This window comes from Streptosporangium sp. NBC_01639 (assembly GCF_045209755.1).
Taxonomy (GTDB): domain Bacteria; phylum Actinomycetota; class Actinomycetes; order Streptosporangiales; family Streptosporangiaceae; genus Streptosporangium.
The window spans coordinates 398,055-455,297 of sequence record NZ_CP109272.1 but is presented as its reverse complement, the minus strand read 5'-3'; the positions used below and the strand labels follow the sequence as shown (position 1 = coordinate 455,297).

At 70.6% G+C, this 57,243-nt stretch carries 52 protein-coding genes (2 of these 52 running past the window's edge); 29 read left to right on the top strand and 23 right to left on the bottom strand.

Annotated features, from left to right (window positions below; translation table 11 throughout):
* The 5 genes in view from OHA77_RS02135 to OHA77_RS02115 are tightly spaced (at most 16 nt apart) and all read right to left on the bottom strand, a layout consistent with a single transcriptional unit that may run on beyond the window.
* Positions 1–586 carry the beginning of a non-ribosomal peptide synthetase gene (locus OHA77_RS02135; RefSeq protein WP_406315728.1) on the bottom strand. The gene continues 1,133 nt to the left of window position 1, outside the view, so 586 of the gene's 1,719 nt are visible here — the first part of the coding sequence; its start codon is at positions 584–586; its stop codon lies off the left edge, out of view.
* Complete coding sequence (locus OHA77_RS02130; protein ID WP_406315726.1) at positions 583–3,489, bottom strand: type I polyketide synthase; 2,907 nt, start codon at positions 3,487–3,489, stop codon at positions 583–585. Before OHA77_RS02130 ends, OHA77_RS02135 begins: the two co-directional genes overlap by 4 nt.
* Positions 3,486–6,599 (bottom strand): non-ribosomal peptide synthetase, encoded by a 3,114-nt coding sequence (locus OHA77_RS02125; RefSeq protein ID WP_406315724.1) that lies wholly within the window; start codon positions 6,597–6,599, stop codon positions 3,486–3,488. Before OHA77_RS02125 ends, OHA77_RS02130 begins: the two co-directional genes overlap by 4 nt.
* Positions 6,600–6,615: 16 nt before the next feature.
* Positions 6,616–7,896 (bottom strand): acetyl-CoA carboxylase biotin carboxylase subunit family protein, encoded by a 1,281-nt coding sequence (locus tag OHA77_RS02120; RefSeq protein WP_406315722.1) that lies wholly within the window; start codon positions 7,894–7,896, stop codon positions 6,616–6,618.
* A 2-nt stretch (positions 7,897–7,898) separates the two neighbouring features.
* Complete coding sequence (locus OHA77_RS02115) at positions 7,899–9,530, bottom strand: MBL fold metallo-hydrolase (protein ID WP_406315720.1); 1,632 nt, start codon at positions 9,528–9,530, stop codon at positions 7,899–7,901.
* Between the two features lie 671 nt (positions 9,531–10,201).
* On the opposite strand from OHA77_RS02115, the gene OHA77_RS02110 reads away from it, so the two are divergent.
* Genes OHA77_RS02110 through OHA77_RS02055 form a run of 12 tightly spaced genes read left to right on the top strand, consistent with a single transcriptional unit; the run spans position 10,202 to position 24,620 of the window.
* Entirely contained in the window at positions 10,202–11,530 is a 1,329-nt protein-coding gene (locus OHA77_RS02110) for an acetyl-CoA carboxylase biotin carboxylase subunit family protein (protein ID WP_406315719.1), read from the top strand.
* Positions 11,518–12,744, top strand: a complete 1,227-nt coding sequence (locus OHA77_RS02105; RefSeq protein ID WP_406315718.1) for an MFS transporter — start codon at positions 11,518–11,520, stop codon at positions 12,742–12,744. Before OHA77_RS02110 ends, OHA77_RS02105 begins: the two co-directional genes overlap by 13 nt.
* 59 nt (positions 12,745–12,803) lie before the next feature.
* Positions 12,804–13,373 (top strand): aspartyl/asparaginyl beta-hydroxylase domain-containing protein, encoded by a 570-nt coding sequence (locus OHA77_RS02100; protein ID WP_406315716.1) that lies wholly within the window; start codon positions 12,804–12,806, stop codon positions 13,371–13,373.
* A 37-nt stretch (positions 13,374–13,410) separates the two neighbouring features.
* The gene (locus tag OHA77_RS02095; RefSeq protein WP_406315714.1) at positions 13,411–14,664 is read left to right on the top strand and encodes an ATP-grasp domain-containing protein; all 1,254 of its coding nucleotides are present in this window, start codon (positions 13,411–13,413) and stop codon (positions 14,662–14,664) included.
* A gap of 27 nt (positions 14,665–14,691) precedes the next feature.
* Positions 14,692–15,924 (top strand): ATP-grasp domain-containing protein, encoded by a 1,233-nt coding sequence (locus OHA77_RS02090; protein WP_406315713.1) that lies wholly within the window; start codon positions 14,692–14,694, stop codon positions 15,922–15,924.
* Positions 15,921–16,910, top strand: coding sequence for an enolase C-terminal domain-like protein (locus OHA77_RS02085; protein WP_326822371.1), 990 nt, complete (start codon positions 15,921–15,923; stop codon positions 16,908–16,910). The genes OHA77_RS02090 and OHA77_RS02085 overlap by 4 nt, the downstream gene beginning before the upstream one ends.
* Before the next feature lie 28 nt (positions 16,911–16,938).
* A complete protein-coding gene (locus OHA77_RS02080; RefSeq protein ID WP_406315711.1) occupies positions 16,939–18,927 on the top strand; it encodes a prolyl oligopeptidase family serine peptidase in 1,989 nt (662 codons plus the stop codon).
* Positions 18,918–20,066: a fatty acid desaturase gene (locus OHA77_RS02075; protein WP_406315709.1), complete on the top strand. Its 1,149-nt coding sequence runs from the start codon at positions 18,918–18,920 to the stop codon at positions 20,064–20,066. Before OHA77_RS02080 ends, OHA77_RS02075 begins: the two co-directional genes overlap by 10 nt.
* A complete protein-coding gene (locus OHA77_RS02070) occupies positions 20,063–21,022 on the top strand; it encodes a proline dehydrogenase family protein (RefSeq protein WP_406315707.1) in 960 nt (319 codons plus the stop codon). The genes OHA77_RS02075 and OHA77_RS02070 overlap by 4 nt, the downstream gene beginning before the upstream one ends.
* A gap of 10 nt (positions 21,023–21,032) precedes the next feature.
* The gene (locus OHA77_RS02065; RefSeq protein WP_406315705.1) at positions 21,033–22,154 is read left to right on the top strand and encodes an aminotransferase class V-fold PLP-dependent enzyme; all 1,122 of its coding nucleotides are present in this window, start codon (positions 21,033–21,035) and stop codon (positions 22,152–22,154) included.
* Entirely contained in the window at positions 22,151–23,398 is a 1,248-nt protein-coding gene (locus OHA77_RS02060; RefSeq protein ID WP_326822376.1) for an MFS transporter, read from the top strand. Before OHA77_RS02065 ends, OHA77_RS02060 begins: the two co-directional genes overlap by 4 nt.
* Positions 23,391–24,620, top strand: coding sequence for an acetyl-CoA carboxylase biotin carboxylase subunit family protein (locus OHA77_RS02055; RefSeq protein WP_406315703.1), 1,230 nt, complete (start codon positions 23,391–23,393; stop codon positions 24,618–24,620). Before OHA77_RS02060 ends, OHA77_RS02055 begins: the two co-directional genes overlap by 8 nt.
* 177 nt (positions 24,621–24,797) lie before the next feature.
* Here the strand turns inward: OHA77_RS02055 and OHA77_RS02050 are convergent, their stop codons facing one another.
* Positions 24,798–25,385 (bottom strand): TetR/AcrR family transcriptional regulator, encoded by a 588-nt coding sequence (locus OHA77_RS02050; protein ID WP_406315702.1) that lies wholly within the window; start codon positions 25,383–25,385, stop codon positions 24,798–24,800.
* A gap of 98 nt (positions 25,386–25,483) precedes the next feature.
* On the opposite strand from OHA77_RS02050, the gene OHA77_RS02045 reads away from it, so the two are divergent.
* A complete protein-coding gene (locus OHA77_RS02045) occupies positions 25,484–26,359 on the top strand; it encodes an NmrA/HSCARG family protein (protein WP_406315700.1) in 876 nt (291 codons plus the stop codon).
* Between the two features lie 7 nt (positions 26,360–26,366).
* Here the strand turns inward: OHA77_RS02045 and OHA77_RS02040 are convergent, their stop codons facing one another.
* Together OHA77_RS02040 and OHA77_RS02035 are read right to left on the bottom strand one after the other, a co-directional pair.
* Positions 26,367–27,524 (bottom strand): mandelate racemase/muconate lactonizing enzyme family protein, encoded by a 1,158-nt coding sequence (locus OHA77_RS02040; protein WP_406315698.1) that lies wholly within the window; start codon positions 27,522–27,524, stop codon positions 26,367–26,369.
* Entirely contained in the window at positions 27,521–28,582 is a 1,062-nt protein-coding gene (locus OHA77_RS02035; protein WP_406315696.1) for a LacI family DNA-binding transcriptional regulator, read from the bottom strand. The genes OHA77_RS02040 and OHA77_RS02035 overlap by 4 nt, the downstream gene beginning before the upstream one ends.
* 142 nt (positions 28,583–28,724) lie before the next feature.
* Between OHA77_RS02035 and OHA77_RS02030 the strand changes: the two genes are divergently transcribed.
* The 3 genes from OHA77_RS02030 to OHA77_RS02020 all read left to right on the top strand — a co-directional run bounded on the left by OHA77_RS02030 (position 28,725) and on the right by OHA77_RS02020 (position 31,686).
* Positions 28,725–29,540 (top strand): ABC transporter permease, encoded by an 816-nt coding sequence (locus OHA77_RS02030; protein ID WP_326822382.1) that lies wholly within the window; start codon positions 28,725–28,727, stop codon positions 29,538–29,540.
* A 39-nt stretch (positions 29,541–29,579) separates the two neighbouring features.
* Positions 29,580–30,593, top strand: coding sequence for an ABC transporter substrate-binding protein (locus tag OHA77_RS02025; RefSeq protein ID WP_406315695.1), 1,014 nt, complete (start codon positions 29,580–29,582; stop codon positions 30,591–30,593).
* A gap of 274 nt (positions 30,594–30,867) precedes the next feature.
* Positions 30,868–31,686, top strand: coding sequence for an ABC transporter ATP-binding protein (locus OHA77_RS02020; protein ID WP_326822384.1), 819 nt, complete (start codon positions 30,868–30,870; stop codon positions 31,684–31,686).
* Positions 31,687–31,758: 72 nt separating this feature from the next.
* Here the strand turns inward: OHA77_RS02020 and OHA77_RS02015 are convergent, their stop codons facing one another.
* The gene (locus OHA77_RS02015; RefSeq protein WP_406315693.1) at positions 31,759–32,682 is read right to left on the bottom strand and encodes a hypothetical protein; all 924 of its coding nucleotides are present in this window, start codon (positions 32,680–32,682) and stop codon (positions 31,759–31,761) included.
* A gap of 67 nt (positions 32,683–32,749) precedes the next feature.
* A complete protein-coding gene (locus tag OHA77_RS02010; RefSeq protein ID WP_326822386.1) occupies positions 32,750–33,301 on the bottom strand; it encodes a peroxidase-related enzyme in 552 nt (183 codons plus the stop codon).
* Between the two features lie 116 nt (positions 33,302–33,417).
* Here OHA77_RS02010 and OHA77_RS02005 point away from each other — a divergent pair, with 116 nt between their 5' ends.
* Genes OHA77_RS02005 through OHA77_RS01990 form a run of 4 tightly spaced genes read left to right on the top strand, consistent with a single transcriptional unit; the run spans position 33,418 to position 38,085 of the window.
* Positions 33,418–34,596: an LLM class flavin-dependent oxidoreductase gene (locus tag OHA77_RS02005; protein WP_406315691.1), complete on the top strand. Its 1,179-nt coding sequence runs from the start codon at positions 33,418–33,420 to the stop codon at positions 34,594–34,596.
* Entirely contained in the window at positions 34,593–35,921 is a 1,329-nt protein-coding gene (locus OHA77_RS02000) for an NtaA/DmoA family FMN-dependent monooxygenase (RefSeq protein WP_406315689.1), read from the top strand. The genes OHA77_RS02005 and OHA77_RS02000 overlap by 4 nt, the downstream gene beginning before the upstream one ends.
* Positions 35,918–36,976 (top strand): LLM class flavin-dependent oxidoreductase, encoded by a 1,059-nt coding sequence (locus tag OHA77_RS01995; RefSeq protein WP_406315687.1) that lies wholly within the window; start codon positions 35,918–35,920, stop codon positions 36,974–36,976. The genes OHA77_RS02000 and OHA77_RS01995 overlap by 4 nt, the downstream gene beginning before the upstream one ends.
* The gene (locus OHA77_RS01990; protein WP_406315685.1) at positions 36,973–38,085 is read left to right on the top strand and encodes an LLM class flavin-dependent oxidoreductase; all 1,113 of its coding nucleotides are present in this window, start codon (positions 36,973–36,975) and stop codon (positions 38,083–38,085) included. The genes OHA77_RS01995 and OHA77_RS01990 overlap by 4 nt, the downstream gene beginning before the upstream one ends.
* Here the strand turns inward: OHA77_RS01990 and OHA77_RS01985 are convergent.
* A complete protein-coding gene (locus OHA77_RS01985) occupies positions 38,049–38,681 on the bottom strand; it encodes a TetR/AcrR family transcriptional regulator (RefSeq protein ID WP_406315684.1) in 633 nt (210 codons plus the stop codon). The genes OHA77_RS01990 and OHA77_RS01985 overlap by 37 nt on opposite strands.
* Positions 38,682–38,856: 175 nt before the next feature.
* On the bottom strand, positions 38,857–39,180 hold the full coding sequence (locus tag OHA77_RS01980; protein ID WP_406315682.1) for a cupin domain-containing protein: 324 nt from the start codon (positions 39,178–39,180) through the stop codon (positions 38,857–38,859).
* A 71-nt stretch (positions 39,181–39,251) separates the two neighbouring features.
* Here OHA77_RS01980 and OHA77_RS01975 point away from each other — a divergent pair, with 71 nt between their 5' ends.
* Positions 39,252–40,199 (top strand): GlxA family transcriptional regulator, encoded by a 948-nt coding sequence (locus OHA77_RS01975; RefSeq protein WP_406315681.1) that lies wholly within the window; start codon positions 39,252–39,254, stop codon positions 40,197–40,199.
* 126 nt (positions 40,200–40,325) lie between these two features.
* On the opposite strand, the gene OHA77_RS01970 is transcribed toward OHA77_RS01975, so the two are convergent.
* On the bottom strand, positions 40,326–41,483 hold the full coding sequence (locus tag OHA77_RS01970) for a cation:proton antiporter (RefSeq protein ID WP_406315679.1): 1,158 nt from the start codon (positions 41,481–41,483) through the stop codon (positions 40,326–40,328).
* Between the two features lie 8 nt (positions 41,484–41,491).
* Entirely contained in the window at positions 41,492–41,974 is a 483-nt protein-coding gene (locus tag OHA77_RS01965) for a cation:proton antiporter regulatory subunit (RefSeq protein WP_326822395.1), read from the bottom strand.
* A gap of 167 nt (positions 41,975–42,141) precedes the next feature.
* On the opposite strand from OHA77_RS01965, the gene OHA77_RS01960 reads away from it, so the two are divergent.
* The 7 genes from OHA77_RS01960 to OHA77_RS01930 all read left to right on the top strand — a co-directional run bounded on the left by OHA77_RS01960 (position 42,142) and on the right by OHA77_RS01930 (position 49,522).
* Positions 42,142–42,969, top strand: a complete 828-nt coding sequence (locus OHA77_RS01960; protein WP_406315677.1) for an ABC transporter permease — start codon at positions 42,142–42,144, stop codon at positions 42,967–42,969.
* Positions 42,942–43,694, top strand: coding sequence for an ABC transporter ATP-binding protein (locus tag OHA77_RS01955; protein ID WP_406315675.1), 753 nt, complete (start codon positions 42,942–42,944; stop codon positions 43,692–43,694). The genes OHA77_RS01960 and OHA77_RS01955 overlap by 28 nt, the downstream gene beginning before the upstream one ends.
* Positions 43,691–44,689 carry an ABC transporter substrate-binding protein gene (locus tag OHA77_RS01950; protein WP_406315673.1) on the top strand — a complete coding sequence of 333 codons (999 nt, stop codon included), beginning with the start codon at positions 43,691–43,693 and terminating at the stop codon, positions 44,687–44,689. The genes OHA77_RS01955 and OHA77_RS01950 overlap by 4 nt, the downstream gene beginning before the upstream one ends.
* Positions 44,689–45,795 (top strand): LLM class flavin-dependent oxidoreductase, encoded by a 1,107-nt coding sequence (locus OHA77_RS01945; protein ID WP_406315671.1) that lies wholly within the window; start codon positions 44,689–44,691, stop codon positions 45,793–45,795. Before OHA77_RS01950 ends, OHA77_RS01945 begins: the two co-directional genes overlap by 1 nt.
* A 384-nt stretch (positions 45,796–46,179) precedes the next feature.
* Complete coding sequence (locus OHA77_RS01940; RefSeq protein WP_406315669.1) at positions 46,180–47,022, top strand: hypothetical protein; 843 nt, start codon at positions 46,180–46,182, stop codon at positions 47,020–47,022.
* A gap of 287 nt (positions 47,023–47,309) precedes the next feature.
* Complete coding sequence (locus tag OHA77_RS01935) at positions 47,310–48,473, top strand: saccharopine dehydrogenase family protein (RefSeq protein ID WP_406315667.1); 1,164 nt, start codon at positions 47,310–47,312, stop codon at positions 48,471–48,473.
* A gap of 242 nt (positions 48,474–48,715) precedes the next feature.
* A complete protein-coding gene (locus OHA77_RS01930; RefSeq protein ID WP_406315666.1) occupies positions 48,716–49,522 on the top strand; it encodes an SAM-dependent methyltransferase in 807 nt (268 codons plus the stop codon).
* Between the two features lie 117 nt (positions 49,523–49,639).
* Here the strand turns inward: OHA77_RS01930 and OHA77_RS01925 are convergent, their stop codons facing one another.
* The 3 genes from OHA77_RS01925 to OHA77_RS01915 are packed head-to-tail and all read right to left on the bottom strand — an operon-like array spanning position 49,640 to position 51,977.
* Positions 49,640–49,870: an SPW repeat protein gene (locus OHA77_RS01925; protein ID WP_326822401.1), complete on the bottom strand. Its 231-nt coding sequence runs from the start codon at positions 49,868–49,870 to the stop codon at positions 49,640–49,642.
* The gene (locus OHA77_RS01920; RefSeq protein ID WP_406315664.1) at positions 49,867–50,286 is read right to left on the bottom strand and encodes a hypothetical protein; all 420 of its coding nucleotides are present in this window, start codon (positions 50,284–50,286) and stop codon (positions 49,867–49,869) included. The genes OHA77_RS01925 and OHA77_RS01920 overlap by 4 nt, the downstream gene beginning before the upstream one ends.
* Positions 50,283–51,977, bottom strand: a complete 1,695-nt coding sequence (locus OHA77_RS01915) for a DHA2 family efflux MFS transporter permease subunit (protein ID WP_406315662.1) — start codon at positions 51,975–51,977, stop codon at positions 50,283–50,285. Before OHA77_RS01915 ends, OHA77_RS01920 begins: the two co-directional genes overlap by 4 nt.
* 213 nt (positions 51,978–52,190) lie before the next feature.
* On the opposite strand from OHA77_RS01915, the gene OHA77_RS01910 reads away from it, so the two are divergent.
* Positions 52,191–52,835: a lysoplasmalogenase gene (locus tag OHA77_RS01910; protein WP_406315660.1), complete on the top strand. Its 645-nt coding sequence runs from the start codon at positions 52,191–52,193 to the stop codon at positions 52,833–52,835.
* On the opposite strand, the gene OHA77_RS01905 is transcribed toward OHA77_RS01910, so the two are convergent.
* The 6 genes from OHA77_RS01905 to OHA77_RS01880 form a co-directional block, all read right to left on the bottom strand.
* A complete protein-coding gene (locus tag OHA77_RS01905) occupies positions 52,778–53,356 on the bottom strand; it encodes a type II toxin-antitoxin system VapC family toxin (protein WP_406315658.1) in 579 nt (192 codons plus the stop codon). The genes OHA77_RS01910 and OHA77_RS01905 overlap by 58 nt on opposite strands.
* Complete coding sequence (locus OHA77_RS01900) at positions 53,353–53,565, bottom strand: hypothetical protein (RefSeq protein WP_406315656.1); 213 nt, start codon at positions 53,563–53,565, stop codon at positions 53,353–53,355. Before OHA77_RS01900 ends, OHA77_RS01905 begins: the two co-directional genes overlap by 4 nt.
* 187 nt (positions 53,566–53,752) lie before the next feature.
* Positions 53,753–55,219: an MFS transporter gene (locus OHA77_RS01895; RefSeq protein WP_406315655.1), complete on the bottom strand. Its 1,467-nt coding sequence runs from the start codon at positions 55,217–55,219 to the stop codon at positions 53,753–53,755.
* Positions 55,220–55,543: 324 nt separating this feature from the next.
* Positions 55,544–56,092: a hypothetical protein gene (locus OHA77_RS01890; protein WP_406315653.1), complete on the bottom strand. Its 549-nt coding sequence runs from the start codon at positions 56,090–56,092 to the stop codon at positions 55,544–55,546.
* Between the two features lie 12 nt (positions 56,093–56,104).
* Entirely contained in the window at positions 56,105–57,088 is a 984-nt protein-coding gene (locus OHA77_RS01885; protein ID WP_406315651.1) for an ankyrin repeat domain-containing protein, read from the bottom strand.
* Positions 57,089–57,124: 36 nt separating this feature from the next.
* On the bottom strand, positions 57,125–57,243 hold the 3' portion of the coding sequence (locus tag OHA77_RS01880) for an endonuclease V (protein ID WP_406315649.1). Its footprint extends 553 nt past the window's final position; 119 of the gene's 672 nt are visible here — the last part of the coding sequence; its start codon lies off the right edge, out of view; the stop codon is at positions 57,125–57,127.

The window sequence follows — 57,243 nt, the reverse complement described above, 5'->3', positions numbered from 1 at the left end:
TCTCCAGCGCCGACGTGTCGAACGCGAGCGTCGCCATGGCGAGCACGCCGTCGTCCGGCCCGACGGTGAACGGGCTGGACCGCAGCAGGCCGAGGATACTCCGGTGCGGCACCGCGACCGGCTTCGGCGTTCCGCTGGAGCCGGAGGTGAACATCGTGTACAGCACGTCGTCCGGCGTACCCGCGGGCCGGGCGGACTTTTCGTCGTTCGCCGCGTCGCGCACGTGCCGGGTCGCCCGGCCGAGATCGGTTTCGGGGCGGTGGCCGTCGGTCAGCAGCACGAGCCCGGCGCCCGCGGTCGTCAGCATCCACCGGGAGCGTTCGTCCGGATAGCCGGGATCGACCGGGGCGTACGACGCGCCCGCGAACGCCGTGCCCAGCATCGCGACGATCGAGTCGCGGCTCGCCTGGCCGTACACGCCGACCGGGTCGCCGGGGGAGACGCCCCACGCGCGCAACGCGGCGGCCACCGCGGTCGCGCGCCGGTGCAGCTCGCGGTAGGTCAGCGTGCCGCTCGCGTCGTGCACCGCGTCCTTGTCCGGGTACGTGGCGGCGATCTTGTCGAACACCTCGGACAATGTCGTCATGGCGTGTCCTTCGTGGTGGCGGTGGCCGACTCGACGAGTGCGATCTGGTCGCCCAGGGTGCGGGCCGAGGCGAACTCCCGGATCGGGATGACGACGTCGAGGGCCGTGTTCAGCCTGCGGACCAGCCGGATGAGGACCAGCGAGTCGCCGCCGACGGCGAAGAAGTCGGCGTCGTCGGCCAGGTCCGGGTAACCGAGCCATTCGGTCCACAGCTTGGTCAGCAGCGAGCGTGGCGTGTCCGGTGCGGACATGTCGACGGACGCGGGCTGTGCCGGGGTTTCCCCGGTGGGGCGGGCCAGCGCCTCCGGCGCGGTCGCCACGCGACCGTGGAACGGATAGGTCGGCAGGTGCACCGGCCTGCCCGCCGGGATGAGCCGGGCCAGGTCCACCGGGTGGCCCAGGGTCCACAGCGCGGCAAGACCGGTGAGCGGCGCGTCGTCGTCGCGGTTGGCGGCCAGCGCGATGCCGGTCAGCCCCTCGGCGGAGGCCGAACCGCTGAGCGCGCGGCCAGGCCCGATCTCGACGGCGACCGCGTCGGGGAACCGGTTCGCCAGCGCGGCGAGACCTTGGGCGAAGCGCACGGTGCGACGGGCGGACTCGGCGAACATCGCGGCGTCGACCGGTGTGCCCGCGTCGATCAGCGCGCCGGTCGCGTTCGACAGGAACGGCACGGTCGGCGGGCGTGTGGTCACCTTGGCCAGCTCGGCGTTCAGACCGGGGATCGCGGGTTCGACCAGCGCGCTATGGAACGCGTGCAGCGTGGTGAGCGCGCGGTGGAAGACCCGGTCGCCCAGGTAGTCCGCGAACGCGTCGACGGCGCCGGTCGGACCGGACACCACGCAGCTCTCGGCCGTGTTGACCGCGGCGATCTCCAGCGCCGCACCGCCAGGCAGAGGCCGGGCCTCGTCCAGTAGCTTCAGCACCTCCGCCTCGCCGCAGCCGACCGCGAGCATCCGCCCCTTCCCGCAGGCCTGCATGAGGTCACCCCTCGCGACCACGAGCCGGAGTGCCTCGGTCCGGGTCAGCACACCGGCGAGGCACGCGGAGGTGATCTCGCCGAGGCTGTGCCCGGCGACCGCGACCGGTTTCAGCCCGAGTCCGCGCAGTGCCTGTGCGGCGGCGTACTCCAGCACGAACAGCGCGGGCTGGGCGATGTCCGTCCGGCCGTACCGCCAGCTGTGGCTCGCCCGGTCATAGAGCGCGCGCCGCACGTCGGTGGCGAGGCCGGCGGGCAGTTCGGCGAGGCACTCCTCGGCGAGTTCGGCGAAGCCGGGCAACCGGTCGCGCCACGGCAGACCCATGGCAGCGGGCGCCGAGCCCTGGCCGGGCAGCAGGAACACCAGTGGCGCCGGGCCGGACACGGGCCGGATCCCGTTCATCCGCTCGGTCGGGGCGCGCAGGCGCCGCGCGACCTGGACCGCCGTGCCGCCGACGACGGCAAGCCGGTACGCCAGCGGCGCCCGACCACTGACCAAGGTTCGCGCGATGTCGTTCAGCGGAGCGTCGGCGCCGGTCAGGTGGTCGGCGAGCCGGGTGGCCGTACGTTCGAGCGCTTCCGGTTGCGCCGCCGACAGGACGATGACGGTGTCCTGCTCCGGCTGGGGAGTACCTGCCGGTGCCGGGACAGCCTGTTGCACGATCACGTGCGCGTTCGTGCCTCCGATGCCGAACGAGCTCACGCCCGCCCGCCGCGGTTCGGGCCCCGGCCACGGCGTCGCCTCGGTCGGCACGGACACCGGGCCCGCGGTGAGCATCGGGTTCAGCTCGGTGAACCCGGCCACCGGGGGGATCACGCCGTCGCGCAGCACGCGCAGGGTCTTGACCAGCGAGGCCAGCCCCGACGCCGCGTCCAGGTGACCGATGTTGGCCTTCACCGCGCCCAGCCGGACCTGCCCCTCGGGCACCCCGTCGAGCGCGGCGCACATCGCCTTCCACTCGATCGGGTCACCGACGTAGGTGCCGGTCGCGTGCGCCTCCAGGTACCCCAGCGAGTCCGCGGACACGTCCGCTGCCCGCAGCGCGGCCCGGATCACCGCTTCCTGCCCCGTCGCCGACGGTGCGTTGTAGCCCGCCTTCGCCATGCCGTCGTTGTTCACGGCGGTGCCCAGGATCACGCCGTGCGGCGTGACACCCTCTGCCACCGCGTCGGCGAGCCTGCGCAGCACCACGGCGACCACACCCGAGCCCGCGAGGGTCCCGTCCGCGGCGGCGTCGAACGGACGGCACGCGCCGCCTGCGGACATGATGCCGCCGCTCACCCGCAGGTGTCCCTCCTGCGGGAATCCGACCGAGGCCGCGACCACCAGCGCTTGGTCGCACTCGCCGCCGAGCAGCGCCTGCACGGCGGTGTGCAACGCGACCAGCGACGACGAGCACGCCGTCTGCACGGTCATCGCCGGACCGCGCAGGCCGAGCTTGTAGGCGATCCGGGTGGCCGTGTAGTCCTGCCCGGAGCCCACTTCGAGGCGGTCGTGCATGTCGTGCGGCAGGGCCCCGCCGATGAGGATCCGCCGCTGGTAGGCGCTGCTGCTGGAACTCGCGTAGACACCGGTGCGCAGGCCGCCGTCCAGCGGGTCGCGCCCGGCGTCCTCCAGCGCCGCCCACGCGGCTTCGAGCATCAGCCGGTGCTGCGGGTCGGTCAGTTCGGCGTCGCGCGGGCTCATGCCGAACAACGCGGTGTCGAACCGGTCGGCATCCGGCAGGTACCCGCAGACCGGGACGTACTCGGGGTCGTGCACCCGTGCGGCAGGCACGCCCGCGGCGATCAGCTCGTCCGTGTCACGGCGCGTGGTGAACACCTCGCCCGCGCCGATCGCCGCCATCCACTCGTCGAGGTCCGTCGGACCGGGCAGCCGGGCGAACATCCCGGTGACGGCGACGTCGAACGCGTCGTCACGGATCATCGCGCTACCGCCGCACCACGCCGTGCTTTGGCCGCGAGCCGGGCCCGCCGGTCGTCGGCGCCGGTCTCGGTGACCGGTGCGGCGTTGCGGACGAGGTCGGCCTGGGTGGTGACGGTCGTGGCGGTGAACAGGTCAACTATGGACACTTCGGTGCCGGTCTGGGTAGTGATTTCGCTTTGAAGCAGGGGTACCAGGAGTGAGTGGCCGCCGACGTCGAAGAAATTCTCCTCGACCGGGACCTCGGTCAGGCCCAGGACGGTGCGCCACGCGGTGGAGAGCTGCGCGATCAGATCGTCGCTCGTGGCGACCGGTCCGAAGTCGGCCGCCGTCTCCTCTTCGGTCAGCGCGTCGAGGTCGACCTTTCCGTTGGGCGTCAACGGGAACGCGTCCAGCACCCGCAGGGTCTTCGGCACCATCGGCTCGGGAAGCCGCTCGGCCAGCAGGCGCCGGGCGGCGCCCGCGTCGAAACCGGGGGCGGCGACCACGAAGCCGAGCAGGCGCGTGGCCGTGGCGTCGGGCCGCACGACGGCGCCGCGCACACCCTCCACCTCGGACAGCGCGGCCTCGACCGCGCCGAGTTCGACCCGGTGCCCGCGGATCTTCACCTGCTGGTCGGCCCGGCCCAGGAACTCCAGCTCACCGGTCTCGGTCCAGCGGACGCGGTCGCCGGTGCGGTACACCCTGCCGTCGGTGAACCGGTCGGCGCCGAACACCGGGTCGTCCGGCCTGCCGTGGTAGCCGCGGGTGACGCCGGCGCCACCGATGTGCAGTTCGCCGACCGCGCCCGGCGGTGAGAGCTCGCCGCGGTCGTCGATGACGTACAGCCGGGTGCCCGCGATCGGACCGCCGATGGTCACCGGAGCCACCCGGTCGTACACCCGCCTGCTTGCCCACACCGTCGCCTCGGTCGGGCCGTACTCGTTGACCAGGTGCGCGTGCGGCGCGATGGCGAAGTGCTCGGCCATCAACGACTCGGGCAGCGCCTCGCCCGCGACGACGACCCGGCGCAACGACCGCAGCGCCGCACCGTCGCCCGCCTGGGACAGCAGCAGGGCGTAGAGCGTCGGCACGCACAGCAGGTCGGTGACCTGGTGGCGTTCGACCAGCGTGAGCAGGCGCTTCGGGTCGCGGATGTCGTCCAGGTCGGCGACGACCAGCGTGCCGCCGGCGGTCAGTGTGCCCCACAGCCCCGCGGCCGAGGAGTCGAACGCCAGGGGTGACACGTGCAGGAACACCGGTTCGCCGGGGTACTCCGCCCGGCGTGCGGCGGTGGACGCGGCCAGACCGCCGTGCTCCACCACGACGCCCTTGGGCTCGCCGGTCGTTCCGGAGGTGTAGATCAGGTAGGCGGGGTCGGTCGCCGTGGCCTGCTCGACGCCCGCCACGCCCGGTGTGCCGCGCTCTTCCTCGACGTCCAGGGTGACCAGGGAAAGCGGGACCCGATGGGAGGTCTCCCCGGTCGTCAACACGTGGGTCACGCCCGCGTCGTCCAGGACCGCCGCGATGCGCTCGTCCGGAACGGCGGGGTCGAGCGGCAGGTACGCCGCGCCCGCGCGCAGGACGCCGAGCACCGCGGCGACCATGGCGGGCGACCGCTCGGTGAGCACGCCGACCGTCGCGCCGCGTCCTACTCCGTGGGAGTTCAGCCGTGCTGCGACGCCGCCCGCCCAGTCGTGCAGTTCGCGGTAGTCGAGGCTCTTGCCGGCATGGGTCAGCGCGGGGTGGTTCGGCCGCGCGGCGGCGACCTCCGCGAAGCGCGCGGTGACGGTGACGTCCGCGCCATCGGCGACCGGTCCGCCGTCGCCGAGCGCGAGGAGCCGGTCGACGGAGTCCGTGTCGAGCAGCGGCAGCTCACCGATGGCTCCGCCGCTGGACACGAGACCGGTGAGGATCGTGCGCAGGTGGCCGGCGAACTGCTCGATCTGCGCCTCGGTGTACTGGTCGGCACGGTAGATCGCCGCGAGTTCGGCGGTGTCCTGGCCCGCACGCAGCCAGACCGTCAGGTCGTACTTCGACACCAGGGTCGGGAACTCGACCTCGACGACCTCCAGACCCGGCGCGGTCGGACCGCTCTGGTGGGCCGCGTAGTTGAACAGGACCTGGAACACCGGCGTGCGACCGGAGGCGGGCGCGCTGCCGACACAGCGCACGGTCTCGTCGAACGGCACGTGCCGGAACGTGAACGCGCGCAGCAGCGCGCGGTGTGCCGTGCCGAGGTAGTCGGCGGTGGTCTGGTCGTCCTCGACCCGCAGCCGCACCGGCGTCGGGTTGATGAACATGCCGGAGGTGTCGGCGAACTCGGCGGTGCGGGTGTCCATCGTGGAGCCGAGCACGATGTCGCGGGTACCGGTATAGCGGCGCAGCGTCAGGCCGAGTGCGGCCATGCCCAGCACCTGCGGGGTGGTGCGGAGCTCACGGGCGGTGTCCAGCACCTGGCGCCACAGGGCCGCGTCGATCGGCACCCGCACCTCCGCGCCGCGCTTGCCCTCGACCGGGTGTGCCGGGCCGAGGCCGAGCGGGCGATCGGGCACCGGTACGCGCAGCTCGTCGAACCAGGCTTCGAGCTTCTCCGTCGCGGGACGCTTCGCCGTCGCCTCCCAGGCGACGTAGTCCGCGTAGGTGGGCGCCGTCTCGGTCGTCTTGCCCGCGTACTGCGCGAAGAGGTCGTCGGTCACCAGCCGTACGGTGCGGCCGTCGGTGACGATGTGGTGGGCGGTCAGCAGGACCAGGTGGTCGTCGTCCGCCAGCCGCAGCACCTCCAGTTCCGCGGCGGGTTCCGCGGTCAGGTCGAACACCCTGGTCGCGGCGGCCCGCAGCACGGCGTCGAGCTCGCCCGCGTCGATCTCGGTCATACGGGCCGCCATCCGCTCGACCGGCCACAGGCCGCGGCCGGGAACGCCGCCGGACTCGGTGATCCGCAACCGCAGCTCGGCGTGCCGGGTCAGCACCGCCGTCCAGGCCGCTGCGATGGCGTCGGTGTCGAGCACTCCACGGACCCGAACGGCCCAGGGGACGGTGAACTCGAAGCTGTCCGGTTCGACATGCGCCGCGAACCACAGCCGGTGTTGGGCCGCCGACAGAGCCGGACCGGTCGCTGCGGTCTGGACCATGGATGCTCTCCCTCTACTACTGCCTATTGGCGGTGACCTGCGGCGCGATGGTGTCGTCGCGCGTGAAGCGGAAGCGGGTGGTGTCCCCGATCCGGGTGACCAGCCCGGCTAGCGCGGTGTGGTCCGGCACGCGGCCGTACACCTTGCCGAGCCTGCTGAACGCCCCTTCGCGCCAGGAGACCCGCTGTCCCGGTGTCACGCGCACATCGATCAGGTCAACCCCGGCGTGCGCGTGCAGTTCGGCGAGCCCCTCGACGCCCTCGACCGCGGTCGCATCGGTCGGCGGCAGGAACACGTACTGGTAGGTGATGCCCGTGCCCGCGTGTTCCGGCGCGACGGGTGGGTCCCCGAGGGCGAGCCGGAACGCGGTCTCGATCACGGAGTAGCCGAACGCGCGGTCGAACAGGTCGGGCACGTGCCCGCCCACCCGGCCGTTGACCTCGATCACTCGTGGGCCGGCCGCGGTCAGCTTCAGTTCGGTGTGGACGACCCCGGTACGGATACCGAGTGCGAGCACGGCCGCCTCGGCGACCGCGAGCACGCGTTCGGTGATCGCCGCGTCGAGGGTCGCGGGCAGGAAGAACCCGCGTTCGCGGAACGGCGGCTCCAGCGGGAGCTTGCCGACGACACCGAGCGGGAGCACGGCGCCGTCGTGCACGGCGGCTTCGACCGACACGTAGTCGCCGAACGCCGGTCCGGCCACCTCCGGGTCGCCGATCAGCAGCTCCTCGGCGACCAGCATGCTGCCGGTCGGTGCGGTGGCGAAGAACCGGCGCGCGGCGGCCTCGGCCGCCGCGAGGTCGTCGACCCTGGTGACGTGCTGTCCCGCCGTGCCGTCGTGCGGCTTGAGCACCGCGGGCAGACCGGTCACGGTGAGCGCGTCGGCCACCGTGGACCCGACCGTGATCACCGCGTACCGGGTGGCGTCGACGCCGTGCGCCGCCAACGCCCGGCGTTGCGCCGCCTTGTCCCGCAGCACGGCGGTGACCTCGGGGGAGTGCCAGTGCGGCGTGCCCAGGTGTGCCGCGAGCGCCGAGGCGACCGGCAGGCACAGGTCGCTGAAGGTGACCACGCCGGTGAGCCGCACGGCGGCGGCTGCGGCCGCGGCCTCGTCCGGGGACATTCCCGCCGTGTCGACCAACGTGAACCGGCGGCGCAGGGCGGGCAGCACCTGGGCGACGTGCTCCGAGGTCGAGTCGATCACCAGGACCGGCTCGACGTCGAGGGCGCGGGCCGCCGCGGACAGCTCCGCGGGGCCCGCCGACCCCCGGTCGTAGACGACTGCCAGCCTGCGCACCGCTATCGGGTCCTCGTCGGCACGACCTCGTCGGAACCGGCGGGCCAGCTGCGTTCCGCGGTGATGTACAGCAATTCGGATGACACGCCCCGCTTGCCGCACAGCTCGGTGAGGAGCTCCGACTGTTGGATCTGCTCGGCCGCGGGGTCGTACCAGCACCCCGAGAGGTGCTTGAGCCACGGCTCCATGCCGAGCGCGTAGACGAACACGGTACGCGCGCCGACCTGCTGCGCCACCTTGTCCGCCGGGTCCGCGAATGAACCCTTGAGCCCACGGGCGAGGTCGTCGTTGCGGCTGATCGGCGTGTCGAGCAGCGGGCCGTAGAGCCAGCTCATCGGCGCGCCGACGCACTCCAGGCCGATGAACAGCGCGTCGACGGTGCCGATCTCGCGGCCGACCAGCTCGTAGATCGACGGGTCCATCGGCGAGGTGTCGGTCGCGAACAGGAAGCCGCGGCCGCCGATGCGCACCAGCGGCACCATTTTGGCGCGGATATCGAGGTCGCCGTGCTCGCCGAGGAACGGCAGCGCGGTGATCTTCGCCGGGCCGAGGTCGAGCGACTGCACCTCGCCGAGCTCGACCACATTGCGGAAGCCGAAGCTTTCCAGGAAGACCCGGAGGTTGAAGTCGGGCAGCGTGCCGCCCCCGGTGAGCGGGACGACGATCGTGCCGATCCGGTCGCGCAGCTGGAGCAGTGTCTCCAGCGAGAAGTGGTCGGAGTGGCCGTGGCTGACCACCACGACGTCGATCTTCTCGGGCAGGTCGGCGAAGGTGAAGTGGTCCCAGCCGTCGTCGTCGTAGCCGAGCGTCGGGTCGGTCATGACCGTGAAGCCCTCGTACTCCATCAGCACGCTCGCGTGCCCGAAGTAACGGACCCGGACCTGGCCGGGCTCCGCGTGGTCGTACGGCTTGGGCTCCCGGTCGGTGAACAGACCGCGGAAGATTTCCTGCTGCCCGCCCGCCAGCTCGAACAGCTCGATCAGTGCCTCGACGTCGACCCGGCGGCGGTGGCCCGCGAACAGCTCACCCAGCTCCGGCGCGGAGAACGGCACCTTGAGCTCGGCCCGGCCGTGCGACAGCACCGGCGAGCCGTAGATGAACGGCTGGTTCGGATCGTGCCGGGGCAGCAGTGAGATCGTCTGCGCCTCCGGTTGCAGCGCCGCCGTGCGGTAGAGCAGCGGCTCGAAGAAGCGCAGCGAGGGGTTGTTCGCCGTGTCGTAGACGAGCTCGGAGATGCCGTGCAGGCTCGGCGGCAGCTGGGCGTACAGGCTCGCGAGCGACCCGCCGTTCGCGTTCTCCTTAAGGATCGCGCGCATGGCGTCGATCTCCTCGGCGAGTTGCAGGCGCGGCCGGCCTTCCTTGAGCGTGGTCTCGACCAGCTCCTCGATCGCCGCGACACCGCCTTCGCGCGAGTTGACGAACGGCGCGCCGAACATGGTCGGGTTCTTGAGCGCGGCTTCGTGTGCGTGCGGCGAGGCGAGGTAGCCGCGCAGCGCGGGCAGCTGCCGTTTCGCCAGATTGAGCGCACCGGTGTGCGGAGCGGCGAAGTACGGAACCGCGTACCACCTGTGGATCAGCGGCTGCACCACTGTCGATGTCGCGAGATAGCGCCCTGTCGAGGTATCCGAACTCATCGTATCCCTTTCACTGTGGTCTCGAACAAGGAGGCCGATGTGGGGTCGCCAAATACATGGTTGTCCGCGCGAGTGTTTAAACGAGTATTTGTGAGCGCGGCCAGCCGGATCGACGAGCCAATTTCTCGCGCACGTCAGTAACCGGCTTCGGCCACGGGAAGCAGGAGACGGTGGCTCGGCCGGTAGGATGCGTTCGATGCTCGGCGGGCCCTTCGTATGCCCGAATTGCCGGATATGCGAACAGGTGAAGGAAGTCAGGTCACCTGTGCTTCGACGTCCAGGGTCTTGCTCCCGGCTAACGGATTCCCCAGATCCATGGCATTGCATCCTCCCTCGTTACTCCATCCGGGAGGCTGACCTCCCTGGGCTCGGCAACCCTCCGGATGCGGAGTTTCGCGGCGATTTTATGCGGGTCCGTGACGGCCGTGTCAAGGATGCTCCGCCGTTTTGTCCATTGCTTTCTGGAATGAGCATATTGGGGTAGGCCTCTTGACGCCCTGGATCGGCTCGTTTATAAAATCCAAGCTGGCGTTCGTTTTATTTGGGCTGCTCAGCAGGATTTCTGGGGCGAGTCGTTATTCCAGGGGCTTCGCTGTGTGGATCAGTTGTGCCGTGCGTCCCGCTGTGCCTGTCGGGCCACGCCCGGCCATACCCGAAATGCGGTGTATTACATGACCGCTATACCTCGCTCGCTGGTCCTCGTCCTCGGTGTCGACAAATACGTACTCGACGCGTGCGAAAGGCACGACGTCGAGGCCGTCGTCGTCGTGGGCGCCGGGCAACGCGACTACGGACTCCAGCCCGTTCCCGAGGGCATGACGGTGCTGCGGGTCGACAGCGTGTCCAGTCCCGAGGCGGTGCTCGGCGCGCTGCACCGGTCCGGTTACGCCGAACGGCGCTTCGACGGGGTGCAGACGTCCGACGAGTGGGCCATGGTCACGGCGGGCATGCTCGCCGCACACCTGGGCGCACGCGCGATCGACCCCGTGACCGCGTTGTACTTCCGCGACAAGACACTGCAGAAGCGGCGGGTCCGGGAAGCGGGCGTCCCAGCCGCGCGGACCCACGTCATCGAGGACATCCACGACCTCGGCGATCTCACCGAGCTGCCCTTCGCCAGGGCGGTGCTCAAACCGATCGCGGGCGCGGCGGCCGCCATGACCTCCATGGTCGGCGACATCGGCCGGCTGCGTGCGCTCAGCGCCAAGTACCGCGGCGAGCACACCGGCCAGCGCACCTTCGCGCTGGAGGAGTACATCCCCGGCGACGAGTGGGTCGCCGACGGCGTCCTGCACGACGGCGAGGTCGTGTTCTGCGCCCTCGGCCGCTACGGCGTGCCGTGCATGACGACGATCGACCGGGAACTCCCCCTGTGGCTGCGCAGGTTCGACCCGAACGACGAGGCGTGGGCCTACGAGCTCGGCGAACCGGTGGTGCGCCGCGCGCTCACCGCGCTCGGCCTGCGCGACGGCGTGTTCCACATGGAGCTGTTCCACGATGCCGAGACCGGCACCCTGACGTTCGGCGAGTGCGCGGCGCGACGCGGTGGCGCGCTTGTGCACGAGGAGGTGCAGGCCAAGTTCGGCGTGCACCTGGGCGAGGGGGCGCTGTTCGGCGCGCTGGGCCGCAAGCCCGAGATCGAGGTGAAGGTGCGGCCGGAGACCATCGGCGGCACCTATCTGATGGGGCGGCCGGGCACGTTGTTCCACTGCCCGTCGCCGAAGGACATGAGTGCTCTCGACGGCGTCGAGTACGTGCGCGTCGAGTCGGCGTTCGGCGCGTCGCTCTCCTCCGCGGTCGGCAGCACCAATGTCCGCATCGCCCAGGTGCTGGTCTCGGCCTCCTCGGAGGAGGCGCTGCTGCGCCGGTTCGAGGAGCTGCGGGTGTGGTTCGACGAGCGACTGCTGATCGCGCCGAGCGGCCCGATGAGCGGGCTGCGCGCGTGGCAGCGGGAGAATTGGCCGGACGCCGACTACCGGGACCTGCCATGGCAGTCGTGATGAGCGGGCTCGTCACCAGGCTGCTGCCCGAGACGCCGGCACAACGGGCCCTGGCTCTCGCGCACTTCGTGAACGCGGTCGGCAGCGGCATGTTCATGGCGGGCAGCGTGCTGTACTTCACCCGGATCATCGGTCTGCCGGCGACCCAGGTCGCGCTGGGCCTCTTCCTCGGCGCGATGGTGGGTCTGATCGCGGGCATCTTCGCCGGGCGGATCGCCGACCAGTACGGCGCCAGGGAGACCCAGATCGCGGTCATGCTCGCGGGCACCGCGGCCATGACCTGCTTCCTGTTCGTCTCGTCGCTGGTCTCCTACCTCGCCGTGTCCGTCCTCGTCGGACTCGTCTTCGCGGCCGACAAGTCGAGCAAGGCGCCGCTGGTACGGCACTTCGGCGGCGAGAACCTGGCCGGGTACCGCGCCTACCTGCGTTCGACGGTGAACCTCGCCATCGCACTCGGCTCGCTGGGCGCGGGCGTCGCGCTCCAGCTCGACACCAAGATCGCGTACCAGGTGCTGATCTGCGGCCGGGCGCTGTCGTTCCTGGCGGGCGCGGTGTTGCTGGTCCGGCTGCCCCGCGTCGAGCCGAGCAAGGCGACCGCCGCGTCCGGGCGGTGGATGGCGCTGCGCGACCGGCCGTACCTGACCGCGACCGCGCTGAACTCCGTGATGTCACTGCACTACGCGGTGCCGACATTCTTGTTGCCGCTGTGGATCGTCGAGCACACCGCGGCTCCCAAGTGGATGGTCTCGGTCGCGCTCGCCCTGAACACGGCCATGATCATCACACTCCAGGTGGTGCTGAGCCGGAACGTCTCCGACCACGCCGCCGCGGGCGGCAAGATGCGGTGGGCGGGGATCGCGGTCGCCGTCGGGCTCGCGCTGATGGCCGTGGCGGGCACCCAGTCCCCGGCCGTCGCCATCGCACTGCTCGTGCTGTCCATGGCCGTCTACACCCTCGGCGAACTGTGGCACGCCGCCGCGTCGATGGAGTACTCGTTCGGTCTCGCCGCACCGCACGCCCAGGGGCAGTACTCGGGCGTGTTCGGCCTCGGTGGCGGGGTGGCCGAGGCCCTCGCGCCCGCCGTGCTCGGTCTGGCCATCACCTACGGCTGGCCCGCATGGCTGCTCATCGCGGCGGGCTTCGCCGCCGTCGGCGCGCTGAGCTCACCGCTGATCGCGTACTCCATGCGCCGGTGGCGGCCTGCACACCTGTGATCCCACAACCGGCCGCGTCGCGGACCGGCACGACCCAACCGCACACGAAAGGCAGACCCGTGACCCTGACCGGCGCCGAGACCCGTACCGCGATGATCGAAATCGTCCCGGACCTCCTGTTCGACCCGGAGAAGATCACCGAGGCCTACCAGCAGGTGGTCGACCGCGTGCCGGTGGCCGACCCGGCCAACCCCGACCACCGGCTGCGCAGGCTCGGCCTCACCCACCGCGCGGGCGCCGACGACCCGTGGCACGACGCGGGCAACGGCCAGTTCAACCAGGCCACCGGCGAGAAGAACTTCGAGGAGGCGGAGTTCCGCTTCTTCAACGAGGAGCTGACGGACACCTACTTCCACGAGATCTACCGCAGCCTGCCGTTCCAGATCGGCCGCATGCGCCTGGTCGCGCTGCACCCGTCGGAGATCTACCACATGCACACCGACGCCTCGCGGGTCGCGCACATGGCGATCAAGACCAACGAGGACTGCCGACTGCTGCTGCGCCGCGGCGAGACCTACCACGTCCCGACCGACGGCCGCATCCACATCCTCAACACGCTGCTGCACCACTCCGCCTACAACGCCGGCGGGGACACCCGGATCCATCTGACGATGACCATCGTCGAGTGATCGGCCCGCACCCACCCACCACCGGGAGATCCCTGACATGACTGGACAATCGCGCCCCGTCGCCGTGATCGTCGACGGCTACACCACAGGCAACTTCCTGCCACCCGCGTTCGCGGGCATCGGTGCGGACGTGGTGCACGTGCAGAGCAGCCGCGACCTGATGACCTCCATGACATTGCCCGACCTGACGGCCTACCGGGCCAACATCGTGTGCGACACCCCCGAGGAGGCGGCGCGGGCGCTGGCCGAGTTCTCGCCTGTGGCCGTGGTGACCGGGCAGGAGCCGGGTGTCGAGTGGACGGACCGGCTCAACGAACTGCTCGGCCTGCCCGGCAACGCCAGTGCCACGTGGCGGGCCCGCCGCGACAAGTACGAGATGATCGAGGCGCTGCGCCGGGCGGGCGTGCGCTGCGCCGAGCAGTTCAAGAGCTCGGACCCCGAGGAGATCGTCGCCTGGGCCGAGCGACGGGACGAGTACCCGGTGGTCGTGAAGCCGCTCGCGTCGGCGGCGACCGACGGCGTCGCCGTGTGCGTCTCGGCCGACGAGGTCCGCAAGGCGGCGGAGGTCGTGCTCGGCGCGAGCGACATCTTCGAGACCCGCAACCGCGAGGTGCTGGTGCAGTCCTACCTCGCGGGCCACGAGTACACGGTCGACATGGTCACCGTGGACGGGAAGCGTTACACCAACGGCGTTTCGCGCTACCGCAAGCGGTTGCGGGGCACGCACAACATCTACGACCGCGAGGACCTGCTCGACCCGGCTTCGCCCGAGGTCGCGGCACTGGTCGAGTACACATCGTCGGCGCTCGACGCGCTCGGCGTGTGCTCCGGGCCGACCCACGCCGAAGTGATCATCACTCCGGTCGGGCCGGCCCTGGTCGAGGTCGGGGCGCGGCTCAGCGGCAGCCTCGCGCGGGAGTTCCAGGACGCCTGCGTGGGCACCAACCAGGCCCACCTGACCGCGCTCGCCGCCGTCCGGCCCCAGGAGTTCCTCGACGAGTACGCGGGCAAGGTGTTCACGCGGCACAAGTTCGGCGCTCTGGTGATCACGGCGACCGAGCTCGACGGGATCGTGGAGGACATCGACCCCGACGCGCTGGCCGAGCTGGAAGCGCTGCCGTCGCTGACCAACCTGCGGATCAAGATCAAGCCCGGTGGCCGGATCAAGCCGACGGTCGACCTCTACACCAGCACCCTCGGCGTGCACTTGGCCACCGACTCGGCCGAACAGCTCGAACGCGACTACGAGCGCGTGCAGCAGTTGAAGGACGCCGTCTTCCGGCTGCGCTGAGCCGGCCACACCCGCGAGGAAACGAGCATGACAACCAGCCCCGAAACCCGTCGCCTGCTACTGGTCGGCGGCGGCGGAGACATGACGCTCAGCGTCGACGTCGCCGTGGCGGCGCTGCGCCAGGCCGCCACCCGCGGCCTGACCACGCATGTCACCAATCTGGCGGACACGCTGGCCGCGACACCCGCGGTCACCGCGGCGGCCGACGCCGTGACCGCCGTCGACCACACCGATCCCGGTGCGGTCGCGGCGTGGGCGGTGGCGGACGGAGGGTTCGACGTCGTGTTCGGCGTCCGGGAGATGGCCCAGGTCGCCGTCGCCGAGACGGCGCGGGCACTGGGCCTGCCGGGCAACGATCCGGACGCCGTCCGGCGCGTGCGGAGCAAGGACGCGTGCCGTGCCGCACTCGCCGAGGCCGGGTTCGTCCAGCCACTGGTCCGGCTCTGCGCGGGACTCGCCGACGCGGCCGAGTTCGTTGCGACGGTCGCCGGACCGTGGGTGGTCAAGCCCAGGGACGGTTCGGGCAGCGAGGGCGTCCGGCTGGTGGCGGACCCGTCCGAGCTCGCCGACGCCGTCGCCGCGCTCCCGAACCAGGACGAGTTCCTGGTCGAGGAGTTCGTCGTCGGCGCCGAGTACAGTGTCGAGGGCGTGTTCCTCGGCGGTGAGCCGCGGGTCTTGGCCGTGACGGCCAAGGAGAAGCTCCCGCCACCGTACTTCGTGGAGATCGGGCACGTGCTGCCCGCGGACCTGCCGAGCGCGGACGGGGAACGGATCGAGGCGCAGGTGCTCGCCGCGTTGCGGGCACTCGGCCTGACCCACGGGCTGTTCCACGTCGAGCTGTGGCTCACCGACCGCGGCATCGTCCTCGGCGAGGTGCACGCCCGCATCGGTGGCGGCTGGATCCACCGCATGCTCGAACACACCCTCCCCGGCATCGAGCTGTACGGCTTGGCGTACGACGACGCGCTCGGCGCAGGTGCCGCGCCCGCGTCCTTCACCACGACCGGCGCGGCGGCGTCCCGCTACTTCGCGCCGCCTCCGGGGCGGATCACGACCATCACCGGGTGGGAGGCCGTCCGCGACCACCCCGCCGTTCTGTACGCCGAGCTCGCCGTCGGGGAAGGCGATGTCGTGCGGCCGTTCAGCTCGGGTGAGGACCGGGTCGGCGCGGTCGTCGTCAGCGCCGAGACGCCCGCCGCGGCCCGCAGGCTCGCCGGCGAACTGGTGGATTCCGTGAAGTTCGAGGTGGAATCGGCATGAGCGACGACGCCGGCCTGTCGATCAGCGTGACGGTGGATCCGTTGCCGCTGCGGCGGTCCTTCGAGATCTCGCACATGACGATCGAGTCCGTCGACATCGTGGGCCTCACGGTCTCCGGTGGTGGCGAGTCCGGGTACGGCGAGATCGCCGCCGATCTCGGCTACGGACAGGACGCCCGGCTCATCGCGAAGGAGGCCGCCGCGCTCGCCGCAGCCGTCGACGCGCACGGCCCGAGGGATACCGAGGAGCTGTGCGCGGCGTTGCTGGGGGCCGGCGGGCAGGCCTCGGGGCCTGCCCGGATGCTCGTGGAGATGGCGTTCCTCGACCGTGCCGCGAAACGGGCGGGCGTACCGGTGTGGCGGCTGATCGGCCTGCCCGAACCCGGTGAGGTCCGGCTGCTGCACACCGTGCCGATCGGCGAGGAGATCCCGGCGACCGTGCGGCCGGTGAAGATCAAGCTCGGTGGCCGTGACGACGACGAGGTGCTCGCCCGGCTGGTCGGGGTGCCGGGACCGGTGATCCTCGACGTCAACTGCGGCTGGGACGCGGACGACTGGCGGCGGCTGCGCGGGCTCATCGCCGCCATCGCGCCCGCGGTGCTGGAGGACCCGATGCGCGACCGGAGCCTGCTCGGCGAGATCCGCGCCGCGCTGCCGGACACCGCTGTGATCCTGGACGAGGGCGTCAACACCCCAGCCGACGTCGCGGCGGCGGTCGCGGTCTCCGACGGCGCCAACACCAAGCTCATGCGGCTCGGCGGACTGCTGCCCGGCCGTGAGGTGCTGACCGATCTCGCCGAGCGGGGCGCGACCCGGATGCTCGGCTGCTTCCTCGAACCGCCGCGGGCCATCGCCTACTCCGCCCAGATCGCGGGCCTGTGCGACTGGACCGACCTGGACGGGCACTTCTGGCTCGTGGACACCGAACCGGTGATGTCCTACCGCCTCGACAGCTCGGCGCCCGGTGTGCCGAGAATCGCCTCCTGACCTTGCCGTGAAAGGGAAACCGCCGCCGATGAACGTGAGCACGACGCCTTACGGGGCATGGCTCTCGCCGGTCGACGCCGACTCGGTGGCGGTCGGCGAGGCCCTGATGGAATGGGTCGGTTTCGCCGGTCCGGAGGTCTGGTGGACCGAGGTCCGCCCGGAGGACGGCGGCCGCAACGCGTTGATGCGGCACACCGCGAGCGGTCCGGTCGACGCGCTGCCCGGTTGGGACGTGCGCACCAGGGTGATCGAGTACGGCGGGCGGCCGTGGACCGCCCTGCCTGGGTCCACTGTGGACATCGTGTTCTCGTCGTATGCGGACGGGCGCGCGTACCGCTGGCGGGAGGGCGCGGAGCCCGTGCCGCTCAGCCCGGCGGGCGGCGACGTGTCGGTGCGCCACGCGGACTTCTCCGTGCGTGGCGACGAGGTGTTCTGCCTGCGGGAGACGGTGTTCGACGCCGCCGCGACCAAGGTGAACCGGCATCTCGTCGCGCTGCCGCTCGACGGGAGCGCGGCCGACGACCCCGGCCGGGTGCGCGTGCTCGCGGCGTCGCACGACTTCATGACCGGGCCCCGCGTCTCGCCGGCGGGCGACCGCGTGGCGTGGCTCGGCTGGGACCATCCCGCGATGCCGTGGGACGGCACCGAACTGCTGGTCGCCGAGGTCTCGGCGGACGGTACCCTCGGCGCGCCCGCCGTGGTGCTCGGCGGACCGGCGGAGTCGGTGACCCAGGCCGACTGGACGCATGACGGCCGGTCGCTGCTCGCCCTCACCGACCGCACCGGCTGGTGGAACCTTCACCGGGTCGACACCGCCGGGACCGTGACGGCGCTGTGCGAGCGCGACGAGGAGTTCGGCGAGGCGTTGTGGCGGATCGGCCTGCGCTGGGCGTTGCCGCTCGCGGACTCCTCGACCGCGGTCTTCCACGGCACGAGCGGGCGCACGCTCGGCGTGCTCGGCACCGACGGCGTGCTCCGCGATGTGGCCGGCCCGTACACCGAATGGTTCTACCCGGCCACCGACGGCACGCGCGTCGCCGTCGTCGCGGCCGGGCCGCACCACCGGCGGGCGGTGCTGCTGATCGATCTCGCCACGGGCGCGCACGAGGTGCTGCGCCAGGTGGCGGGCACGCACGACGAGTACTTCTCGGTTCCGGTGCACCGCACCGACACCGGGCCGGACGGCGCCGCGGTCCACTCGCACCTGTACCCGCCCGCGAATCCCGGTCACACGGGACCGGACGGCGAACTGCCGCCGTATGTGGTGTTCGTGCACGGCGGACCGACGAGCCGCAGCCACTGCGTCCGCAACACCGAGATCGCATACTTCACCAGCCGCGGCATCGGCGTGGTGGACGTGCAGTACCGCGGTTCGACCGGCTTCGGCCGCGTGTACCGCGAAGGACTGCGTGGGAACTGGGGCCTGGTGGACGTCGCCGACTGCGCGGCGGTCGCCCGCGCGCTCGTCGCGGACCGTGTCACGACAGCGGACCGGATCGCGATCCGAGGGGGGAGCGCGGGTGGCTGGACCGCCGCCGTCTCGTTGACCAGCGAACCCGAGCTCTACCGCGCCGCGGCGATCTACTACCCGGTGCTCGACCTTGAGGGCTGGCGCACCCGCGGCACCCACGACTTCGAGTCGCGCTACCTCGACGGCCTGGTCGGGCCGTGGCCGCAACGACGCGCCGACTACCGCGACCGCTCGCCCGTGCACCACGTGGAACGGATAACGGCGGAACTCCTGTTGTTCCAAGGACTTGATGACACGGTGTGCCCGCCCGCGCAGGCGGAGGTGTTGCTCGCCGGTCTCGCGGACAGCGCGGTCCCCCACGAGTACCTGACTTTTCCCGGCGAAGGACACGGGTTCCGCCGGGCGGCCACGATCGCCGCATGCCTGCGGGCGGAACTGCGGCTCTACGGCCGTGCCCTGGGGTTCACACCCGCGGCGAGTACTGATGCCGGACCCGCGAGGAGCAGGGCCGGTTGTCCTGGGGAGGGAACGAAACGATGGCTTTAGCGGAACCTGTCGCCGATCCGGACGACACGGCCGACAGAAGGTTCGACGAACTGACCTTCGACCGATTAACCCCGGAGGTCCGCCGCGGCCTCAAGGAGCTCTGCGTCACGGACAACTGGCACGGACTCCTCGCGGTGGCCTTCGAGTTCACCCTCATCGCCTTCGCCGTCTTCCTGTGCGTCGGCGTCTCGTGGTGGTTCTTCCCGCTCTCGGCGTTGCTGATCGGGACCACCCACCGCTTCCTGGCCCACCTGCTGCACGAGTCGTCGCACAAGACCCTCGCCCGGAACCCCGTCGTCAACTTCCTCGGCGGCACCGTCCTCAGCGGATACCTGACGTTCCAGTTGCAGGGGCCGTACCGCAACACCCACGTCGGCCTGCACCACCGCAGCCTGGGTGACCCCGACGTGGACCCGGACTACAAGTTCCACATCGAGTGCGGTCTGTACGACCCTGGCCGGTCAAGCCGGGCGCTGGTGCTGCGCGAGGTCGTGTTCTCGATCATCGGCCTGCGGGTCTTCTCCTACCTCAAGTACCTGATCAGGGAACGGTTCCACGTCGACCGGGACATCCCGCAGATATCGGCGCCGGTGCCGATCGGGGCCGAGCGGCTGATCATGGGCGTCGAGTGGGCGCTCGTCATCGGCGGCTGCGCGTACTTCGGCGTGCTCCCCGAACTGCTGCTGTTCTGGTTCGTGCCGATGTGCACGACCAGCGTGGCCATCGGCTGGATCTCGGAGTTGGCCGAGCACTACCCGATGCCCGAGGGGGAGACCAAGCGCGTCCTGCTCACCCGCAACCGGCACGGCAGGCTGTGGGAGCGGTTCCTCATCAGCAGGCACAACGACCGGTTCCACCTGGTGCACCACCTGAACACCGGTGTGCCGTTCTGGAACCTCCGGCGGGCGCACGAGGTGCTGCTCAACGATCCCGGCTACGCGCTGTGGGACGGCCTGTGGGCAGGCGTGTTCACCCGGCCACGGCACCGTGACGGCAAGGAGACCGTGATCAGCTACGCGGTCAAGTACCGGCAGTGGCGGCAGAGCGGCGGCGACCCGGCGGCGGTGCCGAGCTTCGCCACGTTAATGATGATCACGGCAGGCACGCCTGCCGCCACGACAGGGGAGAAGACGGGATGACGCAGTCCACCGCGGATTTCGAAGGGGCGGGTCGGAGCCTACGCGCGTTCGCCGCGAATCCCGCGCTGCGCACCGCGTTCGGGCCGCCCGACTCGTCGCTGCGCACCCTGTTCGGGCCCGCGGCGCGGCGGTTCGTCGCGGCCGCGACCGAGGACGAGGTGGTCGACCGCATCGCCACCCTGACCGGCAAGGGCTACCGGGTGTCCGTGGAGGCGGTGGGTGAGGAGATCACCGATCCCGCCGAGATCGAGGCCGTCGTGACCGGGTACGTCTCATTGCTGCGCCGCGTGCCGGTCCCGGTACAGCTCGGGTTCGACCTCTCGGCGGTCGGCCTGCTCCGGTCCGCCGGGCAGGCGCTGGACAACACCACCCGCATCCTGGAGGTCGCCGCGGAGCACGACTCGGCCGTGGTGATCAGCATGGAGCGCGCGGAGTTCGTGGACGACATCCTCGGCGTGTTCGGCAAGCTCGCCGGACACCACGGCAACGTCGGCGTCACCGTCCAAGCGCACCTGCACCGCACAGCCGACGACCTGCCCGCCATCGCCGCGACCGGTGCGAAAGTCCGGCTGGTCAAGGGGGTCTACGCCGAGCCCGCCGACGTCGCGCTGCCCCGTGGACCCGAGCTCGACGCGCGGTACCTCGACCTGGCCGCGCGCTTCGCCGACGCGGGCACCCGGCTCGCGCTGGCGACGCACGACGCCGCGTTGCTCGACCGCGCGCGGACCGGGGGACTGCTCGGCCGGGTGGACGAGATCGAGATGCTGCACGGGGTTCAGCCCGAGCTGCTGCGGGCACACCGGGAGGGCGGCCTGGCCTGCCGGGTCTACCTGACGTACGGGGACAACTGGTGGTTGCACCTGCTGCACCGCATCGCCGAGCACCCGCCGACCGTCATCACCGCGCTCGCCGACCTGGCCGACCCCGATCGGGTCGTCTTCGGCGCGCAGTACTGAAGGGCACGACATGATCCACTTGAACACCGCAGGCGCTGGGCTCATGCCCGACGTGGTGGCGAACGCGATGCTCGACTGCCTGCACAGGGAGGTGGAGTACGGCGCGTATGAGACCGAGCTCCACTACGAAAAGATCCTTCAGCAGGAGGTCTACAAGCGGATCGCGGCCCTGGTCGGCGCGCCGGCCGACGACGTCGCCTTCTTCGACAGCGCGACGCGCGCGTGGGTTCGAGTGGTGTCGAGGCTGGACCTCAAGCCGGGTGACAAGGTCTGGGTGAGCCCGTACGAGTACGCGGGCAACCTGATCTCGCTGCTGGCGTTGCGCGAGCGGACCGGATGCGTGATCGAGACCATCCCCACCACCACGACCGGCGACCTCGACCTGGAGTGGATGAGCGCGCACGTCAACGGTGACGTCGCGTTCGTCTCGATCACCCACATCCCGTCCGGCTGCGGCATCGTGAACCCGGTCGCCGAGATCGGCCGGATCCTCGCGGGGCACCGCGCGTTCTACGCGGTCGACGCCTGCCAGTCGGTGGGCCAGGTGCCGATCGACGTCGCCGCGTTCGGCTGCGCCCTGCTCACCGGCGCGGGCCGCAAGTTCCTGAGAGGGGCGCGCGGAACCGGATTCGCCTATGTGGCGCCGGAACTGCGCGCCGCGTTGCAGGTGGAGACGTACGACTTGCACGTCGCCCGGGCCGACTCGCCGACCTCGTACGTGGTGGAGGACGACAGCGCCCGGTCGCTCGAACTCGCCGAGCGGACCACCGCCGCCGTGCTCGGCTTCAACGCGGCGCTCGACTATATGTCCACAGTGGATGCTTACGGGAACCGCGAGGTGTACCAGGCGTTGCGCGGCATGCTGGCCGAGCTGCCGGTGGAGATGATCGAGCCCGGCACCGTGCACTCGGGCATCGCGTCGTTCCGGCACGCGACCGTCTCCGCCGAGCGGATCCGCGACGGACTGGCCGAGCGCGGCATCAACGGCTGGAAGATCCATGGCGACCACACCCCGATCTACATGGGCGAACGCGGCATCGACACAGCCGTCCGGCTGTCCGTGCACTACTACAACACCCTCGACGAGGTGGCCGCGGCAGGCCGGGCGCTCGCCGAAATCCTCGGCGCGTGAGCAGGTCGGCGCGCGTTCTCACCCGGTCGTTCACCGAAGGCCTGGTCCCTCGGACCAGGACCGGACGGATGCTGACGTTCTGCGCCGGGACCGACTCGTTGACCATCGGCCTGTTCCTGGCCGTGCCGACGCTGTACTTCGTGCCCCAGCTGGGCATCTCGGCGGTCACCGTCGGGCTGGCGCTCTCGGTCGCGAACATCGCCGGGCTCATCTCTCCGCTGCCGTTCGGCAGCCTCGCGGACCGCTACGGCGCGAAACGCGTCTACGTCGGGCTGATGGCGGTGCGCGCGGCCGGGTTCGTCAGCTACGTCTTCGTCACCGAGGTGGTCGGCTACCTGGTGGTCACCACAGTGATCGCGGGGGCGACCCGAGCGTGCCTGCCGTTGCTCCAGGTGGTGGCCGGGGAGGTGGTGGACGACGACGCCCGCACCCGGACGATGGCGTCCTTGCGCGCGTTCAACAACATCGGCCTCACCGGCGGGTTCCTGGTCACCGGGCTCGCCCAGCTCTCCGGCGTCCGGCTGGGGTTCCAGACGGCGTTCGTCCTCGCGGCGATGGCCCTGCTCGCCGCGGCGTCGATGATGGTGCTGATCGGTCGGACGGCCGTCGCGCGGCCGAAGTCGGTGGCGGTGGACGAGCCCGCCGCCCGGACGCCGTTCCGCGACGTCAGGTTCCTCGTCTTCACCGCCGCGAACTCCGTGATGATGATGCACGACGCGGTCCTGTTCATCCTGCTGCCGCTGTGGCTCGCCCGCGAGGGACTGCCCGGCGTGGTCAGCCCACTGCTGCTCGCGGTCAACACCGTGCTGACCGTGCTGTTGCAGATCATGTTGTCCCGCAACTTCAAGGGCGTCGCGCAGGCCGCGCGGATGCTGCGCCGGAGCTGCGCCGTGCTGCTGCTGGCGTGCGCGTTGTTCATGGTCGCCGAAAACCTCGGCGGGGCGCTCGCGCTGGTCGTCATCGCGGTGGTCGCCATGACGGTGGGCGAGAACCTGCACGCGATCGCGGCCTGGGAGATGTCGTTCGCCATGTCGCCACCCGGCGCCCGCGGCCGGTATCTCTCGCTGTTCGGCGCGGGAACCGGGACCGAGCTGGTGTTCGGTCCGGTGCTCGTGACGGCGGTGATCCTGCCTGCCACGACCCTCGGCTGGATCCTGCTGGCGGTGTTGTTCACCGCCGCGACGGCACTCATGGTCTCGGCGGTCCGGCCGCTGGCGTTACGAGAGGGAGCAACCCATGTCTGAGCACGTCCTGCTGTTCGGCAGCGGCCCCAGAATCGACTACGGCTCGTTGCTGCGCGCCCATTCAGGTGTGCGGACCAGCCTGATGTGCCGCATCGAGTACATGACGAAGGTCATGGCCCCGGAGGGGCACCAGCGCGTCCTGAGCGTGCACAAGGACGCGCCGATCAGCGAGGTCGTCGCACTGGCCCGCGCGATCCACGCCGAGGATCCCGTCACCCGCGTCGCCGCGTTCTGGGAGCTCGACCAGGACCGCGCCGCCGCGGTGGGTGAGGCACTCGGCCTGCCGACGCACAGTCCGGACACCGTGCGGGTGGTGAACGACAAGGACGCCATGCGCGAACGCCTGCAGACCTCCGGCGTCGACGAAACCGCCGCCGCCCTGGTGCGTTCCGCCGCTGACATCACCGCGTTCGGTGCTGCTCATGGCTATCCCGTCGTGGTCAAACCGGTCGCGGCGTCAGGCAGCTGCGGTGTCGGCGTGGTCCGTTCGGCTGAGGAAGCCGAAGCGGCCTACGCTGCCGCGATCGGCGACTTCCTGGGCGTTACCCGGGCAGAGGTGATGGTCGAGCAGTTCCACACCGGCCCGCAGTACAGCGTCGAGGCCTTCAGCGCCGACGGCACGCACGTCGTCGTTGCCGTGACGAAGAAATACTCCGATCCGCACACGCTGGTCGAGCTCGGCCACGTCTGCCCGGCGGAGCTCGACCCGGCCGACCGGGCGGTGATCGATGGCTACATCGGTGACGTGCTGAAGGTCCTCGGTGTCGGCTTCGGACCGACCCACAACGAAATCGTGCTGACCGCCACGGGGCCGCGGATCATCGAGACTCACCTGCGGATCGGCGGCGACTTCATCTTCGAGCTCGTCCGCGAGGCCACCGGGGTCGACTTGATCGACCTGCAGGTCCGGCAGGCGTTGGGTGAACCCGTGCTGGAGGGGGTGCGCGCAACCCTGGCCGCTCAGCGAGCTCCTCGCCATGAGGCGATCTGGTACGCGCCGCCCGCCACCGGCACTCTCCTGGGGATGACGGCACCTGAGTCGGTGACCATGCTGCACGAGCCTGGTACCGATCTGACGGACCTGGCAGGCTCGTGGTCCCGGCTGGCGAAGGCCCGTGCGCATGGCGCCACCGCGGAGGAAGCCGTTGCGGCGGCGCAGGACGCGATTCGTTCCGCCACGTTCGACATCCGAGTGACGCCGGACGTGCCGCCGACGGTGTGACCACCGGGCCTGGTCCGCACCTCGGGAGGCTGCGTCGCCGGCAGCCTCCCGACGCCGAGCAGGCTCCGCGGCTGTATCGATCGAGTCGTCCTCGACCTGCGATCCTGCCGGCAGGCGAGGCCGGGTGCCGTCCGCTGCGGCCGATGGCACGGGCTCGCACGAGAGATCCAAGCGCCGTCAGCCGGAGGCGACGGGAAGGCACATTCCTTGGATGCCGAAGGACAGCAGGCGCTCGGCCTGTGCGGGCGATGTCTGTTCCCCGGCCCATGCGACCGCGTTGATCAGGGCGTACAGGTCTGCGGCGGTGGCGTCGCCGCGGACGGTTCCAGCGGCCTGCGCACGGTTGAGGAGTCGCTCGCCGCCGGTGAGTACCGCTTGACAGGCGGCATGCAGCTGCGAGGTTTCGTCTTCGATGCTGCGCATCATCGAGATGGCCAGCCCTCGGTACACCATGGCGTGCGCCACCACCGCTCGCGTCCAGATGATCAAAGCCTCGTGCGCGGACGGGTGATCGAGGAGATCGCGGGCCGAGCCGGACAGCGTCTGCATCCGGCTGCGCAGCAACGCCTCCAAAAGAGCCTGCCGGGTGGGGAAGTGGCTGTAGAGCGTGCCGTTCGCCACCCCGGCGCGCCGGGCGATCTCCTCCAGCGAGGCTTCGACGCCGTGTTCGGCGAACACCGTCGCCGCTTCGGAGAGCAGGCGTTCGTAGTTGCGGCGCGCGTCCGCGCGCATCCTGCGCTGCGGCGCCGGGCCGGTGGTCGTCATGGGCACTCCCCGGGTTGCCAAGTTGAGACTGTCTCAATATATTTCTTGAGACAGTCTCAGTTTACTGTCTTCCTGCTCGCCCCATCGAAAGGGCCCCTGTGAACACTGCCGTCAAGCCCATCCTCGTGACCGGTGTGACCGGACGCCAAGGCGGGGCCGTCGCCGCCCAGCTCCTGGCCGCCGGCTGGCCGGTGCGCGCCCTCGTTCGCGATCCGGCCGCACCGGTCGCCCAGATGCTCAAAGCGCAGGGCGCTGAGCTGCGTGTCGGAGACCTTGACGATCCCGGCTCGCTCGCAGCGGCCGCGGCCGGCGCCTACGGCGTCTTCGGCGTCACACCCGACGACGCCGACTTCGCACGCGAGATCCGCCGTGGCCGTAACCTCGCTGACGCCGCAGCGGCGGCGGGAACCTCCCACTTCGTGTTCACCTCGGTCGGCGGCGCCGACCGAAGCGCCGGGATCGGCTACTGGGAGAGCAAATGGCAGATCGAGCAGCACATACGTGCGCTCGGCCTGCCCGCGACGATCCTGCGGCCAGTCCGTTTCATGGAAAATCACACCATTCCCGACCTGCCCTTCGGTGGCATCGTCAACGGCGAGCTCACCCACCTGTTCCATCCGGAAACCCCGGTACAACTCATCGCCGTCACCGACATCGGCGCCTTCGCCCGCCTCGCCTTCACCCGGCCACAGGACTATCTCGGCCAGGCGATCGAGCTCGCCGGCGACGAACTGACCCCCAGCCGGGCGGTGGAGCTCATCAGCCGCAGCCTCGGCCACGAGGTCACCTACCGGCAGGTCGGCAGCCTCGGACTGGGCCAGGAGACCGAGCGTGCTTTCGCGTCCGAGCACGGTCTGTGGCAAGCCGACATCGCGGCTCTGCGTGAACGCCATCCTGGCCTGCTGGACTTCCGGACATGGCTGCAACGCGGCGGCGCCGAGCAGATCCAGGCGCTGTTCGCCGGGACTCACTAGCGCGAGGTCAGGGGCGTGCCACCAGGACGTCGACCGCCAGGTCGCGGACCACGCTTTCGTCGACCTCGACGCCGAGCCCCGGCCCGGTGGGGACGTGGGCCACCCCATCTGTGATCTTCACCGTCGTGCCGGTGGCGTAGGGCGAGGAGATGAACTGCCTGCCGTTGAGGTCGACCGGTCCGGTGATACCGTGCGCCGCGAACAGGTGCAGGGACGCGGCCAGTCCGAGATCGGAGTCGGTCAGCCCCGAGCCCATCAGCCGGACGCCGCAGTCCTCGGCCAGCTGGCACAGGCGCCGCGACAGGGTGAGGCCACCGGTCCGCTGGACCTTGGCGATCGCCACGTCGACCGCGCCGAGCCGTACCAGGGTCGCCAGATCGGTGGGGTGCCGCAGGCTCTCGTCGAGGGCCACGGGCAGGGGCGAGGAGTCGCGCATCCGCCGCAGACCGGCCAGGTCGTTGGCGGGGAGCGGCTGCTCGAACGCGGTCACCCCGAGGTCGAGCAGCCTAGCGGCCAGCCGGAGGGCGATGTCGCAGGTGTAGGCCTGGTTGGCGTCCACCCAGAGTGGCGCGTCCGGCGCGGCGTCGCGTACGGCGGCCACCACCGCGAGGTCGTCCTCCTCCGAGTGGAGCCCGATCTTGACCTTGAACGCGCGGTAACCCGCGTCCCTGCCCTCGGCGACGCACTCGGCGACCTCCTCGGCCGTCTGCCCCGACACGATCCAGGCGAGCTGGACCTCCTCGCTGCGGCGCTGCCCCCACAGCACGCCGACGGGCACGCCGGCGGCACGGCCCAGCAGGTCGTGCAGGGCCACGTCGACCGCGCACTTGGCCAGGGGAGCGCCGATCGACAGGCCCCGGTTGATCGCGCGGTCGAACGCCGTGGTGACGGCGTCGAGGTTCCAGACCGGCCTGCCGATGATCGCGGGCGCCAGGTAGCGGTCGATGGTGGTGACGATCGACTCGGCTGTCTCGTAGGTCCAGGCGGGGACCGGGGTGGCCTCGCCCCAGCCGTGGACGCCGTCGGCGCTCACCTTGACCAGGACGCGGATGCTGGGCTGTCCCGCGACGGCGACCGATCCGCCGGAGACGCCGAAGGAACGCAGGGTCGGCAGTGCGACGGCGTAGGTCTCCACCCGGTCGATGGAGAGTCCGGCCAGAGTCACGATGGGATCCTTTCGGCAGGCGTCGTTCCGGCTGGGGCCGAGGTGCTCGCTCGCAGCACGACCACACCCGGGACGCGTTCGATGCGGCTGCGCCCGGCCGTGGCGGGCCGCAGGGCCAGTGCCATGACGCGCTTCCCCAGATCCTCCAGAGGCAGCGCCACGGTGGTCAGCGGCGGTGTCAAATCGCCGACCACGGGAATGTCGTCGAATCCGGCGAGGGAGACGTCGGTGGGCACGGCCAGCCCGTGGTCCCGGAAGGCGGCGAGCGCGCCGACCGCCATGATGTCGGTCGAGGCGAAGACGCAGGTGGCGCGCAGCCCCCGGGAGATCAGTTCGGTGGCGGCCTGGTAACCGCCGTCGCGGCTGAAGACGCCCTCCACGATCTGGTCCGGGTCGAGCGTGATCCCCGCCTGGGCGAGCGCGTCCCGGAAGCCGTTGAGCCGGTCCAGCACGGTGGTGAGCGTGGGCGGTCCGGTGAGCACGGCGAAGCGACGGTGGCCGAGGTCGAGCAGCACCTTGGCGAGAGCGGAGGCCCCGGCGCGGTTCTCGGGCAGGACCGAGTCGATGCGGAGGCCCTGGTGGCGGCTGACCGCGGCGATCCTCGCCCCCGCGGCGCTGCACCGGGCCAGTTCCTCCCGCATCGTCTCCTGCCAGGCGCGGTCCTCGAACCCCGAGCCGATCAGCAGGATCGCCCGCACCCGCTGGCCGCGCATCATGGAGATGTAGGAGAGCTCCCGGGCCGGGTCGCGGAAGGTGCTGCCCATGATGACCTGGAGGTCGTGTTCGGCGGCGGCGCGCATGACCCCCCGGGCGATCCCGGCGAAGTAGGGGTCGCTGACGTCATGGCAGATGACGCCCACCGTCTGGCTGGAGGCGCGGGCGAGCGCCTGCGCGTGGGCGTTGGGGGTGTAGGCGAGCTGCCCGGCGGCGGCCAGGACGCGCTCCCTGAGGTCGGCGCGTACACGGGTGGTGCCGTTCAGCGCGCGGGAGGCGGTAGCGGGCGACACCCCTGCGACCTGCGCTACGTCGCTGAGGGTAATCTGCGGGTGTTCATCCACGCCGTTCCCTCACCTCCTCTTGACCCATTTGTGAGACGGCCCTACCGTACACCGGAAAGCGCTTTCGGATAGCGCTTTCCGATCACTGAGAAAGCGCTTGCGTAAGGGCCCGCCCAAACGCGAGTGGAAGGAGGGGCTCCCCATGAGCATGAACCTCGGCGGATCCGAGGGTCGGCTGCTCGCCGTGCTCGAACAGAGCTGGCGCCCGGTCGCGCTCCTCGTCGCCTGTTTTGCGGCATGGTGGGCGGTCACCTTCGCTCAGCTGGTGCCGTCCTACCTCGTCCCCTCGCCGGGGACGACCCTGAGTGTGATGGCCGACAAGTGGCCCTACCTCTGGCAGCACACCTGGGTCACCACCTACGAGACCGTCATCGGCTTCGTCATCGCCGTGGTCGTCGGTGTGCTGGCCGCCGTCATCATGGTCTACTCCACGACGGTGGAGAAGACGCTCTACCCCGTCCTGCTCTTCGCCCAGGTCGTCCCCAAGATCGCAATCGCTCCGCTGTTCGTGGTCTGGCTCGGCTTCGGCCTGACCCCCAAGGTCGTCGTCGCGGTCCTGATCGCCTTCTTCCCCGTCGTGATCTCCATGGTGACCGGCCTGAAGTCGGTCGACCCGGAGATGCTCCAACTCGCCTCCACCATGGGCGCGAGCCCGCTCAAGACCTTTGCCAAGATCCGCTTTCCCGCATCCCTTCCCCACTTGTTCTCCGGGCTGAAGGTGGCCGTCACCCTCGCGGTGACCGGTGCCGTCGTCGGGGAGTTCGTCGGTGCGAACGAGGGTCTGGGCTTCGTGATCCTGCAGGCCAACGGCAACCTCGACACTCCCATGCTGTTCGCCGGGCTGCTGGTCATGTCGCTGATCGGTGTCGTGCTGTTCGTTCTCGTCGAGGTCGCCGAGCGGCTGATGCTGCCCTGGCACGCCAGCCGGCGAGGCGAGGCAGTGACCACCACCCTCTGAAGACGAGCCAGTGACCATCACCCAAGGAAGGGTAATCCCGTGAAATCTCGGATCCTCATCGTCGCCCTGATGCCCGCCATCCTCGTCGCGGCCTGCAGCAGCGGAGGCGGCACGACCACCAGCGCCTCGGGCAAGCAGCTCGACCAGGTGACCCTCACACTCAACTGGTACCCCTACGGCGAGCACGCCCCGTTCTATCTCGGCAAGAAGCAGGCCGTCTTCGAGAAGCACGGCATCGATCTGAAGATCCAGGCCGGTCAGGGCTCCCAGAAGACCGTTCAGGCCACCGGAGGCGGGCAGACCGACTTCGGCTGGGCCGACACCCCGGCACTGCTGGCGGCCGTCGGACAGGGAGTCCCGGTCAAGAGCCTCGGCGTCTACCTGCAGACCACGCCCGCCTCGGTCCAGTTCTTCGACGAGAAGAACATCACCAAGCCGGCCGACCTCAAGGGCAAGAAGATCGCCGGCACGGCCGGTGACGCCCTGTCCAAGACGTTCCCCACCTTCCTCAAGGCGAACGGCCTGGCCGAGACCGACGTGCAGATGCAGAACACCGACCCGGCGGGCAAGATCGCCGCGGTGATCTCGGGGCAGGCGGACGCCCTGCTGGGCTACGCCTCCGACCAGGGGCCGACGATGCAGGAGAAGGCCGGCAAGAAGGTCTCCTACCTGCGCTTCTCCGAGTTCGGCCTCAACTTCTACAGCAACGGCCTGCTGACCTCCACCAAGACGCTGGAGAGCAAGGCCGACCTGGTCAAGCGCATGGTCGCGGCGACCAGCGAGGCCTGGGCCGCCGCGGAGAAGGACCCGCAGGCCGCCGTGGACTCGATGGCCGGGGCCTCCGAGCAGCTTCCCAGCCCGCAGGTGCTGCTCGACCAGTTCAAGACCACGGTCACGGTGCTGCACACGGACGCGACCAAGGGCATGGCACCGGGGGTCAACACCGCCGCCGACTGGCAGGCGACGATCGACACCTTCGCCAAGGCCGGTGTGATCACCAAGGCCGAGGCGCCGGCCACCTACTGGGACGAGAGCGTCGCTCCGAAGGGTTGACCTCCTCCCCTCCCCGAGGGGAGGGAATTCCCACGGTCACCCGTGAGGTTTCCTGCTTCACCGCCGGTCGCCCGCCCGGAAGGATCTCCGTTGAGGTCTTACACCAGCTCCACAGGCGTTTCACCTCTCCGCAGGCCCTGCGGCGAGGGTATCGCCGATCATGCAAGCAGTGGCTTGGTTATCACCACCGCCGAACACGTTACCGAATCGCGCGCTGCCGCGCTGCGTTTCTTCCCCGCTTGAAGGCGGGGGTATCCACGCTTAAGGAGATTCGATGAAGGGCAACCTGGAGGCCGAGCGCACGCCCGGCAGCGCGGCCACGGTCGCGGCGGTGGAACTCGACGCCGTCGCGGTCCGGTTCCGGGCCAAGAAGAAGGAGGTGACCGCGCTGCACGACGTCTCCCTGAGCGTCGCCCCCGGCGAGTTCGTCTCGATCGTCGGCCCTTCGGGTTGCGGCAAGTCGACCCTGCTCAAGCTGGTCTCGGGACTCCTCAAGCCGTCGGCGGGCGCCGTGCGGCTGTTCGGGGAGACGGTCGGCGGCACCAGGCGCGACATCGGATACGTGTTCCAGCGCGCGGCGCTGCTGGAGTGGCGGTCCGCCCGCCGCAACATCCTGCTCCAGGCGGAGATGCGTGGGATGCCCGCCGCCGAAGCCGGGAAGCGGACGGACGAGCTCATCGAGATGACAGGGCTCAGCGGCTTCGAGGACGCGCTGCCGCACGAGCTGTCGGGTGGCATGCAGCAGCGGGTGGCCCTGTGCCGGGCGCTGCTGCACCGTCCGCCGGTCCTGCTGATGGACGAGCCGTTCGGCGCGCTCGACGCGCTCACCCGTGAGCAGATGAACGTCGAGCTGCACAGGATCTGGCGGGAGACCGGCACGACCGTGCTCCTGGTCACCCACTCCATCGCCGAGTCGGTCTACCTGGCCAACCGGGTCCTGGTGATGACCGCGAGGCCGGGCACCGTCGCCGAGGTCATCGACGTCGACCTGCCCGACTCCCGCGACTACACCGAGACGATGGCCCAGCCCCGGTTCGCCGAGGCGACGGCGCGGATCCGCGATCTGCTCGGTGCCGCCACGGCGGCGGAGTAGCCGTCCCGCCCGTGCCCGGTCGGGGCCGCCGGAAGGCGCTCCTGACCGGGTCGGCAGACCGCCTGCCCGGCGTCACCGGGCCCCGCTGAGATAGACCTCCCCGGCCAGCTTGGTCACCTGTCCCGTGGAGCGCTGCCAGGTGGTCCCGGCGGGGTGGGCGGTGAGCAGGACCATGATCCACCGTTCCTTCGGGCCGACGAGCCCGGTGGTGTGCAGTACCGGGTGCCCGAAGTCGGGGACCGGGCCGGCGGCGGACCCCGCGGCTGTGACCGTGGTCGCGGCCCGGGCCGGCGCCGCGGTGCCCGCCGCCGGGGCCTGCCCGGGGGCGGGAGCTGGCGTGGAGCCGTGCGTGGCGGTGGGCTGGCACCGGACTGAGGGCGTCTCGCCGTACCCCGACCAGCCTTGTTTGACCGCCCACGGCCGGGCGACCCCGCGTGGGATGCCGAAATACTGGTCGAAGCCGTCGGAGCCGCACTGTCCGGCCTTGCGCAGGTGGCCCAGGATGAGGCTGCTGACCTTCGGGTCGGCCTGGTCGAGCAGGTAGCGGTAGGTCCGGACGACGTCCAGCGCGCTGAGCGAGGTGTAGCCCCAGAACCCGGGCAGGTCGGCGGGCGGGGGAGCGGTGTCGGTCAGCCGCAGCCGCCGCGCCATCCGCTCGATGATCTTTCCTTGGCCGCCCCGGGTCCAGAACGAGGTCGCCGCGTCGTCGTCGCTGACCCGCAGCATGGACGTGAGCAGGGCGAGATCCTTCCTGGGGACGCTGCTGTGCGACTCCAGGTAGTCGATCGCGATCATGATCTTCACCACCGACGCGGACCGGAACCTCCGGTGCACGTTGCGGTATGAGGTGACCTTGCCCGTCTGCCGATCGAAGACCGCGTAGGCGGCGGTCATCCCGGCCGGGACCTGTGGCCGGGATGGAGCGGCGGCGGACGCCGGGCCGGTGGCCGCCAGGAGCGGAAGGGCTGTTGCGAGAAGTGCCAGGAAACGGGTCACCCGCAAATGCCTACCAGATCCCGGCGGCGGACGCAGGACGGCGGAACCGCCGGCAGGGCGGGACCGCTCAGCCGGCGGGAGGTTCGGCGGCCAGGTAACCCTGGGCCACGATGAAATCGGCCATCGCCTTGTAGGCGGTGGGCTCATCGGGGGTGAGTGCGGCCAGCCCGTCGACATAGCGGTTGTACATGCAGAACGCGGCCGCGATCAGTACGGTGTCGTGGATCTCCACGTCCGTGGCGCCCGTCTTCCGGGCGGCCTGGACATGGTCCGGGGTGACCTCGAGGCCGCCCCGCTGGACGGCGCCGGCGATGTCCAGCAGCGCCTTCATCTTGTCGGAGACGGGGGAGTCGTCCGGGTCGTCGGTGACCTGGCGGACGAGGTCCATGCCGCCGGGAAGCTGCGCTGCGGCGAACGCCGCGTGCGAGCGGCTGCAGAACGCGCAGTCGTTCAGCGAGGACACGTACGTCGCGATCAGTTCGCGTTCGCCCCGGGACAGAGAATGTTCGCCACGGAGCAGCACCTCGGCGAGCTGGCTCATGGGAAGGGCGGTCTGCGGCCGGTAGTTGAACAGCCCGCGGATCCCGGGGGCATCGGTGGGCAGGTCGATGTGCGGCATGGGCACTCCTGTCGATCGGCTCATACGCAGCCTGATCGAGAGAGCTCCCGTGGTCAATCCTCAATAAATCCAACTAAACCTGTAGGAATTTTGGGTTTTAATGTTATCTTCGGAACATGTCGGCAGCTCATCTTCATCTCGCCGTCGCACTCGACGGCGCCGGATGGCACCCGGCGGCCTGGCGTGACCCCGCCGCCGCTCCGAAAGACCTGTTCACCGCCGCCTACTGGGCCGCTCTCGTGGCCGAGGCCGAGCACGGCCTGCTCGACTTCGTCACCATCGAAGACTCGCTGGGCCCGCAGACCACACATCTGGACGGTCCCGACGGCCGTACCGACCAGGTGCGGGGGCGCTTCGACGCGGTCCTCGTGGCATCGAGGGTCGCTCCGCTGACCCGGAGGATCGGCCTGGTGCCCACGGCCGTCGTCACTCACACCGAGCCCTTCCACCTCGCGAGTGCCGTGTCCACCCTCGACTACGTCAGCGCCGGCCGGGCCGGATGGCGTGTGCAGGTGTCCGGGCGGCGCACCGAGGCCGCCCACTTCGGCCGTCGCGACATCCCCGAACTCCGGCCGGAGCACATCGGAGCCGCCGAACCGCCCCCCGTGTTCCGGGAGCTGTTCGACGAGGCGGCCGACGCCGTCGAGGTGGTCCGCCGTCTCTGGGACAGCTGGGAGGACGACGCGGAGATCCGCGACGTGGCCACCGGCCGCTTCATCGACCGCGACAGGCTGCACTACATCGACTTCGAGGGTGCCCACTTCAGCGTCAGAGGACCCTCGATCGTCCCCCGGCCCCCTCAGGGGCAGCCGCTGGTCACCGCGCTGGCCCACTCCCGCCTGCCGTACGAGTTCGCCGCGCGCAGCGCCGACGTCGTCTACGTCACGCCGCACGACGCCGAGCAGGCACGCGCCGTCGTGGCGGAGGTCCGCGGACTCGGCGCCGAAACGCTGAAGATCTTCGCCGACCTGGTCGTCTTCGTGGGGGAGGACGCCCGGAACCGCAGGGCCCGGCTCGACGAGCTCGACGGCGCCGCGTACACCTCCGACGCGGCGATCTTCACCGGCACGCCCGGTGAGCTCGCCGACCTGCTGCTGGACTGGCGGCGGGCGGGGCTGGACGGTTTCCGGCTGCGCCCCGCCGTACTGCCGACCGATCTTTCCGCGATCACCCGGGGACTGGTCCCGGAGTTGCAGCGGCGTGACGCCTTCCGCAGGGCGTACCGGGCGAGCACGCTCCGCGGCCATCTCGGGCTGCCCCGTCCCGCCAGCCGCTACGTGGGGAGCCGACGTTGAAGCAGGTCATTCTCGCCGCCCACTTCCCGGGCGTGAACAACCAGACCGTCTGGAGCGACCCCGCCTCGGGCAGCCAGATCGACTTCGCCTCCTTCACCCACCTCGCCCGTACGGCCGAGCGCGGCAGGTTCGACTTCTTCTTCCTCGCCGACGGCCAGCGGCTGCGCGAGCAGCGCGGCAGGATCCACGACCTCGACGTGGTGGGCCGCCCCGACTCGCTCACCGTGCTGTCCGGCCTGGCCGCGGTCACCACCCACCTGGGACTGGCCGCGACGGTCAACGCCACCTTCAACGAGCCCTACGACCTCGCCCGCAGGATCGCCACCCTCGACCACCTGTCCGGCGGCCGGGCCGGATGGAACGTCGTCACCTCCTCCGACGCGTTCACCGGGGAGAACTTCCGCCGGGGCGGCTACCTGGACCACTCCCAGCGCTACGAGCGCGCCGAGGAGTTCGTGCGGACCACCCGCGAGCTGTGGGACTCCTGGGCCGCCGAGGACCTCGTCGCCGATCCCGCGACCGGCACGTTTGCCACCCGGGAGGCCGGCGCGTTCGCCCACCGGGGCACCCACTTCGACATCGGCGGCCGTTTCACCGTGCCCCGCAGCCCGCAGCGCCACCCGCTGACCATCCAGGCCGGCGACTCCGACGGGGGCCGGGAGTTCGCGGCCGCCACCGCCGACGCCATCTTCTCCCGACACGGCAGGCCGGCGGAGGGACAGGCCTTCTACCGCGACATCGCCGCCAGGGTCGCCGCGCACGGCAGGGCACCCGGCTCACTGAAGATCCTTCCCGGGGCCACGTTCGCGCTCGGTGACACCGACGCCGAGGCCCAGGAGCACGCCGACCACATCCGCCGCCAGCAGGTCAGCCCGCAGACCGCGATCCTGCTGCTGGAACAGCTCTGGAACCGCGACCTGTCGGCCTACGATCCCGAGGGCCCGCTGCCGGAGATCGATCCGGACGTCTCGGAGGACCGGTCCATCATCAAGGGCCGCGCCGGGATGTACCGGGACCGGCTGAAGACGGCGGCGGAGTGGCGGGCCCTGGCGGAGCAGAAGCGGCTCGGCATCCGTGACCTGATCATCGAGGTCACCGGCAGGCAGTCCTTCATCGGCTCGCCCGCGCGGGTCGCCGAGGAGATCAACGAGTCCGTGCAGTCCGACGCGGCCGACGGTTTCATCCTGGTGCCGCACCTGACGCCCACCGGGCTGGACGAGTTCGTCGACAAGGTCGTCCCACTACTGCAGGAGCGCGGTGTCTTCCGCACCGAGTACGGAACGACCACGCTCCGCGGCCATCTCGGGCTGGAGAACAACGGATGAAATTCCTTGCCATCACTCTGATCGTGCACGGACCGGATCCGATCACCGGGGAGCCGAAGTCCACCAACGCCCGCCTGCGCGAGGTGGTGGAGAACGCCGTCCTCGCCGAGGAGCTCGGGTTCGACGGCTTCGGCGTGGGGGAGCGGCACGAGCGCCCGTTCATCTCCTCCTCCCCGCCGGTGGTGCTGAGCCACATCGCCGCGAAGACGTCGACCATCAAGCTGTTCACCGCGGTCACCACGCTGAGCCTGCTCGACCCGGTCCGGGCCTTCGAGGACTACTCCACTCTCGACCACCTCTCCGACGGCCGCCTGGAATTGATCATCGGCAAGGGGAACGGCGCCGCCCAGGCCCAGCTCTTCCACGTGACCGCCGAGGACCAGTGGGACCGCAACCGTGAGAGCTACGAGCTGTTCCGCCGCCTGTGGCGTGAGGACAAGGTGACCTGGTCCGGCAGGTTCCGGCCGTCCCTGAAAGAGGCGGAGACCTGGCCGCGCCCGTTGCAGCAGCCGGTCCGCGTCTGGCACGGCAGCGCCACCAGCAGGGAGTCGGTGGACCTCGCCGCCCAGTACGGTGACCCGCTCTTCTCCGCCAACGTCACCAACCCGATCGAGCCCTACGCCGAGCTGATCCGCTACTACCGGGAACGCTGGGAGTTTCACGGCCACGATCCGGCCGACGCCCTCGTCGGTGCGGGCAGCGCGGGCTACTACGCCACCAGGAACTCCCAGGAGGCGATCGAGACCTATCGGCCGATCTTCGACGCCCGGCTGGCGCTGTTCAAGAAGGTCGGCGTGAACCCGGTCTTCCACACGCTGGAGGACGCCATCGAGCGCAGCTCGATCCTGGTCGGCAGCCCTCAGCAGATCATCGACAAGGTCCACCGCTACCACGCGGAGTTCGGACACGAGGTCATGCACGTCCACGCCGACGCGGACGGCCTGACCGACAAGCAGCACCGGGGCGCACTCGAACTCTTCCAGAGCGAGATCGCGCCCGTGCTGCGCAAGGAGATCCCCAGCAGGCCGTTCCCCCAGTACGCGAGGCAGCCATGACCTCCCTGTCGATTCTCGACCTGTCCCCCGTCCCCTCCGGCGGCACCACCGGAGACGCGCTGCGCAACACCCTGGACCTGGCCAGGCGCGCCGAGGAGTTCGGCTACCGCCGCTACTGGCTGGCCGAGCACCATTTCGCGCCCGGCGTCGCCAGTGCCGCCCCCGCCGTCCTCATCGCCCTGATCGCCGCGGCGACCAGCACGATCAGAGTCGGTTCCGGTGCCGTACAGCTCGGCCATCAGACGGCCCTGGCCGTGGTCGAGCAGTTCGGCCTGATCGACGCGCTGTATCCGGGCCGGATCGACCTCGGACTGGGCCGGTCCGGCCAGCGCAGGAGCGAACTCGCGACGGAGGTCCCGCCGCCACCCCAGCCCGCCAGGGTCGTGGACGGGCTGCTCATCCCGGAGGCCTTCTCCTTCGCCGCGATCGCCGCCTCACCGCTCTTCGCCCTGTACGGCTCGCTGTTGCAGCAACCGGGCGCGCGGCCCCCCGACTTCGCCGACCAGGTGGACGACATCATCGCGCTGCTCGCCGGGACCTACCGCTCCCCCGAGGGACTGACCGCGCACGCCGTACCGGGGGAGGGGGCGGACCTGGAGCTGTGGGTGCTGGGCAGCAGCGGTGGGCAGAGCGCGCAGGTCGCGGGGGAGCGGGGGCTGCCGTTCGCGGCGAACTACCACGTCAGCCCGTCCACCGTGCTGGAGGCGGCGGACGCCTACCGGGAGGCGTTCAAGCCCTCGGAGACCCTGGTCGCGCCCCGGCTGACCGTCTCCGCCGACGTCGTCGTGGCCGAGGACGACGAAACGGCCCGTGAGCTCGCCTCACCGTACGGGCTGTGGGTGCGCAGCATCCGCACCGGCGCGGGTGCGATCCCGTTCCCGACGCCGGAGGAGGCCGCGGCCCACGAGTGGACCGAGGAGGACCGGGCACTGGTCGCCGACCGGCTGGCGACCCAGTTCGTCGGCTCGCCGCGGACCGTCGCCGGGAAATTACGGGTCCTGCGCGACGCCACCGGCGCCGACGAGCTGCTCGTCACCACCATCACCCACGACCACGCCGACCGGGTCCGCTCCTACGAGCTGCTCGCCCGGGAGTGGGCGACCGGCTGAGAGCCCGTGGTGGCGAAGGTGCGCAGATGGTCCAGGGCGACCTCCAGGGCGACGTCGAGGGCCTGGAGCGATCCGGTGGCCCGGCCCATGGCGACCCCGCCCTGAACCGCGGCCAGGATGGCCATGGCCAGGCGCCGGGGATCGGCTGCGGCGTCAAGGGCGCCGTGGGCCCGCATGAGCTCGATGCCGTGGGCCAGGTATGCCTGCCATCTTTCGAAGAGGTCGCTGATCAGTGCCCTGATCGCCGGGTCGTTTTTCGGGAAGCTGCCGGTCAGCGCAGTCAGCGGGCAGTATTCGATCTTCGCGGCGTAGAGGTCGAGGACCAGTTGCCGCCACTCCTCCCAGGCCTCCCAGCTGTCCAGCTTCTCCAGGAGCGGGCGCTGGTCCTGGAGCACCTGCTCGGCCTGCAGCCGGGCCACCGCGAGGAGGAGCTGCGCCTTGCCCTCGGGGAAGTAGTGGAACAGCTGGCTCTTGCTGGTGCCGGTCGCGGCACGGATGTCGTCCAGGCAGGTCTGGGCCGCACCTTTGACGGAGATCAGCTCCGCGGCCGCGTCGACGATGCGTGCCCGGGTGGCGGCGCCCTTCCTGGTCAGCATGCGGTCATTCTACGTCTATGGACCGTCTGGTCCATAACATCGGCGCGAGCGGGGCGGTGCCGGGGAACCCGTCGCCGGAACGGTGGCGGCCCGGCGCCTGCCGCCGGTCGGATCCGGTCTGGTGGGCGAGGTGGCAGCCCATCCGTCCGGAACCGACCGGCCGCCTGCCGTGCCGTCAGGCGGGTGTGAGGCTGATGCCCAGCATGCGCGCTCCGGTCTCGGTTCGCGGCCGATGCCGGCTGCCCGGGGCGAACACCACGTAGGTTCCCTCCCCGTGCCGCTCCTCGCCCTCGATGACCTCACCGCTGAGCACGTAGTAGCGCTCCTCGCCCTCGTGCGCGTCGACTTCGGGCCACTGCGTGCCCGGCGCGAAGTCGATGACCCAGCCGCGGGCCGACGCGGTCGCGGTGAGCCGCCTCCTGACGATGCCCGGAACCACTTCGACCTGCGGGACATCGTCGATGTTCACGACCTGAGGGCCGTCCGATTGCTGATTCATGACGCCCATCCTGGCGGCCCGATGAGCAGCTGCCGAGTGTCATAAATGACGTTATAAGGTACTTTTTTGCCATGTTGCTTCATCGGGTGGTCGCACTGGCGAACCCTCCCCAGGCGACCTTCGAGCTGAGCTGCGCGGCGGAGGTCTTCGGCACGGAGCGGCCGGGTCTCGCACGCCGCTACCGGTTCGGTGTCTGCGCCGAGCTCCCGGGGCCGGTGCCGACCTCGGCCGGCTATGCCATGACGGTCTCCGAAGGGCTGTCCGCCCTGGAGGACGCCGACACGATCGTCATTCCGGGGTGGCAGTCGCGTGCGGCCACCGCCCCGGTGCTCAGCGCACTCCGCCGGGCCCACCGGCGCGGCATCCGGATCGCCGCCATCTGCTCGGGCGCCTTCGTCCTCGCCCAGGCCGGGCTGCTCGACGGCCGTACGGCGACCACCCACTGGCGGCTGGCGGCCGACCTCGCGGCGCGCTTTCCCCGGGTCCGCGTCGACCCCGACGTGCTCTACGTCGACCACGGCGACGTCGCCACCAGCGCGGGGACCGGCGCGGGAATCGACCTCTGCCTGCATCTCGTCCGCGCGGACCACGGCGCCGCCTACGCGGCGCAGGTGGCGCGCCACATGGTCATGCCGCCGCACCGGGAGGGAGGCCAGCTCCAGTACGCCGCCCTTCCCGAACGCGGGCCGATGCCCGACTCCCTCGGCCCCGTGCTGGAATGGGCCGCCGAGCGGCTCGGAGAACCGCTGACCGTCGACCAGATGGCCGCCTACGCCGGTGTCTCCAGCCGCACTCTGGCCCGTCGGTTCGTCGACCGGTTCGGCACGGGTCCCGGGCAGTGGGTCCTCTCCCGGCGGATCGACATGGCCCGGGCGCTGCTGGAGGAGACGGACCTGTCCGTGGACGCCGTCGCAGCCCGGGTCGGACTCTCCTCGGCCACCAACCTGCGCCGCCGGTTCCACCACGCGGTGCGCACCACCCCCGCCGCCTACCGGCGTGCCTTCCGGCAGCGCGGGTGAGGCGCGGAACCGATCACCCGGCCGAGGCCCGGCGGAGGCCCGGCGGAGGCCCGGCCATCTCCGTCGGATGACAGACGGCGCGTGGCCCGGGAACGGACCACGCGCCGGATGCGACCGCCTGACAGGTCAGGTGCGTTTGGCGATGGCGGTGATGAAGGGCTGCACCAGCCGGGCGGCCAGCGGGCCGAACATGGCGAGGATGAGCACGTAGGCGGCGGCCAGCGGGCCGAGATCGGGGTGGACGCCGGCGGCCACCGCCAGACCCGCGATCACGATGTTGAACTCACCGCGGGGAATGAGCGAGATGCCCGCCCGTGCCTGTCCGGCCTTGGCGATGCCCGCCCGCCGGGCCGCGTAGACGCCGGTGAGCAGTTTGGTGATCATGCTGACCACCGCGAGCAGTGCCGCCAGTCCGGCGACCGGACCGATCTTGGTGGGATCGGTCTGCAGGCCGAAGAAGACGAAGAACACCGCGGCGAACAGGTCGCGGAGCGGGGTCAGCAGCGCATGGGCGTCCTCGGCCAGCTCTCCGGACAGCGCGATGCCGACCAGGAAGGCCCCCACGGCGGCCGAGACCTGGAGCTGCTGGGCGACCCCGGCGACCAGCAGGGCGAGCCCGACCACCTTCAGCAGCAGCACCTCGGAGTTGGGGCTGGAGACGAAGGCCTCGATGAAACGGCCGTAGCGGAGTGCGACCAGCAGCACGACGCTGACCGTGGCCAGCGCGATCCCCACGGTGACCGCGCCGCCGACGAAGCTCACCCCGGCCAGCAGGGCGGTGAGGATCGGCAGGTAGACCGCCATGGTGAGGTCTTCGAAGACCAGCAGTGACAGCACCACCGGGGTCTCCCGGTTGCCGATCCACCCCAGGTCGGACAGGACCTTGGCGGTGATGCCGGAGGAGGTGGCGTAGGTGACTCCCGCCATGGCCACCGCGGCCACCGGGCCCCAGCCGAGCAGCAGCGCGGCGATCGCGCCGGGTGCCGCGTTGAGCACCAGGTCGACGACGCCGGCACGGGCGTTGCCCTTCAGGCTGGTGACGAGTTCGTCGGCGTTGTACTCCAGGCCGAGCGTGAGCAGCAGCAGGATGACGCCGAGTTCGGCGCCGACCGAGATGAAGTCCTCGCTGGTGGCCAGGGGCAGGATGCCGCCCTGTCCGAAGGCCAGTCCCGCGAGGAGATAGAGGGGAATGGGGGAGATGCCGACGCGCATGGCCAGTGCGCCGAGTATGCCGAGCCCGAGAAGGACAGCACCGAGTTCCAGGAAGAGAATTGCTGTGTGCACCCGTTGCCCTAACCGTTGGTCAGGATGTCGGCGACCGCGGCGGTGCTCTCCGGACTGCCCACCACGACGACCACGTCGCCGTCGGCGAACGCGAAGTCGGGGCCGGGGCTGGCGAAGACCTGCCCGCCGCGGACCACGGCCACGATGGAGGCCCCGGTGCGGGTGCGGACGCGCGCGTCACCCATCGGCCGCCCGTCGTACGGCGTGCCGGGCAGGATGGGCAGCTGCAGGCTGACCAGCCCCTCCACCTCCCGGTGCAGGGCGTTGAGACGCTGCACGATGCGCGGGGCGCCGAGCAGCTCACAGAGCGCGTCGGCCTCCTCGTCGTTCAGTTTGACGGTCTCGCACGCCCGGTCGGGATCGTCGGGGTCGTATATCACCAGGTCGCGGCGGCCGGTTCGGTGGGAGACGATCCCGATCCTCCGGCCCGAACGAGTGGTGAACTCGTGTCGCAGTCCGATGCCGGGCAGTGCCGTCTGTTCGACCTCCACCGTGCCATTCCTCCATTTGTGCATGTATAGGGCTTTTCCATGAACTTACCAATCAATGCCGCAAGGTGGAGTTTCGGAATAACCGGTATTACCGATTGACTTTGTAGGTTATCTGTCTGACGATGAGCGGGACGTCACGCCTCCGCACACCGAATGAGGTCCCCTCCGTGTCCGCTCCCGTCATCGATGCGGGGCTGGGACGCCAGGCTGTACGGCCGCGGCCCCGCGTTCCCCGGTTGCCCGCCGTCTGGCAGCGGCTGCTCAGTCCGCTGGTCATCGTCGCCCTCTGGCAGCTCGCCGGCAGCACGGGCCTGCTCCCCGAACGACTCCTCGCCTCTCCCGCCAAGGTCGTCGCCACCGCCGCCGACCTGGTCCAGGCCGGTGTCCTGCCCACCGCGATCGCGGTCTCGCTGCAGCGGGCACTGATCGGTTTCGCCCTCGGCGCGCTGGCCGGGATCACGCTGGCACTGGTCGCCGGGCTCAGCCGGGTGGGGGAGAACGCGGTCGACCCGCCGCTGCAGATGCTGCGGGCCCTCCCGTTGTTCGGGCTGATCCCGCTGTTCATCCTCTGGTTCGGAATCGGCGAGACACCCAAGGTGGCACTGGTCGCCCTCGGCGTGGTCTTCCCGCTCTACCTCAACACCTTCGCCGGCATCCGCGGAGTGGACGGCAAGCTCGCCGAGGTCGCCCAAGTGCTGCGGCTGCGCCGCTCGGCGCTGATAGCGCACATCGTGCTGCCGGGCGCGCTGCCCCAGGCGCTCGTCGGCCTGCGGCAGAGCCTGGGGGTCGCCTGGCTGGCGCTGATCGTGGCCGAGCAGATCAACGCCGACGCCGGCATCGGCCACATGATCAACGATGCCCGCGAATTCCTGCGCACCGACGTCATCGTCGTCGGCCTGATCGTCTACGCGATCCTCGGCCTGCTCACCGACTCACTGGTGCGCCTTCTGGAGAGGAGGGCCCTGTCATGGCGGCGCGACTTCCTGGCGCGGTAGGCCCGGTGCCCGCCACGGTGGGCACCGCGGTGAAGGTGAGACATCTCACCCGGAGGTTCGGGGAACGCACGGTCCTGGACGGCGTCGACCTGGAGATCGCCCAGGGGGAGTTCGTCGCGCTGCTCGGCCGCAGCGGCTCGGGCAAGTCCACCCTGCTACGGGTGCTCGCGGGCCTCGATCCCGGCGCGGAGGGCCGCGCGGAGGTGGGCGGCACCGTCGCGGTGGCCTTCCAGGAGCCCCGGCTGATCCCCTGGAAGCGGGTCCTGGCCAACGTCGCGCTCGGACTCCGGGTTCCCGACCCGCGCGCCGCCGCGCTGGCGGCACTGGAGGAGGTCGGGCTGGGCGGGCTGCGTGACGCCTGGCCACTCACCCTGTCCGGCGGCGAGGCCCAGCGAGCCTCCCTCGCCCGAGCGCTGGTCCGCGAACCCGGCCTGCTCCTGCTGGACGAACCGTTCAGCGCCCTGGACGCGCTGACCCGCATCACCATCCACCGGCTCGTGCTCGACCTGTGGGTACGGCACGGCCCCGGCATCCTGCTCGTCACCCACGACGTGGACGAGGCCCTGCTCCTGGCCGACCGCGTCCTGGTGCTCGACCGGGGCGTCATCGCCCACGAGTCGCGGGTGGAACTGCCCCGTCCGCGCCGTCGCGACCATCCCGATCTCATCGCCCTGCGCTCGATCCTGCTCGCCGGACTCGGTGTCACCCCGGAGGGAACGGCATGAAACATCGCATCACCACTCTGATCGCCGCCCTGCTCCTCGCCGCCACGGCCGCCTGCGGCGGCGCGGGAGAGGCCGATGACGCGGTCCACGCCGACGGCTCGGCCGACCTGTCCCAAGTGACGCTCCACGTCGGTGACCAGAAGGGCACCGGCCTGCAGGCACTCCTGACCGCCGCCGGACAGCTCGACGGTCTCCCGTACAAGGTCAGCTGGGCGCAGTTCACCTCCGGGCCGCCGATCCTGGAGGCCATCAACGCCGGTTCGGTCGATTTCGGCGCGGTGGGCAACGCCCCGCCCGTCTTCGCCGCGGCCGCCGGATCGAAGATCTCCATCGTCGGTGTGGCGGAGAAGGGAATCGGCGGCCAGGCCGTGCTCGTCCCTCCGGACTCACCGATCAAGATCCCCGCCGACCTGCGCGGCAAGCGCGTCGCCGTGGCCAAGGGCAGTTCCGCCAACTTCCACCTGCTGGCCGTGTTGAGGAAGGCGGGCCTGAGCTTCGCCGACATCCAGCCGCAGTATCTGCAGCCTCCGGACGCCCTCGCCGCGTTCTCCGAGGGGAAGATCGACGCCTGGGCCATCTGGGACCCTTACACCGCCCAGGCCGAGGCCCAGACCAAGGCGCGCATCCTGGTCGACGGTGACGGCTACGTCAACGGCTTCGAGTTCCAGATCGCGGGCAAGGACGCCCTCGCCGACACCGCCCGCTCGGCCGCCCTGGGTGACTGGGTGGCGCGCATCCGCCGGGCCCACAGCTGGGCCAACGACCACTCCGACGAGTGGGCGAAGGTCTACTCCCGGCTCACCGGACTGGACCCGGCCGTCGTCGGTGTGTCAGTCAAGCGCAGCTCGTACAAGGACCTCAAACTCGCCGGAGACGTCGTCACCCGTGAGCAGCTCGTCGCCGACGCGTTCAACGAGGCCAAACTCGTCCCCGTCCCCGTCACGATCGCCGACATCATCGACACCCGGTTCGACGCCACCGTGGAGAACACCTGATGAAGTTCCACTGGTTCCTGCCCACCTCCGGTGACAGCCGCGTCCTGACCGGCGGCGGCCACGGCCTCCGAAGGGGACACGGTCTCTCCGGGACGGCCCCGTTCCGCCAGCCGGACATCGAATACCTCGCGCAGATCGCCCGCTCGGCCGAGCAACTCGGCTTCGAGGCGGTCCTCACCCCCACCGGCACCTGGTGTGAGGACGCCTGGCTGGTCACCGCCGCGCTGACCCGCGAGACCGAGCGGCTGAAATTCCTGGTCGCCTTCCGCCCCGGATTCCTGTCGCCGACCCTGGCCGCGCAGATGGCCGCCACCTACCAGCGCCTGTCGCGTGGCAGGCTCCTGCTCAACGTGGTGACCGGCGGGGAGACGGCCGAACAGGCCAGATTCGGCGACCACCTGTCCAAGGACGAGCGCTACGAGCGGACCGGCGAGTTCCTGTCCATCGTGCGCGGCGCGTGGAGCGGCCCGCCGTACGACTTCGACGGCACGCACTACCGGGTCGAAGGCGCGATGGTCTCCGAGGTGCCCGACCCCGTCCCGGAGATCTACTTCGGCGGCTCCTCACCGGCCGCGGGTCCCGTCGCGGCCGAACACGTGGACGTCTACCTGACCTGGGGCGAACCCCCGGACCAGGTGGCCGGGAAGATCGAGTGGATGCGCGGGCTGGCCGCCGAGCGGGGCCGCGAACTCCGGTTCGGCATCCGGCTGCACGTGATCACCCGGGACACCGAGCGGGAGGCCTGGGCGGAGGCCGAGCGGTTGCTGGCCGCGCTCGACCCGGCCGACATCGCCACGGCAAGGAAGCTGCTGGGACGCAGCGAGTCGGTCGGTCAGCGGCGGATGCTCGAACTGCACGAGGGCTTCACCGGCGGCACGGCCCGCGACCTGGAGATCCACCCGAACCTCTGGGCCGGGGTGGGCCTGGTCCGGGGCGGCGCGGGCACCGCGCTGGTCGGCAGCCATGCCCAGGTCGCCGAGCGGATCGAGGAGTACGCCGCGCTCGGCATCGAGGAGTTCGTCCTGTCCGGCTACCCGCATCTGGAGGAGGCGTACTGGTTCGGCGAGGGCGTGCTGCCCCGGGTGCGCGCCCTGACGGTGGGGTGATCGGCCACATCAGGCTTTCCCGGCCTGCGCACGGCCCTTCCGCGGGGGAGTAGGCCCGTGCCCGGTGACCGCCCGCACGGCATCGCGTTCCCCGGTGCCGTACGGGCGGTCACCGTCGTATCCGGGCGACCCACACCACTCATGCCAAATTTTCTTCGGGCCCGGATTTCCGGGTTGAGCTGGTGGAAGGCAACGGCGGGCGGGGGACGATCGCCGAACGGCCGCATGGGCCGGGAGGAAACGGGCAGGCTCGGTGTGCCCGTTTGAAGATCGTTTCAGCGGATTCGTCGTGATCACCATCTGCGGCGGGTCGGGCGGACGACGGTCTCAGGTCGCCCCAGGCCGGCGGGCGTTCAATCGGAGCACCGTAGACGGGAGGACATGGTGACACCAACCAACCGTGACAAGCCGAACGGACACCAGCGGATCGGAGCCGTCGGACCACGCCGAGGCGTTCAGCGACCGCTGATCGTCGCCGCGGCCGCCGTACTGGTGGCGTCGGGCGGCGTCGGGATGGCCACGGCATCGGCGGCGACGCCCCCACCACCGCCGACTGAGACCCCCGCTCCAACAGACAGCACCACCGCGACCCCCACCGAGACCCCCACCGAGACGCCGACGGAGACCCTCACTCCCACGCCGACGCCCACCGCCACCGCGCTGCCCACCGCGCACCCCCTGGAGTTCGTCGGCGCGGTGCACGGGGAGTTCCTGGCGGGGACGGAGGACCCGTGCGTTTTCGTCCCGGTGCTCGCCCAGACGGGTGAGGCGACCGCCGTGGTCGAAGGGTCGATCACCGTGCGCAGCCGCGACGGCTTCGAGCAGGTGTACACGGTCACCGACGACACCCATGTCGTCGCGGGCAGGCGCGGCAACAGCAAGGTCAAACAGGGTGACTGGGTGGCGCTGACCGCGACGCGCGGCGGAGAGACGGCCACGGCCGCCTATGTCTACGACCTGTCGCAGCCGGACCGGAGGATCCGGCGCGGCAACGACTGGTGGTACCCCCGGCAGGGATGGTCCGGCACGGGCAAGTGGCGAACCCCCACACCCTGCCCCACACCGCCGCCGACCCCGACCCCGACCCCGACGGTGACCGAAACGCCCACCGTGCCGCCCACCCCGGTCCCGACCCCGACGACCCCGGTGCCTTCGGAGACACCGACACCGGTGCCCAGCGTGACGGCAACAGTCACGCCGACGCCGACCCCGACTCCCAACCCCTGAGCATCGCCGCTGATCGAGTATCGGCAGGACGGACCCTGGCACGGCATCCCCCCGTGCCAGGGCCGTCACACCACATCCCTCACCTGTTTCCGTTCGCGTGCACGGACCGGTGACCACCTGCCCGGGGACGAGCGGACCGGAAAGTCCCCGCCCGTCGTATGCGGTGCGCGGAACGGCGGGTACCACCGGGTCGACGGCACGACGGTCTCCACCCGCGGCGAGGTGATCGGCGATCACATCCGGTCCGTACGGTTGCACGCCACCCCTCCGAGGAGGAGCCTCAGCCTATGCCTGACGATCAGCGCCCCTACGACATCGTGCTCTTCGGCGCCACCGGGTTCACCGGGGCGCTGACCGCGCAGTACCTCGCGCACAACACCGATCCCGGCTGCCGCTGGGCCCTGGCCGGACGCAACCCGGCCAAGCTGAAAGCGGTCGCCGAGCGGATCGGCCGCCCCGACCTGCCCCTGCTGCACGCCGACGCGACCGACCCGGCCTCGTTGGCGGAGATCGCCCGGCAGGCCCGGGTCGTCGCCACCACCGTCGGCCCCTACGTCTCCCACGGGGAGCCGCTCGTGGCCGCCTGCGCCGCCGCGGGCACCCACTACGCCGACATCACCGGCGAGCCGGAGTTCGTCGACCTCATGTTCGCCCGCCACCACGAGCAGGCCCGGCGGACCGGGGCGAAACTCGTGCACGCCTGCGGATTCGACTCCATCCCGCACGACCTCGGCGCCTACTTCACCGTCAAGCACCTGCCCGAGGGGGTGCCGATCGAGGTGGACGGGTTCGTGCGGGCGAACGGCAAGCCGTCGGGCGGCACCCTCCATTCGGCACTCATGGCGGTCTCCCGGTCCCGGCAGACGGCCGAGGCCGCCCGTGCCCGGCGCGAGGTCGAAAGCCGTCCCACCGGCCGCCAGGCACGCGGCTCAGCCGGAACGTTGCGCTACGTGGGAGGGTGGGCGCTTCCGCTGCCCACCCTCGACCCGCAGATCGTGGGCCGCTCGGCCCGCGCGCTGGAACGCTACGGCCCCGACTTCACCTACCGCCACCACATCGCCGTCAGGAGGCTGCCCGCCGCGCTGGCACTCGCCGCGGGCGTGGGGGCGCTCGTCGCGCTCGCCCAGATCCCCCCGGCCCGTTCCCGGCTGCTCGGCCGGATCACCTCCGGTGACGGGCCCACCCCCGAGCAGCGGGCCGCGGGCTGGTTCAAGATCACGTTCCTCGGCCGGGGCGGTGGCGAGCGCGTCGTCACCGAGGTCGCCGGCGGTGATCCCGGTTACGACGAGACCGCCAAGATGCTCGCCGAGTCGGCCCTCTGCCTGGCCTTCGACGACCTGCCGCCGGTCTCCGGCCAGGTCACCACGGCCACCGCGATGGGCGACGCGCTGATCGACCGGCTCCGGCGAGCGGGCATCACCTTCAGGGTGCGGAGCGACTCGCGGAAGTAGCCGCCCGTAGGGGCGCCCGTGCACGGCGGACCTCGGCCCGGAGCTTCCGCGCCCCACTGGCGAGGTCTCCGTGCGGCGCACGCGGCCGGCGGTGCCCGTGCCCGCCCGGCATCCGGGGGGTTCGCCCCGACGGCGTCGCCCATGGCGGATCCGCTGTCCGGTCATCAGCAAAAGCCACATTTCACTGGCTTTCCACCCCATATGATCATCTCGAATCCCCAGGACAGCGAGGAAGGACCCTTGTGGCCGACGAAGTGAGTGAGCGGAACGCCGGCATCGACACGAGCAGGCCCAGCATCGCCAGGGCCTACGACGTCGTCCTCAACGGCAAGGACAACTTCGAGGTCGACCGCGCCTTCGTCGCCGAGATCGTCAAGGTCGTCCCCGAGATCTACGACGTGGCGACCTACAACCGGCAGATCCTCGGCCGGGGAGTGCGTTTCCTGTCCGCTCAGGGCATCACCCAGTTCGTCGACCTCGGCTCGGGGCTGCCGACCGTGGAGAACACCCACCAGGTCGCGCAGCGTGCGAACCCGGACGCGCGGGTCGTCTACGTCGACAACGACCCGATGGTGCTCGCCCACGGCCGGGCGCTGCTGGCGGAGAACGACCGTACCGGGGTCATCACCTCCGACCTGCGCGACACGGAGGCGATTCTCTCCGATCCGGTCTTCAAGAGCCTCATCGACCTCGGTCGCCCGGTGGGCGTGATGCTGGTCGGCATCCTGCACCACCTGCACGACGACGAGGACCCCCGGGGGGTCGTCGAGGCCTACATGGCGGCGGTTCCGCCGGGCAGCTACCTGTTCATCACCCACTTCTGCGCCTCCACCGAGGACTCGCGCGACGCCGAGCAGAAGTACCTCGCGCTGCTCGGCACCGGCCGGTTCCGGACGCCGGAGGAGATCACCGCTTACTTCGACGGGTTCGAGCTCCTCGAACCGGGTGTCGTCCCGCTGCCCCTGTGGCGACCCGACGGCCCCGTCCCGGCGAAGCTCACCGTGGGCCAGCAGCTCATGTACGGCGGGATCGCCTACAAGAGCCGTTAGCGCCTGCCGGGCAGGACGGCTCGTCGGCGGGGCCGGGGCGGAGCCGTATCCGGCACCCTGGCCCAGGGGTGCGGCCGGGCACCAGTGACGGCGGCGAAGGAGTACGGCAGGCCGGGGTCAGCCGGGATCGGTTCTTCTGGCGTACATGTCGGCGATGTGACCCGCGAGCACGGTGAAGAAGCCGGTGAAGCCGAGCAGGGTGAGCAGGGCGCCGACGATCACATCGTTGCGGGTGGCCGTCGTCCAGGCCGCGCCGTCCGGTTGCTGGCCGGTCACGAACGGCGCGGCGACCAGCCAGATCCCGGTTGCGGAGAGCACGCCGATGCCGATGATTCCCGCTCTGCTCACCGTTCCTCCTCGGCATGCCCGCTGGTCGCACCGCTGACCTTGCCACCCGCGTGCTCCAGTTGATCGGCGGCCAGCGCGGCCACCAGAGGCCTGAGCAGGCCGTGCAGGTCTTCGATCGTCGGCGCGGTCGCGGTGGGGAACGGCTCGTCCGGCGCGTCCGGCGTGTCCGGCACAGCGGGTCGCGGGGCGGGACGCTCGGGGAGAAGCCCGTCGGCGCGGAGCCGGGCGCGCCAGGCCCGCACCCACACCAGGATGGTGGCCAGGGAGAGCGCGCACACTCCCGCTCCCGTCCACAGATCGACCTTCGACGCGGCGCCGCCGGAGGGGTGGTTCAGCGCGTACGGCGCGAGCAGCAGCCACACCCCCACGCCCAGAGCGGCGGTCGCCGTGATCAGACCGGCCAGGTAACGCGTCATTTCCGCTCCTTTTCCGTCAATGCTGCGAGGAGGACCTGTCCGGCCAGCGGTCTGAGGACCTGACGGGAGGCCGCGCGGGCGCGGGTGGCATCGTCACCGGCCTGGTCGGCGGGGACAAGCCGGGCGGCGGCCGCGACCAGCCGCGGTGATCCGCCGTGTTCGAGCCGGTCGGCGAGCCAGGTGAGGGCGACGCCGGTCACCGCGAGGGTCACCGCGCCCGGCCGGGTGGGCGTGCTCCCGTGCAGCGGTATCTCCTTCAGGAACAGCGCGAGCAACAGGCTGGCGATCGCGAACGGTATCGCCCACAGATAGACGGCCTGGACGGCCGCGGTGAACGCCTCGAGCAACTCCCGCAACTGGGTGGTGGGAAGCCGTCCGAGGAGTTCGGGATCGAGCTGTGCGGCCTGCGCCGGCAGACCGGACCCGCTCAGTTCCCCCTCCAGGGCACGGATCTGGACCGTGCCGAACAGCGCGGTCCCCAGCGCGCCACCGAGTGTGCGGAAGAAGGCGATCGCGCTGGACGCGCTGCCGATGTCGCCGGGCCGTACCGCGTTCTGGGTCGCCACCAGCGGCACCTGCATGAAGCCGCCCACCCCGAGACCGACCACGACGGTGAAGGCCATGAGCACGGCCATGGAGGTGTCGACCTCGACGAGGCTGAGCAGGTAGAGACCGGCGGCCAGGACCGTCGCGCCCAGAATGGGCATCGCCTTGTACCGGCCCGTCCTGGAGATCAGCCATCCGCTCACCACGGAGGAGACGATCACTCCGCCGGTCAGCGGGACGAGGGCCAGTCCGGATTCGGTGGCCGTGTCGCCGCGGACGATCTGGAAGTAGGCGGGCAGGTAGACGATGGCGCCGAAGAGCGCGACACCCGACAGCAGCGACAGCCCCGCGCTGACCGCGACCACGGGATGGGTGATGACCCGTGGCGGCAGGATGGGTTCGGACGCCCTGCGCTGCCAGGCGGCGAAGGCCGCGGTCAGGCAGATGCCCACCCCTGCGAGGCCGATGATCTGCCAGGAGGACCAGTCGTACGTTCTGCCGCCCCACACCGTGACCATCAGGATGCAGCACACGGCGGTGGCCAGGAGGACGGCTCCGAGATAGTCGATGCTGTGCTGCGTCCTTCTGCCGGGCAGGTGGAGCGTGACCGCCACCACGGCGAGGGCGACCACCCCGAGGGGGAGGTTGATCCAGAAGATCCAGCGCCAGGTGGCGTGGTCGGTGAAGAAGCCGCCGACAAGCGGCCCGGCGACGCTGGCCAGGCCGAACACGCCGCCGAAGAGGCCTTGGTAGCGGCCCCGGTCACGGGGCGGGACGACATCGGCGATGATCGCCATCGCGAGGGCCATCAGACCGCCGCCGCCCAGCCCCTGAACACCCCGGAAGACGCTCAGCTGAACCATGTTCTGGGCGAGGCCGCACAGGATGGAGCCGATCAGGAAGATGACGATCGCGCTCTGGAAGACCCGCTTGCGGCCGTACAGGTCGGAAAGCTTGCCGTACAGCGGGGTTCCGGCCGTCGAGGCGAGAAGGTAGGACGTGACCACCCAGGAGAGCTGGTCCAGTCCGCCGAGCTCCTGCGCGATCATCGGCAACGCGGTGGCGACGATCGTCTGGTCCAGCGCGGCGAGCAGCATGGCGAGCATGAGCCCGGCCATCACGAGCCGGATCTGCGCGCGAGTCAACAACGACAACCCCCGCTTCGGTCACTTTTTGTAGCGACGACATTACGCAGGGAGCCCGTTCGACGTATGCAGAACCAACATATCTTCCGCCGCACGGCGCCGACCGCCCCTCATGGTCACCCAGTGCGTGGTTATGGGCCGGAGGGAAGGTGACGATCCTCTCCGCAACCCGGTGGCTTGGATCGCTGTGGCGGCAGGCTTTAGCATCCACATGTGCAGAATGATGTTCTACGGGCCGGGCCGCTCTCCCGCACTGTCCTGATCGCCTTCTGGCTCTGTTCCGCGGTTCATCTGGCGCTGGTCGCCGCCGACGCCGGCCCGATGATCTCCTTGACCAAGGCACTGCTCATGCCGCTGCTCGCAGTCTGGGTGCTGGCCCAGCGGGGACCGCGCCCGCTGGTGGCGGCGCTCCTGCTCTCCTGGGGCGGTGACGTGGCCCTGGAGATCGATGGTCTTTTCCTGGCCGGCATGGCCCTGTTCGCCGGGGCGCACGTCTGTTACGTGACCTACTTCGTCCGGGAGGGGGCGCTCGACGGGTTGCGCCGCCGCCCGGTGGTCCCGGTGATCTACGCCGTCGTCTGGGCGGGCCTGGTGTTCTCCCTCTGGCCGGGCCTTGGCGACCTGCGCCTGCCGGTGGCCGGCTATTCGCTGCTGCTGACCGCCACCGCGGTGACCGCGGCCGGACACGGCCTGCGGATCGGGGCCGGCGGCGCGCTGTTCCTGCTGTCCGACACGCTGATCGCGTTCGATCTGGCGGACCTTCCCCTTCCTCCGATGAACGGCCTCGTGGTCATGACCACCTACCTCGCCGCCCAATACCTCCTGGCCTCGGGCATCGTCAATCGCCTCCGTTCCTGAGAGCCGAGCCGCAGCGGTCGCGCGAAACGCCGTAGGCGCCTCTCGCCCGGCGATCGCCCGGCCGCAACGAGCGTGCTCGGTCTCTCAAAGCAGTTCGTGGAACGGCCAGGCGAGGGGTCTGATCTTGGTGATGCCTGAGCCATGCCGACGAACTTCAGGTCGGTCGTGGCCACATCGGTGATGTGGAGGCGCTCCGCCATCGCGATCACCGTGGCGTCGACGTAACCGAGTGGTGCCGCGACCATGTGCCGAACAAGCTCAGTGGCTCGCCGCCGATCCGCCTGCGTGGGGTTCACGGTCTCGTAGTCGCCGGTGGTCAACTGTTCGAGCAGCGTCGCTTCAAAGAAGGCGCCGCGCCGTACGTTGTTCCGGAGAAAGTTGCAGGTCTCGCCGAGAACCGGTTCCGGAATCACCAGGCTTCCCGGCCAGGACCCAAGCATCTGGACACATCGGCTGTGATGGGTGTCCCTTCGATCGCTGGTGGCGATCAATGGACCTGAATCACAGAGAAGTTTCTTCACGGACGATGCCGGGCGGCGTCGATCGCTTCAACGATCTCCCGGTCACGGAGGGCCTCAGCCATCATGTCGCGGTAACGGGACGAGAGGTCGTCCTCGCCGCTGTCGAAGCAGCCGACCCAGGGAAAACGCCGCCGGATGGCCTCGTAGTCGATTGCCTCCGCGCCGGATGCGTCCGCCGGTCCGCTCATGCTCCCAGTGTAAACGGTCACGCAGGGATTCTAAGTGCTTACACAGAGGTAGTCGGGCGTTTGCGATGAGTGAGTACAGCGAGGCCGAGGCACCCCTCAACCGTTGTAGGTGTCAGCAATTCCTTCCAGCCCGACGGAAACAGGCACTCGAGCGGTTCACCTGGCCGAGGTACGGCGGGCGGCCCCCACTCCCGCCCGCCGTACCGGCTCATCGGGCGGCGGCCGTCCGGCGGCGGCGGGCGGCGGCCACGTCGGCGAGTGCCACGGCCAGGGCGGCCAGCACGAAGCCGATGGTGACCAGCAACGCGTGCCGGAACGCCAGGGCGTCGTCGCCGTGCGAGGAGGTGACCGCGCCGAAGAACACCGAGCCGATCGCCGCGATGCCCATGGCGGCGCCCATCCGCTGGCCCGTCTGCAGCACGCCGCCGGCGGTGCCCGCCTCGGCGACCGGCACCTCCGACAGGGTCAGCGTCTGGTTCGGGGAGATCACCAGGCCGCTGCCCAGGCCGGTGACGAGCAGCGGCAGCGCGATGGCCCAGGCCACGTGCTGGCCGGGGACCAGCCGTACGGCGAACTCCGTGACGACCAGCCCGACGGCGACCGTCACCAGCCCCACCGCCACCATCGGGCGGCCGAACCTGCTGACGAGTCGGCCGCCCAGCACCGAGGCCGCCGCCGATCCCGCCGCGAACGGGGTGCTCGCCAGGCCCGCCTCCAGCGGCGGATAGCCCAGGCCCTCCTGCAGGTACAGGGTGAGGATGAAGAAGATCGCGGTGAAGCCGGCGAAGTAGAGCGCCGCGATCAGGGCGCCGAAGGCGTATGAGCGCCTGGTGAACAGCGACAGGTTGACGACCGGGTCGCTGTGCCGCCCGTACCGGCGCTCCCATGCCACGAAACCGATGAGCATCACGATCCCGGCCACCGGCAGCAACCACTTGCCCTGACCCTGCCACTGCTGCCCCTCCACGAACGGCAGCAGCACCAGCACCACACCGGTGGCGAGGAGCAGCACGCCCACCGGATCGACGCTCTGCCGTCGTCGCCCGTCCCGGTCCATGGCCGGGATGTAGCGGTAGGCCAGCAGGACGGCCAGGACGCCGATCGGCACGTTGACGTAGAAGACGAGCCGCCAGCCGTCCTGGTCGCCGCCCAGGTGGATGAGCAGCCCGCCGAGCAGCGGGCCGATCGCGGTCGAGATGCCGATGGTGGCGCCCAGCAGCCCGAACGCCCGGCCCCGCTCCGAACCCCGGAACAACTGCTGGATCAGGCCGCTGACCTGCGGGTTGATCACCCCGCCGGCGACCCCTTGGACGAGCCGCGCGATGACCAGCCAGGTCGAGCTCTGGGTGATCCCGGCCGCCGCGCTGGCCAGGGTGAACAGGGCGACGCCGAAGACGAACACGTTGCGCCGGCCGCGCATGTCGCCGAACCTCCCGGCGGGCACCAGCACCAGCCCGAAGGTGAGCGCGTACCCCGACACCACCCACTGCAGGTCGCTCTGCGGGGCGTGCAGCCCGGTGCGGATGGCGGGCAGCGCCACGTTGACGATGCTGACGTCCAGCAGCGTCATGAAGCCGGCCACCAGGCAGACGGTCAGCGCCTTCCACCGGCGCGGATCCGTCCCCTGCTCTCCCTGGTAGGTCGGCGTCCCGCCCTGCCGTGCCCCGGCGCTCATCCGGCCGCGCGCAGGATCTCGCGGGATGGCCGTGACGCCGTGGGTTCTCCGGGCGACGGGGGCAAGGGGATGGACAGCATCATGAGTGACTCGACTTCGATCTCGGCGAAACTTCCCGCAATTCAGCAGCGCATTCCTACCCTTTCCGGACGAGTCAATCACCATACGGGAGGCCTGTGGAAACGAGTACGGCGGGCGCCAGGTCCGCCCGCCGTACTTCTGCTGAAGGTCGCCGGAGCGGGCCGCCGTACTCGGTCAGAGGGCCGTCGTCACCGTCTCGACCGTCGTCCTGTCTCGCCCTGCTCGACATCGACAGGCGGCTTCTCACTGCGCGGTGTGCTGCCAGTAGGGGTCGCGGTAGAGGACGACGGTGGTGCCGCGGAGCAGTTCGTCCGGGGCGGAGACGAGAGTGAGCTCGCCTGCGGCTTCGAGCCCGCGCAGCACGTCGCGGACGCGCGGGCCCACGGGCAGCCGGCCGACCGGCAGGCCCAGGGTGGCGCGTACGGTGTCGGCCACCTGGGAGAGCTGGAACGGCTTGGTGAGCGGGGCGATCAGCGAGCGGACGAGATCGACGGTGATCATGGTTTCGGCCTCGACGTAGGCCAGTTCCCAGGTGAGCTGCGCTTTGCGCCGGCCCGTTCCCGCGCAGGCCGTGCACTCCTGGGAGAATCCCGGCACGATCTGTTCGACGGCCGATCCCAGACACGTGGTGCACTGGTTGGTCTCCGCCGCGTGCAGCTCGGCCGCCTCCCGGTCCGCCAGGTGCGTGCCGCAGAGGCACAGATAAGCCCGGAACCCGCCGCGGACCAGGACGAGGTCGTCGGCGTCATCGGGGATCTCGTCCCACAGTGCGGTGATCGTGTGCTTTCTCATGGTTGTGCGACTCTACCCATGGTGGCCGCGGCCGTGCGGTTCCACCGGGACCAGCCGCACGGGGGCGCTCCACAGCCATTCCTCGGTGATGTAGGTGGCGGTGAGCAGCGTCATCAGGGCCAGGATGCGCTCCACCGAGGTGGAGGGGTGCGCGCCGCAGTCACCGAACCGGCACATCCACAGCTCAAGCAGGCTGTCGTCGCTGAGCTGGTCGTAGACCGAGGGCCGGGCGACGGTGAACCCGTCCCGCCAGATGTCGACCGAGGTGCCGGCGAGCGGTAGCGCTCCCACGAGGGTCCCGCCCCCCGCGGTGACCCGCCGGGCCACGCCGTCGCGGACCGGCAGCACGCCCTCCGTCTGGAAGAGCACGACACCGCCCCCCGGCGGACTGGCGACCCGCAGCAGTTCGACGGTGGAGGCCTGCTCGGCCTCGCGCAGCGCGCCGGCCTCCACCGGCGGGCAGAGTTCGGGGAGCGCTCCCAGGCGGCGGATGACCTCGTCCTCGGCCACCCCGCCGACGAAGGCGATGCAGAAGGTCTCGCTGTAGTCCTCGTAGGAGAACATCATGTCGTCGACGGTGTCCTGGAGTTCACGGAGCCGAGGACTGATGCGTGGGGCCCCGGGAAGGTGGACGAACAGGTCCGCCAGTTCGGTGAAGAGCGCCTGGAGACCGGGAGAGCGTCCGGCGATGCACGGCCGCCAGGGGTCGGCGCCCGCGGCCAGCAGGATGCGGACGGCATCGTCCTGACCGTGGCGTACGGCCTCCCACAGGGGGGTGGCGCCGTAACTGTCGGCGGGGTCCACCTCGGCTCCCGAGGCCAGGAGCAACTCGATCACCTTGACCGCGCCCTCCTGGGCGGCCTGGTGCAGGGGTGTCGAACGCAGCCAGAAGATCCGCTGGCCGGGGTCGAACCCGTCGGCCAGCCGTTCCCGGATCTCCGCCAGGTTCGTGTCGCTCCACGCGTCCATGCCGCCGACCCACTCATCGTCGCTCACTGTTGTTCCCCATCTTGTAGCGCCGAGTGGATCAAATCAGTCTAAGACGACATTTTCCGCCAGGGCCGTACGTGACAACCGATCGGAGACGCGGGTGGTCTCCGGGAGGCGGTAGCGGGGGGTCAGCGCGAGGACGTTGTGGCAGGCCGTGTCGA

Excerpts from the sequence above, each read along its gene's own strand:
- OHA77_RS02105 (WP_406315718.1), top strand. The coding sequence starts at position 11,518 with ATGGCAGTCGTGATGAGCGGGCTCGTCACCAGGCTGCTGCCCGAGACG.
- OHA77_RS02030 (WP_326822382.1), top strand. The coding sequence starts at position 28,725 with ATGAGCATGAACCTCGGCGGATCCGAGGGTCGGCTGCTCGCCGTGCTC.
- OHA77_RS01990 (WP_406315685.1), top strand. The coding sequence starts at position 36,973 with ATGACCTCCCTGTCGATTCTCGACCTGTCCCCCGTCCCCTCCGGCGGC.
- OHA77_RS01890 (WP_406315653.1), bottom strand. The coding sequence starts at position 56,092 with ATGAGAAAGCACACGATCACCGCACTGTGGGACGAGATCCCCGATGAC.
- OHA77_RS02115 (WP_406315720.1), bottom strand. The coding sequence starts at position 9,530 with ATGAGTTCGGATACCTCGACAGGGCGCTATCTCGCGACATCGACAGTG.
- OHA77_RS02055 (WP_406315703.1), top strand. The coding sequence starts at position 23,391 with ATGTCTGAGCACGTCCTGCTGTTCGGCAGCGGCCCCAGAATCGACTAC.
- OHA77_RS01975 (WP_406315681.1), top strand. The coding sequence starts at position 39,252 with ATGTTGCTTCATCGGGTGGTCGCACTGGCGAACCCTCCCCAGGCGACC.
- OHA77_RS02080 (WP_406315711.1), top strand. The coding sequence starts at position 16,939 with ATGAACGTGAGCACGACGCCTTACGGGGCATGGCTCTCGCCGGTCGAC.
- OHA77_RS01920 (WP_406315664.1), bottom strand. The coding sequence starts at position 50,286 with ATGACGCGTTACCTGGCCGGTCTGATCACGGCGACCGCCGCTCTGGGC.
- OHA77_RS02075 (WP_406315709.1), top strand. The coding sequence starts at position 18,918 with ATGGCTTTAGCGGAACCTGTCGCCGATCCGGACGACACGGCCGACAGA.
- OHA77_RS01955 (WP_406315675.1), top strand. The coding sequence starts at position 42,942 with ATGGCGGCGCGACTTCCTGGCGCGGTAGGCCCGGTGCCCGCCACGGTG.
- OHA77_RS02085 (WP_326822371.1), top strand. The coding sequence starts at position 15,921 with ATGAGCGACGACGCCGGCCTGTCGATCAGCGTGACGGTGGATCCGTTG.
- OHA77_RS01950 (WP_406315673.1), top strand. The coding sequence starts at position 43,691 with ATGAAACATCGCATCACCACTCTGATCGCCGCCCTGCTCCTCGCCGCC.
- OHA77_RS02110 (WP_406315719.1), top strand. The coding sequence starts at position 10,202 with ATGACCGCTATACCTCGCTCGCTGGTCCTCGTCCTCGGTGTCGACAAA.
- OHA77_RS01895 (WP_406315655.1), bottom strand. The coding sequence starts at position 55,219 with ATGAGCGCCGGGGCACGGCAGGGCGGGACGCCGACCTACCAGGGAGAG.
- OHA77_RS02125 (WP_406315724.1), bottom strand. The coding sequence starts at position 6,599 with ATGGTCCAGACCGCAGCGACCGGTCCGGCTCTGTCGGCGGCCCAACAC.
- OHA77_RS01980 (WP_406315682.1), bottom strand. The coding sequence starts at position 39,180 with ATGAATCAGCAATCGGACGGCCCTCAGGTCGTGAACATCGACGATGTC.
- OHA77_RS01935 (WP_406315667.1), top strand. The coding sequence starts at position 47,310 with ATGCCTGACGATCAGCGCCCCTACGACATCGTGCTCTTCGGCGCCACC.
- OHA77_RS02065 (WP_406315705.1), top strand. The coding sequence starts at position 21,033 with ATGATCCACTTGAACACCGCAGGCGCTGGGCTCATGCCCGACGTGGTG.
- OHA77_RS02005 (WP_406315691.1), top strand. The coding sequence starts at position 33,418 with ATGTCGGCAGCTCATCTTCATCTCGCCGTCGCACTCGACGGCGCCGGA.
- OHA77_RS01945 (WP_406315671.1), top strand. The coding sequence starts at position 44,689 with ATGAAGTTCCACTGGTTCCTGCCCACCTCCGGTGACAGCCGCGTCCTG.
- OHA77_RS02095 (WP_406315714.1), top strand. The coding sequence starts at position 13,411 with ATGACTGGACAATCGCGCCCCGTCGCCGTGATCGTCGACGGCTACACC.
- OHA77_RS01995 (WP_406315687.1), top strand. The coding sequence starts at position 35,918 with ATGAAATTCCTTGCCATCACTCTGATCGTGCACGGACCGGATCCGATC.
- OHA77_RS02010 (WP_326822386.1), bottom strand. The coding sequence starts at position 33,301 with ATGCCGCACATCGACCTGCCCACCGATGCCCCCGGGATCCGCGGGCTG.
- OHA77_RS02050 (WP_406315702.1), bottom strand. The coding sequence starts at position 25,385 with ATGACGACCACCGGCCCGGCGCCGCAGCGCAGGATGCGCGCGGACGCG.
- OHA77_RS02020 (WP_326822384.1), top strand. The coding sequence starts at position 30,868 with ATGAAGGGCAACCTGGAGGCCGAGCGCACGCCCGGCAGCGCGGCCACG.
- OHA77_RS01985 (WP_406315684.1), bottom strand. The coding sequence starts at position 38,681 with ATGCTGACCAGGAAGGGCGCCGCCACCCGGGCACGCATCGTCGACGCG.
- OHA77_RS02130 (WP_406315726.1), bottom strand. The coding sequence starts at position 3,489 with ATGATCCGTGACGACGCGTTCGACGTCGCCGTCACCGGGATGTTCGCC.
- OHA77_RS02090 (WP_406315713.1), top strand. The coding sequence starts at position 14,692 with ATGACAACCAGCCCCGAAACCCGTCGCCTGCTACTGGTCGGCGGCGGC.
- OHA77_RS02070 (WP_406315707.1), top strand. The coding sequence starts at position 20,063 with ATGACGCAGTCCACCGCGGATTTCGAAGGGGCGGGTCGGAGCCTACGC.